The organism is Streptomyces sp. MK7, assembly GCF_032658145.1.
In the GTDB taxonomy this organism is placed as follows: Bacteria; Actinomycetota; Actinomycetes; order Streptomycetales; family Streptomycetaceae; genus Streptomyces; species Streptomyces spiralis.
In genome coordinates, this window is the sequence record NZ_JAVACL010000048.1 from 1 (window position 1) to 55,995 (window position 55,995).

At 71.8% G+C, this 55,995-nt stretch carries 52 protein-coding genes, 1 pseudogene and 1 riboswitch; of the genes and pseudogenes, 21 read left to right on the forward strand and 32 right to left on the reverse strand.

The window, feature by feature from the left end; translation table 11 throughout:
• Window positions 1-136 precede the first annotated feature (136 nt).
• Window positions 137-1,306, reverse strand: coding sequence for an elongation factor Tu (tuf, locus tag R2S09_RS33505; RefSeq protein WP_316745108.1), 1,170 nt, complete (start codon window positions 1,304-1,306; stop codon window positions 137-139).
• 353 nt (window positions 1,307-1,659) lie between these two features.
• Between tuf and R2S09_RS33510 the strand changes: the two genes are divergently transcribed.
• The 3 genes and pseudogenes from R2S09_RS33510 (at window position 1,660) to R2S09_RS33520 (ending at window position 3,746) form a co-directional block, all read left to right on the forward strand.
• Complete coding sequence (locus R2S09_RS33510) at window positions 1,660-2,454, forward strand: TVP38/TMEM64 family protein (protein WP_306185635.1); 795 nt, start codon at window positions 1,660-1,662, stop codon at window positions 2,452-2,454.
• 136 nt (window positions 2,455-2,590) lie between these two features.
• Window positions 2,591-3,466, forward strand: a pseudogene (locus tag R2S09_RS33515) (undecaprenyl-diphosphate phosphatase).
• Window positions 3,467-3,566: 100 nt separating this feature from the next.
• Window positions 3,567-3,746: a hypothetical protein gene (locus R2S09_RS33520; RefSeq protein WP_316745110.1), complete on the forward strand. Its 180-nt coding sequence runs from the start codon at window positions 3,567-3,569 to the stop codon at window positions 3,744-3,746.
• Between the two features lie 71 nt (window positions 3,747-3,817).
• Here R2S09_RS33520 and R2S09_RS33525 read toward each other — a convergent pair whose 3' ends face one another.
• Window positions 3,818-4,558, reverse strand: a complete 741-nt coding sequence (locus R2S09_RS33525; protein ID WP_306185641.1) for an SDR family NAD(P)-dependent oxidoreductase — start codon at window positions 4,556-4,558, stop codon at window positions 3,818-3,820.
• A 315-nt stretch (window positions 4,559-4,873) separates the two neighbouring features.
• Here R2S09_RS33525 and lnt point away from each other — a divergent pair, with 315 nt between their 5' ends.
• On the forward strand, window positions 4,874-6,448 hold the full coding sequence (gene lnt, locus R2S09_RS33530) for an apolipoprotein N-acyltransferase (protein WP_306185642.1): 1,575 nt from the start codon (window positions 4,874-4,876) through the stop codon (window positions 6,446-6,448).
• On the opposite strand, the gene R2S09_RS33535 is transcribed toward lnt, so the two are convergent.
• Together R2S09_RS33535 and R2S09_RS33540 are read right to left on the reverse strand one after the other, a co-directional pair.
• On the reverse strand, window positions 6,366-7,277 hold the full coding sequence (locus R2S09_RS33535; protein ID WP_316745113.1) for a Gfo/Idh/MocA family oxidoreductase: 912 nt from the start codon (window positions 7,275-7,277) through the stop codon (window positions 6,366-6,368). The two genes, lnt and R2S09_RS33535, sit on opposite strands and share 83 nt — an antisense overlap.
• A gap of 10 nt (window positions 7,278-7,287) precedes the next feature.
• Window positions 7,288-8,523, reverse strand: coding sequence for an FAD-dependent monooxygenase (locus tag R2S09_RS33540; protein ID WP_316745115.1), 1,236 nt, complete (start codon window positions 8,521-8,523; stop codon window positions 7,288-7,290).
• Window positions 8,524-8,666: 143 nt separating this feature from the next.
• Between R2S09_RS33540 and R2S09_RS33545 the strand changes: the two genes are divergently transcribed.
• From R2S09_RS33545 to R2S09_RS33555, 3 genes are all read left to right on the forward strand, one after another.
• On the forward strand, window positions 8,667-9,269 hold the full coding sequence (locus tag R2S09_RS33545; RefSeq protein WP_306185648.1) for a TetR/AcrR family transcriptional regulator: 603 nt from the start codon (window positions 8,667-8,669) through the stop codon (window positions 9,267-9,269).
• Window positions 9,270-9,339: 70 nt separating this feature from the next.
• Window positions 9,340-9,855, forward strand: a complete 516-nt coding sequence (locus R2S09_RS33550) for a DinB family protein (RefSeq protein ID WP_316745117.1) — start codon at window positions 9,340-9,342, stop codon at window positions 9,853-9,855.
• A gap of 156 nt (window positions 9,856-10,011) precedes the next feature.
• The gene (locus R2S09_RS33555; RefSeq protein WP_306185652.1) at window positions 10,012-10,524 is read left to right on the forward strand and encodes a hypothetical protein; all 513 of its coding nucleotides are present in this window, start codon (window positions 10,012-10,014) and stop codon (window positions 10,522-10,524) included.
• A gap of 40 nt (window positions 10,525-10,564) precedes the next feature.
• On the opposite strand, the gene R2S09_RS33560 is transcribed toward R2S09_RS33555, so the two are convergent.
• From R2S09_RS33560 to R2S09_RS33590, 7 genes are all read right to left on the reverse strand, one after another.
• Window positions 10,565-11,092, reverse strand: coding sequence for a hypothetical protein (locus R2S09_RS33560; protein ID WP_306185654.1), 528 nt, complete (start codon window positions 11,090-11,092; stop codon window positions 10,565-10,567).
• 965 nt (window positions 11,093-12,057) lie between these two features.
• Window positions 12,058-12,741, reverse strand: coding sequence for a uracil-DNA glycosylase (gene ung / locus R2S09_RS33565; RefSeq protein WP_316745119.1), 684 nt, complete (start codon window positions 12,739-12,741; stop codon window positions 12,058-12,060).
• Between the two features lie 91 nt (window positions 12,742-12,832).
• Window positions 12,833-14,410: an ABC transporter substrate-binding protein gene (locus tag R2S09_RS33570; RefSeq protein WP_399145251.1), complete on the reverse strand. Its 1,578-nt coding sequence runs from the start codon at window positions 14,408-14,410 to the stop codon at window positions 12,833-12,835.
• A 268-nt stretch (window positions 14,411-14,678) separates the two neighbouring features.
• Window positions 14,679-15,437, reverse strand: a complete 759-nt coding sequence (locus R2S09_RS33575; protein WP_316745121.1) for an SDR family oxidoreductase — start codon at window positions 15,435-15,437, stop codon at window positions 14,679-14,681.
• Window positions 15,438-15,449: 12 nt separating this feature from the next.
• Window positions 15,450-16,211: a 3-oxoacyl-ACP reductase FabG gene (fabG, locus tag R2S09_RS33580; protein WP_316745122.1), complete on the reverse strand. Its 762-nt coding sequence runs from the start codon at window positions 16,209-16,211 to the stop codon at window positions 15,450-15,452.
• 126 nt (window positions 16,212-16,337) lie between these two features.
• On the reverse strand, window positions 16,338-16,787 hold the full coding sequence (locus R2S09_RS33585) for a DUF3037 domain-containing protein (protein ID WP_372337654.1): 450 nt from the start codon (window positions 16,785-16,787) through the stop codon (window positions 16,338-16,340).
• A complete protein-coding gene (locus tag R2S09_RS33590) occupies window positions 16,784-17,548 on the reverse strand; it encodes a HipA family kinase (RefSeq protein ID WP_316745124.1) in 765 nt (254 codons plus the stop codon). The genes R2S09_RS33585 and R2S09_RS33590 overlap by 4 nt, the downstream gene beginning before the upstream one ends.
• 156 nt (window positions 17,549-17,704) lie before the next feature.
• Between R2S09_RS33590 and R2S09_RS33595 the strand changes: the two genes are divergently transcribed.
• A complete protein-coding gene (locus R2S09_RS33595; protein WP_316745125.1) occupies window positions 17,705-18,175 on the forward strand; it encodes a Rieske (2Fe-2S) protein in 471 nt (156 codons plus the stop codon).
• A 110-nt stretch (window positions 18,176-18,285) separates the two neighbouring features.
• Entirely contained in the window at window positions 18,286-18,753 is a 468-nt protein-coding gene (locus tag R2S09_RS33600) for a pyridoxamine 5'-phosphate oxidase family protein (protein ID WP_306185666.1), read from the forward strand.
• Window positions 18,754-18,774: 21 nt separating this feature from the next.
• Here R2S09_RS33600 and R2S09_RS33605 read toward each other — a convergent pair whose 3' ends face one another.
• On the reverse strand, window positions 18,775-19,677 hold the full coding sequence (locus R2S09_RS33605) for a LysR family transcriptional regulator (protein WP_306185668.1): 903 nt from the start codon (window positions 19,675-19,677) through the stop codon (window positions 18,775-18,777).
• A 74-nt stretch (window positions 19,678-19,751) separates the two neighbouring features.
• On the opposite strand from R2S09_RS33605, the gene R2S09_RS33610 reads away from it, so the two are divergent.
• Window positions 19,752-20,768: a DMT family transporter gene (locus tag R2S09_RS33610; RefSeq protein ID WP_316745127.1), complete on the forward strand. Its 1,017-nt coding sequence runs from the start codon at window positions 19,752-19,754 to the stop codon at window positions 20,766-20,768.
• 22 nt (window positions 20,769-20,790) lie between these two features.
• On the opposite strand, the gene R2S09_RS33615 is transcribed toward R2S09_RS33610, so the two are convergent.
• Window positions 20,791-22,122 carry an aminotransferase class I/II-fold pyridoxal phosphate-dependent enzyme gene (locus R2S09_RS33615; RefSeq protein ID WP_316745129.1) on the reverse strand — a complete coding sequence of 444 codons (1,332 nt, stop codon included), beginning with the start codon at window positions 22,120-22,122 and terminating at the stop codon, window positions 20,791-20,793.
• A gap of 35 nt (window positions 22,123-22,157) precedes the next feature.
• On the opposite strand from R2S09_RS33615, the gene R2S09_RS33620 reads away from it, so the two are divergent.
• Window positions 22,158-22,862 carry a pyridoxamine 5'-phosphate oxidase family protein gene (locus R2S09_RS33620; RefSeq protein ID WP_316745161.1) on the forward strand — a complete coding sequence of 235 codons (705 nt, stop codon included), beginning with the start codon at window positions 22,158-22,160 and terminating at the stop codon, window positions 22,860-22,862.
• Window positions 22,863-22,893: 31 nt separating this feature from the next.
• Here the strand turns inward: R2S09_RS33620 and R2S09_RS33625 are convergent, their stop codons facing one another.
• The 4 genes from R2S09_RS33625 to R2S09_RS33640 all read right to left on the reverse strand — a co-directional run bounded on the left by R2S09_RS33625 (window position 22,894) and on the right by R2S09_RS33640 (window position 26,471).
• On the reverse strand, window positions 22,894-23,847 hold the full coding sequence (locus tag R2S09_RS33625) for a DMT family transporter (RefSeq protein WP_306185673.1): 954 nt from the start codon (window positions 23,845-23,847) through the stop codon (window positions 22,894-22,896).
• Window positions 23,848-24,030: 183 nt separating this feature from the next.
• Entirely contained in the window at window positions 24,031-25,062 is a 1,032-nt protein-coding gene (locus R2S09_RS33630; RefSeq protein WP_316745131.1) for an EamA family transporter, read from the reverse strand.
• 62 nt (window positions 25,063-25,124) lie between these two features.
• The gene (locus R2S09_RS33635) at window positions 25,125-25,697 is read right to left on the reverse strand and encodes a Clp protease N-terminal domain-containing protein (RefSeq protein ID WP_316745134.1); all 573 of its coding nucleotides are present in this window, start codon (window positions 25,695-25,697) and stop codon (window positions 25,125-25,127) included.
• Window positions 25,698-25,835: 138 nt separating this feature from the next.
• Window positions 25,836-26,471, reverse strand: coding sequence for a PadR family transcriptional regulator (locus R2S09_RS33640; RefSeq protein ID WP_316745136.1), 636 nt, complete (start codon window positions 26,469-26,471; stop codon window positions 25,836-25,838).
• Between the two features lie 165 nt (window positions 26,472-26,636).
• Between R2S09_RS33640 and R2S09_RS33645 the strand changes: the two genes are divergently transcribed.
• Window positions 26,637-27,446 (forward strand): PhzF family phenazine biosynthesis protein, encoded by an 810-nt coding sequence (locus R2S09_RS33645; RefSeq protein WP_316745138.1) that lies wholly within the window; start codon window positions 26,637-26,639, stop codon window positions 27,444-27,446.
• 116 nt (window positions 27,447-27,562) lie between these two features.
• On the opposite strand, the gene R2S09_RS33650 is transcribed toward R2S09_RS33645, so the two are convergent.
• Window positions 27,563-28,351 (reverse strand): type II CAAX endopeptidase family protein, encoded by a 789-nt coding sequence (locus R2S09_RS33650; RefSeq protein WP_316745163.1) that lies wholly within the window; start codon window positions 28,349-28,351, stop codon window positions 27,563-27,565.
• Between the two features lie 91 nt (window positions 28,352-28,442).
• Complete coding sequence (locus R2S09_RS33655; protein WP_316745140.1) at window positions 28,443-29,960, reverse strand: glutamate-cysteine ligase family protein; 1,518 nt, start codon at window positions 29,958-29,960, stop codon at window positions 28,443-28,445.
• A 574-nt stretch (window positions 29,961-30,534) separates the two neighbouring features.
• Between R2S09_RS33655 and R2S09_RS33660 the strand changes: the two genes are divergently transcribed.
• Both R2S09_RS33660 and R2S09_RS33665 read left to right on the forward strand, forming a co-directional pair.
• Window positions 30,535-31,125 (forward strand): hypothetical protein, encoded by a 591-nt coding sequence (locus R2S09_RS33660; protein ID WP_306185682.1) that lies wholly within the window; start codon window positions 30,535-30,537, stop codon window positions 31,123-31,125.
• A 367-nt stretch (window positions 31,126-31,492) separates the two neighbouring features.
• The gene (locus R2S09_RS33665) at window positions 31,493-31,699 is read left to right on the forward strand and encodes a DUF5999 family protein (RefSeq protein ID WP_030177618.1); all 207 of its coding nucleotides are present in this window, start codon (window positions 31,493-31,495) and stop codon (window positions 31,697-31,699) included.
• A 156-nt stretch (window positions 31,700-31,855) separates the two neighbouring features.
• Here R2S09_RS33665 and R2S09_RS33670 read toward each other — a convergent pair whose 3' ends face one another.
• Both R2S09_RS33670 and R2S09_RS33675 read right to left on the reverse strand, forming a co-directional pair.
• On the reverse strand, window positions 31,856-32,908 hold the full coding sequence (locus tag R2S09_RS33670; RefSeq protein ID WP_316745142.1) for an endo-1,4-beta-xylanase: 1,053 nt from the start codon (window positions 32,906-32,908) through the stop codon (window positions 31,856-31,858).
• A gap of 158 nt (window positions 32,909-33,066) precedes the next feature.
• Window positions 33,067-34,581 carry a glycoside hydrolase family 43 protein gene (locus R2S09_RS33675; RefSeq protein ID WP_316745144.1) on the reverse strand — a complete coding sequence of 505 codons (1,515 nt, stop codon included), beginning with the start codon at window positions 34,579-34,581 and terminating at the stop codon, window positions 33,067-33,069.
• A gap of 233 nt (window positions 34,582-34,814) precedes the next feature.
• Between R2S09_RS33675 and R2S09_RS33680 the strand changes: the two genes are divergently transcribed.
• From R2S09_RS33680 to R2S09_RS33705, 6 genes are all read left to right on the forward strand, one after another.
• Complete coding sequence (locus tag R2S09_RS33680; protein ID WP_316745146.1) at window positions 34,815-35,375, forward strand: hypothetical protein; 561 nt, start codon at window positions 34,815-34,817, stop codon at window positions 35,373-35,375.
• Between the two features lie 340 nt (window positions 35,376-35,715).
• Complete coding sequence (locus R2S09_RS33685; RefSeq protein ID WP_306185688.1) at window positions 35,716-37,665, forward strand: amino acid transporter; 1,950 nt, start codon at window positions 35,716-35,718, stop codon at window positions 37,663-37,665.
• Window positions 37,666-37,725: 60 nt separating this feature from the next.
• Window positions 37,726-38,121 (forward strand): molybdopterin-binding protein, encoded by a 396-nt coding sequence (locus R2S09_RS33690; RefSeq protein WP_030177613.1) that lies wholly within the window; start codon window positions 37,726-37,728, stop codon window positions 38,119-38,121.
• A 364-nt stretch (window positions 38,122-38,485) separates the two neighbouring features.
• Window positions 38,486-39,322 (forward strand): molybdate ABC transporter substrate-binding protein, encoded by an 837-nt coding sequence (gene modA / locus R2S09_RS33695; RefSeq protein ID WP_316745150.1) that lies wholly within the window; start codon window positions 38,486-38,488, stop codon window positions 39,320-39,322.
• 29 nt (window positions 39,323-39,351) lie between these two features.
• Window positions 39,352-40,164, forward strand: coding sequence for a molybdate ABC transporter permease subunit (modB, locus tag R2S09_RS33700; RefSeq protein WP_316745164.1), 813 nt, complete (start codon window positions 39,352-39,354; stop codon window positions 40,162-40,164).
• 52 nt (window positions 40,165-40,216) lie between these two features.
• Window positions 40,217-41,308 carry an ABC transporter ATP-binding protein gene (locus R2S09_RS33705; RefSeq protein ID WP_316745152.1) on the forward strand — a complete coding sequence of 364 codons (1,092 nt, stop codon included), beginning with the start codon at window positions 40,217-40,219 and terminating at the stop codon, window positions 41,306-41,308.
• A 384-nt stretch (window positions 41,309-41,692) separates the two neighbouring features.
• Here R2S09_RS33705 and gcvP read toward each other — a convergent pair whose 3' ends face one another.
• Window positions 41,693-44,578, reverse strand: a complete 2,886-nt coding sequence (gcvP, locus tag R2S09_RS33710) for an aminomethyl-transferring glycine dehydrogenase (RefSeq protein ID WP_306185692.1) — start codon at window positions 44,576-44,578, stop codon at window positions 41,693-41,695.
• Window positions 44,579-44,754: 176 nt separating this feature from the next.
• A riboswitch (glycine riboswitch) is annotated at window positions 44,755-44,849 on the reverse strand.
• 113 nt (window positions 44,850-44,962) lie between these two features.
• On the opposite strand from gcvP, the gene R2S09_RS33715 reads away from it, so the two are divergent.
• Window positions 44,963-45,340 (forward strand): PRC-barrel domain-containing protein, encoded by a 378-nt coding sequence (locus R2S09_RS33715; protein WP_306185694.1) that lies wholly within the window; start codon window positions 44,963-44,965, stop codon window positions 45,338-45,340.
• A gap of 24 nt (window positions 45,341-45,364) precedes the next feature.
• Here R2S09_RS33715 and R2S09_RS33720 read toward each other — a convergent pair whose 3' ends face one another.
• From R2S09_RS33720 to R2S09_RS33765, 10 genes are all read right to left on the reverse strand, one after another.
• Window positions 45,365-46,822 carry a DNA polymerase IV gene (locus R2S09_RS33720; protein WP_316745155.1) on the reverse strand — a complete coding sequence of 486 codons (1,458 nt, stop codon included), beginning with the start codon at window positions 46,820-46,822 and terminating at the stop codon, window positions 45,365-45,367.
• Window positions 46,823-47,078: 256 nt separating this feature from the next.
• On the reverse strand, window positions 47,079-47,762 hold the full coding sequence (locus tag R2S09_RS33725) for a MerR family transcriptional regulator (RefSeq protein WP_306185698.1): 684 nt from the start codon (window positions 47,760-47,762) through the stop codon (window positions 47,079-47,081).
• 252 nt (window positions 47,763-48,014) lie between these two features.
• Window positions 48,015-48,488 carry a bifunctional nuclease family protein gene (locus R2S09_RS33730; protein ID WP_004934251.1) on the reverse strand — a complete coding sequence of 158 codons (474 nt, stop codon included), beginning with the start codon at window positions 48,486-48,488 and terminating at the stop codon, window positions 48,015-48,017.
• A 99-nt stretch (window positions 48,489-48,587) separates the two neighbouring features.
• Window positions 48,588-49,325 carry a MerR family transcriptional regulator gene (locus R2S09_RS33735; RefSeq protein WP_316745156.1) on the reverse strand — a complete coding sequence of 246 codons (738 nt, stop codon included), beginning with the start codon at window positions 49,323-49,325 and terminating at the stop codon, window positions 48,588-48,590.
• Between the two features lie 40 nt (window positions 49,326-49,365).
• Window positions 49,366-50,247: an FHA domain-containing protein gene (locus tag R2S09_RS33740; protein WP_316745166.1), complete on the reverse strand. Its 882-nt coding sequence runs from the start codon at window positions 50,245-50,247 to the stop codon at window positions 49,366-49,368.
• Between the two features lie 130 nt (window positions 50,248-50,377).
• Entirely contained in the window at window positions 50,378-51,271 is an 894-nt protein-coding gene (locus R2S09_RS33745) for a DUF881 domain-containing protein (protein ID WP_316745157.1), read from the reverse strand.
• Window positions 51,272-51,276: 5 nt separating this feature from the next.
• Complete coding sequence (locus R2S09_RS33750; protein WP_006134295.1) at window positions 51,277-51,609, reverse strand: small basic family protein; 333 nt, start codon at window positions 51,607-51,609, stop codon at window positions 51,277-51,279.
• Entirely contained in the window at window positions 51,606-52,511 is a 906-nt protein-coding gene (locus tag R2S09_RS33755) for a DUF881 domain-containing protein (RefSeq protein ID WP_306185703.1), read from the reverse strand. The genes R2S09_RS33750 and R2S09_RS33755 overlap by 4 nt, the downstream gene beginning before the upstream one ends.
• A gap of 158 nt (window positions 52,512-52,669) precedes the next feature.
• The gene (locus tag R2S09_RS33760; protein ID WP_306185705.1) at window positions 52,670-55,165 is read right to left on the reverse strand and encodes a mannose-1-phosphate guanyltransferase; all 2,496 of its coding nucleotides are present in this window, start codon (window positions 55,163-55,165) and stop codon (window positions 52,670-52,672) included.
• Between the two features lie 116 nt (window positions 55,166-55,281).
• Window positions 55,282-55,890: a CDP-alcohol phosphatidyltransferase family protein gene (locus tag R2S09_RS33765; protein ID WP_306185707.1), complete on the reverse strand. Its 609-nt coding sequence runs from the start codon at window positions 55,888-55,890 to the stop codon at window positions 55,282-55,284.
• Window positions 55,891-55,995: the final 105 nt, after the last annotated feature.

Genomic DNA, 55,995 nt, shown 5'->3' on the forward strand with positions numbered 1-55,995 from the left:
CCGGTGTATTGTGTGTGGGGCGTGCGGGGGGGGGGGCCCCGCCGCCCCACCTATGTACCCCCCCGGCAGGTGACCTCGCCGGGTGCGGGCCGGACTCGCCCGGCCCGCACCCTCTGCTGCGTGAGCACACCCCCGTTCACTCCACGGCGGTCACCGTGCCCGCGCCGACGGTCCGGCCGCCCTCGCGGACGGCGAAGCCGAGCCCCGGCTCCAGGGGCACCTCGCGTCCCAGTTCCACCGTCATCGCGACCGTGTCGCCGGGCCGCGCGACCGCCGCCTCGCCGAGGTCGATGTCGCCGACCACGTCCGCGGTGCGGATGTAGAACTGCGGGCGGTAGCCGGTGGCCACCGGTGTCGTACGGCCGCCCTCGCGCGCCGAGAGGACGTACACCTGCGCGCTGAAACGCCGCCTGGGTGTCACGCTGCCCGGGGCCGCGACGACGTGGCCGCGGCGGACCGCGTCGCGCGGGACCCCGCGCAGCAGCAGCGCGACGTTGTCCCCGGCCTGCGCCTCCGTCATGGGCTTGCCGAAGGTCTCCAGGCCGGTGACCACCGTCTCCGTCTCGGCGCCCAGCACCTCCACCCGGTCGCCGACGCGGACCGTGCCGCGCTCCACCGCGCCGGTGACGACGGTGCCCCGGCCGGTGATGGTCAGCACGTTCTCCACCGGCAGCAGGAACGGCGCGTCCAGGTACCGCTCCGGCATGGGCACGTAGGTGTCCACCGCGTCGAGCAGCGCCTCGATGGACGCCGTCCACCGCGGGTCGCCCTCCAGCGCCTTCAGCCCGGAGACCCGTACGACGGGTACCGCGTCACCGCCGTAGCCCTGCTCGGTGAGCAGGTCGCGCACCTCCAGCTCGACCAGGTCGATGAGCTCCTCGTCGCCGGCGTCCGCCTTGTTGAGGGCGACGACGATGTGGTCGACGCCCACCTGCCGGGCGAGCAGCACGTGCTCGGCGGTCTGCGGCATGATCCCGTCGAGCGCGGAGACGACGAGGATCGCCCCGTCGAGCTGCGCGGCGCCGGTGACCATGTTCTTGACGTAGTCGGCGTGGCCGGGCATGTCCACGTGCGCGTAGTGCCGGGTGTCGGTCTCGTACTCGACGTGCGCGATGTTGATGGTGATGCCGCGGGCGGCCTCCTCCGGGGCCCGGTCGATGCGGCCGAACGGCACGAACGTGCCGGTGCCGCGCTCGGCCAGGACCTTGGTGATGGCGGCGGTCAGAGTGGTCTTGCCGTGGTCGACATGGCCCATCGTGCCGATGTTCAGATGCGGTTTGGTGCGTACGTACGCGGTCTTGGACATGGCTGTACCTCGAAGCCTTTCAGCCGTGAAGGAATGCGGGACCCCGAGGACTCTCCGACCCTCCCCCTGCGGGGTCCGCCGGACGATCCGGGGAGGGTCAGCTTCGGGCGCCGTCGACCGCGGCCAGGAGGATCAGGACGGCAGCCTTCGGAGCATCCGCGGCTGCGGATGCTGCGAGGAGGAAGGCGTGCCGGAACATGGGGTCGATCATTGCCGAGACCGCGCCGCGGGTCGAATGCTTTTCGGTGTGCCGGGAGGTTGACGGGGCCTCAGGGGGCTCATGATGTGTGCCTGGGACACTCATGAGACGATCCATGCGGCGATCAGGGACACCTGTCGGTTAATGTCACCAGATGCTCGATGCCACCACCCGCTCTGGGGGCACCGCCGCGGCCTCTCCCCGGGCCGCCGTCACGGAACCGGCCGTCGCCATCCCCGTGTCCGCGCCGGCCCCGCTCACCCTGACCGCCCGCTGCGCGAGAACGCTGCTGTCACCCTGGTCGCGGCTGTCGCTGCTGCTGATACTGCTCGCCGCGTCCGGTGCCTGCGTGCTCCTCTTCCAGCCGCAGCGACTGCTGGCGCACGGCTGGTCGCCGCAGCTGGGCGGGGCCGCGGCGGCGGTGGTGTTCGCGGTGGCGTACGGCCTGTGCACGGTGGCGTTCGTGCCGCGGCCGCTGCTGAACCTCGCCGCGGGCGCCCTGTTCGGCTCGCAACTCGGGCTCGCGGCGGCGCTGGCCGGCACGGTGCTGGGCGCCGGGGTGGCCTTCGGACTGGGCCGCGTGCTGGGTCAGGACGCACTGCGGCCGCTGCTGCGCGGCCGGCTGCTGAAGGCGGCGGACGGGCAGCTCAGCCGGCACGGTTTCCGCTCGATGCTGGCGGCCCGGCTGTTCCCGGGGGTGCCGTTCTGGGCGGCGAACTACTGCGCCGCCGTCTCCCGCATGGGCTGGCCCGCGTTCCTGCTGGCGACGGCGCTCGGCTCGGTCCCGAACACGGCCGCCTACGCCGTCGCGGGCGCCCGCGCCGCCGCGCCGACGTCCCCGGCCTTCCTGATCGCGATGGCCTGCATCGCCGTACCGGCGCTGGCCGGCGCGGCGGTGGCCTGGCGCAAGCGGCACCATCTGCGCGGGCACCGCGGGCCTTTCGCGTAGCGGCGGGGAGCGACGGCGACGCGGGACACCAAGTGTCGTAAAGAGACGGTAAAGCCCCGGTGGTGTTCCGGTCATGTCGGGGCGCTACGCTGCGGGTCTCCGACCTCCCGACCGGCGCTTGGACTGTCGAACTTCCATGTCTTGGTTTGAATCCCTCGTTCTCGGACTCGTCCAGGGGCTGACCGAGTTCCTCCCCGTCTCCTCCAGCGCGCATCTGCGGCTGACCGCGGCCTTCTCGGGCTGGAAGGACCCGGGGGCGGCCTTCACGGCGATCACCCAGATCGGCACCGAGTCGGCCGTCCTGATCTACTTCCGCAAGGACATCGGCCGGATTCTCGCCGCGTGGTCCCGCTCACTCCTCGACAGGACGATGCGCAAGGACCCCGACACCCGCACGGGCTGGCTGGTGATCGTCGGCTCGATCCCGATCGGGGTGCTCGGCCTGACGCTCAAGGACCAGATCGAGGGGCCGTTCCGGGATCTGCGGGTCACCGCGACGATGCTCGTCGTGGTCGGCGCGGTCATCGGCATCGCCGACCGGCTGGCGGCGCCGGACGAGAAGGGCGGCCGGCACCGAGCGCCCAAGCAGCGCAAGGCCCTTGAGGACCTGGGCGCCAGGGACGGCCTGATCTACGGCTGTTGCCAGGCGATGGCCCTGGTGCCGGGTGTCTCGCGCTCCGGCGCCACCATCAGCGGCGGGCTGTTCATGGGCTACCGGCGGGAGGCGGCGGCCCGTTACTCCTTCCTCCTGGCCGTTCCGGCCGTACTGGCCTCCGGCGCCTTCGAGTTGAAGGACGCGCTGGAGAGCGACCACGTGGCATGGTGACCGACACTGTTCGCCACGGTGATCGCCTTCGCGTCCGGGTACGCCGTCATCGCATGGTTCATGAAGTACATCTCCACCAGGAGCTTCATGCCGTTCGTGTGGTACCGGGTGGCGCTCGGGAGCGTCATCGTCGCGCTGGTGACGGCCGGTGTGCTCAGCCCGCACGCGGCCGAGTCGGCCGACTGAGCGGACGGTCGCCGGGCGGCGGTCCGCGGTGACGGGCTTCCGGCGCTTCACGTAGCCGTCCGGTAGCGCAGCGTCAGTGCATGGCCCTAGGCTTGTGGCCATGTCCCCCGATTCCATGGCTCCTGGTTCCGTGCGGTCCGCCGCCGAGCTGAACGAGCAGATCCGGGCGCTCTGGCTGCGTTCGGGCGGGTCCCTGTCGGCCCAGGAACGCGCGGCGTACGAGCTGCTGGTGGTCGAGTGGGCCGCCGCGATCCGAGGGCGGGTGATCGAGGCGGCGTGAATCCCCGACGGCCGCCTCAGGACCGTCTCCGGCCCCCCGGCGTCCGCCGACGGGCCGCCTCACGGTCGCCCTCAGCGCCCGCCGGACACCCGCAGCACCGCTCCCGACGCGTAGGAGGCGTCGGGCGACATCAGCCAGGCCACGGCCGCGGCGATCTCCTCCGCCCGGCCCGGCCGGCGCAGCGGAATCGAGCCGGCGGCGCGCCGGACCCGGTCCGGATCGCCCATGGCCGCGTGGATCTCGGTGTCGATCACGCCGGGCGCGACCGCGTTGACGCGGATGCCGTCCGGGCCGAGTTCCTTGGCGAGCCCCAGCGTCAGGGCGTCGACGGCCGCCTTGGCCGCCGCGTAGTGGACGTACTCGCCGGGGCTGCCGAGCGTGGCCGCCGCGGACGACACGTTCACGATCACCCCGTTGCCCCGGGGCACCATGAGCTGGGCGGCGCGGCGGGAGCACAGCAGTGTGCCGAGGAAGTTGACGTCCACGACCCGGCGCAGGTCGGCGGTGTCCGTGTCGGCGAGCCGGCCCAGCGGTCCGGTCACCCCGGCGTTGTTCACCAGTCCCGTCACCGGTCCGAGCCGCTCCTCCGCCATGGCGAAGAGCCGCTCGACGTCCGCCTCCACCGAGGTGTCCATCCGCACGGTGACGCTGCGCGCCCCGCACTCCAGCACCTCGTCCGCGACGGCCTCCGCGGCCCGCGTGTCGCTGACGTACCCCACCACCACGTCGTGCCCGTCGGCCGCCAGCCGACGACAGATCGCGGCGCCGATGCCCCGGCTGCCGCCGGTGACGACGGTGACAAGACGCTTCATATGATCATCCTAGGCCCGCAGATGCCCGAGCACCTCGTCGGGCAGCCGATACGGCTCCTCGTCGGCAACAACGCGCCCGCCCGCCGCCCCGTCTCACCCGAACCGACCAGCGCATGGACCTCGGCGGCGAGCGGGGTGACGTCGGCTTGTCCCTGTTTCGGCAGCCGCCGGACGTTCGTCTGGCACGGATCCCTCCGTCGCCGGGGGCGGAGGAGGCGGCCTGGGCGGGAGCGGTTCGGGCGCGCACACTGGAGCCGTCCGCCGGGACAGGCGGAGGCGTCCACGGGGTAGGCGGGGTAGGAGGGCGTTGTTCCCATGCAGAGGTTCGACCGCTGGTTCGGCTCCCCGTGGGGGCGTTCGGTGCTCGCCGCGCTCGCGGGGGCACTGCCCATGTTCGCCTTTCCCGCACCGTCGCTGTGGTGGTTCGCCTACGTCGCCCTGGTGCCGTGGATCCTGCTCGCCCGCGGCGCTCCGACCGGGCGGCGGGCGGCCTGCGACGGCTGGTTCGGCGGGCTGGGCTTCATGCTGGCCGTGCACCATTGGCTGCTGCCCAGCCTGCATGTGTTCACGCTGGTGCTCGCGGCACTGCTCGGTGCCCTGTGGGGGCCCTGGGGGTGGCTGGTGCGGCGGTTCCTGGCCGGTCTGCCCTCGCCGGGGCGGTGCGCGGCGGCCCTCGTCGTGCTGCCGTCCGGCTGGCTGGCGGTCGAGCTCGTGCGGTCCTGGCAGGGGCTGGGCGGGCCCTGGGGGATGCTCGGTGCCAGTCAGTGGCAGGTCGCTCCGGCGCTGCGGCTGGCCTCGGTCGGCGGGGTGTGGCTGCTGAGTTTCCTGGTGGTGGCGGTCAACGTCGCCGTCGCCGTGCTCGTCGCGGTCCGGGCGGCCCGGGTGCCGGCCGTGGCCGGGCTGGTGGCCACGGCGGCGGCGACCTCGGCGGCCTGGGTGTGGGCGCCGCGCCCCGGCGTCGACGGCCACGTCCGCATAGCCGTCGTACAGCCGGGAATGGTGGACGGCACGGAGAGCGGTCAGCGGCGCTTCGACCGTGAGGAGCGGCTGACGCGCTCCCTGGTGGGGCAGCACGTCGATCTGGTCGTGTGGGGCGAGTCCAGCGTCGGCTTCGACCTGACCGAGCGGCCGGACCTGGCGCGGCGGATCGCCTCGCTCTCGCGTGAGGTGGGCGCCGACGTACTGGTCAACGTCGACGCCCGGCGCGCCGACCGGCCGGGCATCTACAAGAGTTCCGTGCTCGTCGGCCCGAACGGCCCGACCGGTGACCGCTACGACAAGATGCGGCTCGTGCCGTTCGGCGAGTACATTCCGGCGCGCTCCGTGCTCGGCTGGGCGACCGCCGTCGGCAAGGCCGCGGGCGAGGACCGCAGGCGCGGGAGCGAGCAGGTGGTGATGGACGTGGGCCACGGGCTGCGGGTCGGCCCGCTGGTCTGCTTCGAGACGGCGTTCCCGGACATGAGCCGGCACCTGGCGCGGGACGGCGCCGGGGTGCTGCTCGCCCAGTCGTCGACCTCCACGTTCCAGCACAGCTGGGCTCCCGAGCAGCACGCCACGCTCGGCGCGCTGCGGGCCGCCGAGACGGGGCGGCCCATGGTGCACGCCACACTGACCGGGGTGTCGGCCGTCTACGGCCCCAGCGGGCAGCGCGTCGGCCCCTGGCTCGGTACGGACGCGAGCACGACCGAGGTGTACGACGTGCCGACCGCGCACGGCGTCACCCCGTACGTCCGCTACGGGGACTGGCCGGTGCACGCGGCGCTGCTCGTACTGGCCGCGTTCTGCGCGACGCAGGGGGCGCGGGCGCTCAGGCCGCGCCGGACCGCTCCAGCACCGTCCGCACCACCCGCTCGCACAGTTCGTGCGTCTCCAGCGCGTCACGGGCACTGAGCACCTTGCCCGCGCGCACCGCGTCGAGGAAGGACAGCACTGCCTGTTCGATCCCGCGCTGCCGGGCGACCGGCACCCAGTCGCCGCGTCGGCGCACGGTCGGCTGGCCCTTGTGGTCGATGGTCTCGGCCAGGTTGACCACCTGGCGCTTGGTGTCCTGCCCGGAGACCTCCAGGATCTCCTCGGTCGAGCCGCTGAGCCGGTTCATCACGCCGAGCGCGGTGAACCCGTCGCCGGCGAGCTGCAGCACGACGTGGTGCAGCAGTCCGTCGCGCATCCGGCCGCGCACGGTGATGTCGTCGACCGGGCCCGGAACCAGGAACCTCAGCGTGTCCACGACGTGGACGAAGTCGTCGAGGATCATCGTGCGGGGTTCCTCGGGCAGCCCGACGCGGTTCTTCTGCATCAGGATCAGCTCGCGCGGATGGTCGGCGCACTGCGCGTACGCGGGGGCGTGGCGCCGGTTGAAGCCGACCATGAGGGAGACGTTCCGCTCCTCGGCGAGTGCGACCAGGCGTGCGGAGTCGTTCAGGTCGTAGGCGAGCGGCTTGTCGACGTAGGTCGGCACGCCCGCCTCCAGCAGCCGGGTGACGATCTCGGGGTGGACGGCGGTGGGGGCGTGCACGAAGGCGGCGTCCAGGCCCTGGGCCAGGATGTCGTCCAGGGTCGGGTGCCGGCGGTCGGCGGGCAGGTGCAGGGAGTCGGCGACCCGCTGGAGCGTCGCGGGCGTCCGGGTCTGCAGATGCAGGTCGATCCCGGGCTGGGTGCCGAGCACCGGCAGGTACGCCTTCTGCGCGATGTCGCCCAGTCCGATGCAGCCGACCTTCACGTGCTCTCCCTCATCGCTCGCCTGTTCCCACGGTTCCCGTGTGCACGGCAGCATACGGCGGCTGCGGAGGCCGCCAGTCGGCGATGCCGTCGAAACCGCGCAGCAGCAGCTCCGGCCGGACCTTGGACAGCGCGGCGATCAGTGTGTTCCGTACGGCCGTCCCGGCGCGGTTGCTCATCATGTTCGCGCGGGCCACGCGCACCGCCTGGCGGGTGATGGCGGTGGTGCGGGGCAGCCGGGCGGCGGTGTAGGCGGCGAGGTCGTCGGCGATGGGGGTCCCCCCGCTGGAGCGAAGGCGAGAGTGGGGGAGAGCGAGGACGATGGCGTCCTCGACGGCCTGGTTGCCGCCCTGGCCGAGGGTCGGCGGCATGGCGTGCGCGGCGTCGCCGAGGAGGGCGACCCGGCCGCGGTGGTAGGCGGGCAGCGGCTCGGCGATGTGGTGGACGTCGTGGCGGAGCACGTCCTCGGGGCGGGCGGCGGCGAGCACGGCGGGGATCGGCTCGTGCCAGTGGCCGAAGCGGCGCAGGAGTTCCGCCCGCTCGTCGTCGGCCGCACGCTGCCCGGCGGGCGTCATGGCGGCGGCGTACGCGTACACCCGGCCGTCCTTGAGCGGGTGCGTGCCCCACAGGCAGCCCCTGCCCCAGGTCTCGTGGGAGGCGAACTCGACGCCGGGGACGGGGATCACGACGCGCCAGGTGGTGAATCCGGAGTAAACGGTCCCGGGATGGGCGGGGAACAGCGTCCGGCGGGCCGCGGAGTTGATGCCGTCGGCGGCCACGACCAGGTCGGCCTCCAGCTCGCCGTCGGGGGTGCGCACGCGGGCGGGGCGGTGGTCGTCGCCGGGATCGGTGAGGCTCGCGGCGGCGGTCGTGCGGACGGCCTCGGGCGGCAGGAGTTCGGCCAGGCTGTCGATCAGCGTGGCGCGGTGCAGCAGGACGAGGGGGCCGCCGAACCGCCGGGCCGCCGCGGCGGCGTCGGTCCGGGTGAGCCAGCGGCCGTCCGGCGTGCGCAGCCCCCCGTCGCCCTGCCAGGCGGCCAGGTCGCGGATGCGGTCGCCGATGCCGAGGACGTCCAGGGCGCGCAGGGCGTTCGGCGAGAGCGAGATGGCCGCGCCGACGGGTTCCAGCGAGCGGGCGCGCTCCAGCACGGTGACCTGCCGGCCGGTCCGGTGCAGGGCCGCCGCGGCGGCGAGGCCTCCGATGCCGCCGCCGATGACGACGACGCGTGAGGGACGGGACGGGGACATGGCTCCTCCAGCACAACGAGACTACACCTGTAGTGCGGCAACGGCTCGAAGATACTACGGATGTAGTGACGAGCGCACTACGGGCGTAGTGAAGCGCACGGTGACGTGCACTACGGGCGTAGTCGCCGGGTAGGTTGACCCTCATGTCCGCAGCACCAGCCCCAGCGAACGTCTCGCGCGCGGATCGCGTGGCCGACGCCGCTCTCGCCCTGCTCGCCGAGCGCGGGATGCGCGGCCTGACACACCGGGCGGTCGACGAGGCGGCCGGCCTGCCGCAGGGCTCGACGTCGAACCTCGCGCGCACCCGCCAGGCCCTGCTCGACCTGGCGGTGCGACGGCTGGCCGAGCGGGAGGCGCGGGTGCTGGCGCCGCACGAGCTGCCGGACCCGCGGACCGGCGGCCTCGACTCGCTGGTGGACGGGCTGGCGCTGGCCACGCACCGCGCGCTGACCCGGAACCGCGAACTGACCCTCGCCCGCTACGAGCTGGCCCTGGAGGCGACCCGCCGTCCCGAGCTGCGCTCCCACTTCGACGCGGCGGGCGCCTACTTCCGCGAGCAGCTCGGCGCACTGGTCACGGCCATGGGTTCAGCCGAACCGGACCGGCATGTGCTGTCCCTGATCGCCTGGGCGGACGGGCTGATGTTCTCCTGCGTGGCCGGCACCTTCCACGCCCGCGTGCCGGAGTTCGACGAGGTGCGGGCGAGCCTGCGGGAGCTGCTGGAGGGGATGTTCGGCGCCGGGTGATTCGGAGCCGGACGGCTCGGCGCCGGAAAAGGCGTGGTGTGACGGTGCCGGGCTCCGCCAGGATCGGGGCATGACGACGGAGGAACGCCGAGAGCCCGCCCTGGACGCCGACGAACGCACCATGCTGGAAGGCTGGTTGGACTACCACCGGCAGACGCTGGCCTGGAAGTGCGAGGGCCTGACCGACGAACAGCTGCGGACCGCGTCCGCCGAGCCGTCCGACCTGTCCCTGATGGGACTGGTACGGCACATGGCCGAGGTGGAACGGCACTGGTTCCGCGCCGTGCTGGCAGGAGAGGAACCGGCGCCGATCTACTACAGCGAGCAGGATCCCGACGGCGACTTCCACGTCACCGAGAAGGACACCTGGGCCGAGGCGTACGCCACCTGGCAGGCCGAGATCGAGGCTGCCCGACGCAGCGCCGCCGGCATCGGCCTGGACGAGATGTCCCAGCGCCACGACAGGCGCACCGACAAGCCGTTCAGCCTGCGGTGGATCTACACCCACATGATCGAGGAATACGCCCGCCACAACGGCCACGCCGACCTGCTCCGCGAGCGCCTGGACGGGGCGACCGGGGACTGAGCGAACGGCATCCGACGGGTGCGCCGGGCGGCGCCGGCCAAGGGCGTCACCCGCGCGTGGTGCCCGCACCCCCTACGGGGCCGGAGATCACCCGTGCGGGGCATCCTGGAACCGTCCCCCGGCCGGCGAGGGCCCGGACCCAGCAGAGTTGCACGGGTGCATCGAACGACGACCACCGCAACGCTCCTGGTCACCATGGCCGTCGCGGCCCTCACCGGCTGTGTCACGGTCCAGCGGCCGCCCGTCTCCGGCCCGGCGGCGGCTCCCTCCCCGCCCCTGGCCCCGCGCCCGGACGGCAGCGCCGCACCACGGCCCGTCCAGGCACCGGCCCGGGAGGCCCTGCAACGCGTCGGAACGCCCGCGTCCACGCACCCGGACACCCCAGCAGACCGCCGGCCCCCGGCGCCCCCGCACGGCCCCGAGACCCCCGAGCCGCCCGGTCAACAGCCGCAACCCCGCACACCGCGCTCCCCCGCCCACCATCACCTCCACGAGCGGCACCCGGGCCCCCGGCACCAGCGTCCGCCACGGACACCACACGCCGAAGCCTCCTCCGGCACCCACGCGGCCCCGAGAGACCCCGGCATCTGCGCCCTCGGCAAGCAGTACGGCGGCTGGCGCCCGGACAGTCCCGAGGCACGCATCTGCGGCCAAACGTACGGCCGTTGAGACCCCTGGTACGCCGGACAGCCGGATGCCGGACAGCGTGCTAGAACCGCCGGCGAGGCGGCCCCTCGGGTTCTTCTCCGGGGCCGGAGGGATCGCCCTCGCCCAGCCGCAGTTCCATCCGGTGGATCGCCGCACGGACTCCGTCACCGTAACTGTCGTCGGCGAGGGCGTCGGCCGCACCACGGGCGCGGAGGAGATGGCTGCGGGCCGCCTCGCAGCGGCCCAGCTTCACATAGTCGGCGGCGAGGTTCAGATGGAGGGACGGGTAGAGGGCGCGGGCCGCCGGCGCGCCCTCATGCTCGGCGAGCCGGTCGTCCGTGAGCTCCTCCGCCGCCGACAGCGCCCTGAGGTCCCAGGCCAGTTCGTCGGAGGGGTCGTCCTGGGTGTCCGCCATGTAGTGGGCCAGCGTGCAGCGGTGCAGCGGATCGCCGTCCTCGCCGATCTCGCGCCACAGATCGAGGAACCGCACCCGTGCCTCCTCACGGTCCCCGGCGTGGTGCAGCATGATGCACTGCCCGATCCGCGTCAGCACGGCGTCCGACGCCGCCTGCTCCTGTCGTTCCGTCACCACGGCCTCCAGCACTGTCCCCGACCCGACTCCCCCGACGTTAGGGCCCAACCGGCCGAAACCCACCGAAGACGCGGGCCCGGCTCCCCACATCCGGAGATCCGGGCAGGCCTCGCGGGCCCGCCGAAGACGCCGTTCTGCGGAGGACGTCTGCAGGATTCGTGCCACCACCCCAGCCACATCCGCAGTTCGACGCGGCAACTCCTGGCACAAACCCTCCAACCGTCCCCACCCGCACCGGCGTGGGCGGCGGGCGGGAGGGAGTCGGTGGGGGGAGGCGGATGGTGGGTGGTTGCTGTGGGTGGGGCGGCCGGCGAGGCGGGAGTGCCGTCCGGCCCGGTCGCCCCGGGGCGGTTACGGAGCCTGCGCCGGGCGGGCACGATCGGGGCTGGGCTGGGGAGCGAGTGGGGACGCGACGGGACTGGTCAGGGCCCGGAGGAAGGGCGGGCGCAGAGGTGAGGGCCCGTCCGGGGCGTCGGCGCCAGGGCCCGGAGGCTGGGGTCCGCGTCCGGGAGCGGGACCGGAACCGGGGCCGGTTCTGCGTCCGCGTCCGGTTCCGGTTCCGGTACAGCCCACCGCCCCGCATCAAGCCGAGCGCCCGAGCGGACCTGGCGCGCCCCGGCTCTCCGGCGCCGGCCCCGGTCCCGGTCCCGCATCCCAGCGCTCCGGCGCCCCGGGTTCTCCCGCGCCCGACCTTTCCACGTCCCGTCCGCCACGCCCGGCCAGGCCTCCCGGGCCCGCGCCCGTTCCCGCATCCCGGGGCTCCCGGGCCCCGGCCCGCGCCCGGCCGCCCTCCTTCGCCCGATCCCGCATCCCGGCGCTCCCGCCGCCGCACCCCACGCCCAGCCGGCTCTCCCCCGCCCCGGCCCCGCCTTGACCCCGCCGGAGCCGCCGCCGGCCCCCGGCCCCTTCCCGCGAACCAACCCCGCCCCGGCCCCACCCCGGACCCGGCCCTCGCCCAGCTCTCAGCCCAGGTTCGGAATGCGCCAGTCGATCGGGGCGTGGCCCTGGTGGGCCACCGCCTCGTTGATCTGGGTGAAGGGGCGGGAGCCGAAGAACTTCTTCGCCGAGAGCGGCGACGGGTGCGCGCCCTTGACGACCACGTGCCGGGTCTCGTCGATCAGCGGGAGCTTCTTCTGGGCGTAGTTGCCCCACAGGACGAACACCGCCGGGTCGGGCCGGCCGGCCACCGCGCGGATCACGGCGTCGGTGAACTTCTCCCAGCCGCGCCCCTTGTGGGAGTTGGCCTCGCCGCCGCGGACCGTCAGCACCGCGTTCAGCAGGAGTACGCCCTGCTCGGCCCACGGCATGAGATAGCCGTTGTCCGGGACGGGCGTGCCCAGCTCCTCGTGCATCTCCTTGTAGATGTTGCGCAGCGAGGGCGGGATCCGCACCCCGGGACGCACCGAGAAGCACAGGCCGTGCCCCTGTCCCTCGCCGTGGTACGGGTCCTGCCCGAGGATCAGCACCTTGACCTTGTCGTACGGCGTGGCGTCCAGCGCGGCGAAGACCTCCTCGCGCGGCGGATACACGGGACCCTTCGCCCGCTCTTCCTCGACGAACTCGGTCAGCTCCTTGAAGTACGGCTGCTGCAGCTCGTCGGCCAGAACCCCGCGCCAGGACTCGGGCAGCATGGCGATGTCGGTCACGTCAACGTCCTCACGATGTGCGGTCACTTCCAGGCCACTGAACCTACAGGCGACCACTGACAACGGCGCCGCGCCCTCGGAGTCCTGCCCGCTACCAGCTCGTCTTGCGGGACAGCTCCCACATCATCATGATCGACGACGGGTCGAGCGCCCGCTCGCCGCCCGAGATGTCGTCGCTCGCGGCCACGTACTGCTTGCCCTGCCACAGCGGCAGCAGCCGTGCGTCGCGCACCAGTATCCGCTGGGCCTGCTCGAACTCCTTCACCACGTTCCCTCGGTCGCTCTCCCGCCGCGACTCGGGCAGCAGCACCTTGGTGATCTCGGGCGTCGGGTACGGGGTGCCGAGCGCGTTCTGCTGCCCCACGAACGGGGCGATGAAGTTGTCGGGGTCGGGGAAGTCCGGGGACCAGCCGCGCCCGAACACCGGGTACTCGCCCTTCTGGTAGCCGGCGACGTACGTCTTCCAGGGCCGGCTCTTCAGGGTGATCGTGAACAGGCCGGAGTCGTCCAGCTGCCGCTTGAGCTCCTGGAACTCCTCGGCGGTCTCGGAGCCGTAGCGGTCGGTGGTGTACCAGAGGGTGAGCGGGACCTTCTGGGTGATGCCCGCCTCGGAGAGGATCTTGCGGGCCTTGGGCACGCTCGGGTCGCCGAAGTCGTCGAAGAAGCCCGTGGTGTGGCCGGTCAGGCCCTTGGGGACCATGGAGTACAGCGGGTCGACGGTGTCCTTGTAGACGTTGTGGGCGATCGCCGGCCGGTCGACGACCTGGGCGACGGCCTTGCGCACGGCCCGCTTGGCCGCCCAGGGGTCCTTCGGGTTGAAGACCAGATAGTTGATGTCCGCGCCGGCGCCCTCGACGAGTTGCAGATCCTCCGAGCCCCTGCCCTGGAGGGCGACGATGTCGCCGGCGGCCAGACCGCGGTAGGTCACGTCGATGCTCTTGTCCCGCAGCGCCTTGACCATCGTGGCGGAGTCCTGGAAGTAGCGGATGGTCACCGCATCGTTTCTGCGGTCGGCGTACCCCTGGTAGTTGCCGTTCTTGACCAGTTCCGCCTGCTTGCCCTCCTGGTACGACTTCAGCGTGTACGGCCCGGAGCCGAAGACCTTGCCGTCGTTGCGCAGGGCATGCGCGGAGTAGTCGTCGGGGTCGACGATCGACATGGCGGGGGCGGCAAGCACGAACGGGAAGGTGGCGTCGGACTTGTTGAGCTGGAAGACGACGTCGCGGTCGCCGGCCACCTGCACCCGGTCCAGACTGCCGAGCAGCCCGGCCGGGCCGCCGGGCGCGTTGATGTTCCGGATGCGGTCGATGGAGTACTTGACCGCCTCGGCGTCCAGGGGGTGCCCGTCGGCGAACTTCATGCCGGGGCGCAGTTCGCAGCGGTAGACGCGGTTGGAGGCGTCGGTGAACCGGCAGCTGCGCGCGGCGTCGGGCTGGGGTGTGGTCGCACCGTTGGGGTAGGCCAGCAGCGTCTGGTAGATGTTCCGGAACAGCTCCCAGGAACCGTCCCACGACGCCGCCGGGTCCAGCGTGCTGGGCGCACTGGTCGTCCCTACGACGATGGGTCCCGCACTGTCGGGGTCGCCGTCGGAAAAGACGCTGCACCCGGCCACGAGAGTTATGGACGCGATCACCACCGCGGGCCGCAGACATCGCTTCCGATTGAACACGCGCACGCTCCTCGATCCGCCGTACCAAGGGTCGGCAGACCATACCGCGGCTCTCCCCTCCTTGAACCCGCAATGAACATGGTCTTGATCAGTGCGTGACTGACTACGTTGTCATGCGGCGCTGCCAGCGGTCCTGGCATGACAGCGGGGCCGTTTCCGTCAAGAGGAACAAGGAATTCCTTGCCGAAGAGGAACGAAGAGGAACGAACCCAGGCAAGGAATTCCCCGGCCGAAACGGAAACGGCCCCGGGCCAGATCTTCGGGCCGGTCAGCCCACCCCGGCGTTGAGGAACATGCCGCCGTCGACGACGAGGGTCTGGCCGGTGATCCAGTCGGACTGCTCGGAGGTGAGGAACGCGGCCGCCCCTCCGATGTCGGAGGGCACGCCGAGCCGCCCGAGCGGGTAGGACGAGGCCGCCTCCTCCTCGCGTCCCTCGTACAGCGCCTGCGCGAACTTGGTCTTCACCACCGCCGGGGCGATGGCGTTGACCCGCACCCCGGGCGCGAACTCGTGCGCCAGCTGCTGCGTCAGGTTGATCATCGCCGCCTTGCTGATGCCGTAGGCGCCGATGAACGGCGAGGGCGCGAGGCCGGCGATCGAGGCGATGTTGACGATCGCGCCGCCGTTGTCCTTCTGCCAGGCGTGCCAGGTGCGCTGGGCGAAGCCGAGCGCGGAGACGACGTTGGTCTCGAAGACCTTGCGGGCCACGTTCAGGTCGAGGTCGGCGATCGGGCCGAACACCGGGTTGGTCCCGGCGTTGTTGACCAGGAAGTCCACGCGGCCGAACGCCTCCATGACGCGTTCGACGGCCTCGGCCTGGTGGGCCTCGTCGTGGGCCTTGCCCGCGACGCCGATGGCCCGGTCGGCACCGAGCCTCTCGACGGCATCCTTCAGGGCGTCCTCGTTGCGGCCGGTGATGCACACCCGGTCGCCCCGGGCCACGAGCGCCTCGGCGATGCCGTAGCCGATGCCGCGGCTGGCGCCGGTGACGAGGGCGACCTTGCCGGTCGGTTCCACGGAAGTCATGTGTCGATTCCCTTAGTTGAGCGGTCCGCCGGCGACGTAGAGCACCTGGCCGGAGACGAAGCCGGCCGCGTCTCCCGTGAAGAAGGCGATCGCGTTGGCGATGTCCTCGGGCTCGCCGACGCGCTGCACCGGGATCTGGGTGGCGGCGGCGGCCTTGAAGTCCTCGAAGCCCATGCCGACGCGCTCGGCGGTGGCCTTGGTCATCTCGGTGGCGATGAAGCCGGGGGCGACGGAGTTGGCGGTGATGCCGAACTTGCCGAGCTCCTTGGCGAGAGTCTTGGTGAAGCCCTGCAGACCGGCCTTGGCGGCCGAGTAGTTGGCCTGGCCGCGGTTGCCGAGCGCGGAGGACGAGGAGAGGTTGACGATGCGGCCGAAGCCCGCGTCCACCATGTGCTTCTGCACGGCCCGGGTCATCAGGAACGAGCCGCGCAGGTGCACGTTCATGACGGTGTCCCAGTCCAAGGCACTCATCTTGAACAGCAGGTTGTCGCGGAGCACACCCGCGTTGTTGACGAGGATCGTCGGCGCGCCGAGCTCCTCGGCGACACGGGCGATCGCCGCCTCGACCTGCGCCTCGTCCGAGACGTCGGCGCCGACCGCGATGGCCCTGCCGCCCGCCGCGGTGATCTTCTCCACGGTGTCCTTGCAGGCGGCCTCGTCGAGGTCGATCACGGCGACCGCGCGGCCTTCGGCGGCCAGTCGTACGGCGGTGGCGGCGCCGATACCGCGCGCGGCACCGGTGACGACGGCTACCCGCTGCTCAGTGCTGGACATTGTTGCTTCTCCTCGCCCTTGAGAGAACCTGGTGTGCGGTGAGCGACCGCTTAGTACCTTCGGTGGAACGTGACGCTAGAAGCCCTGGCACGCGGTGTCAACGACACAGGGTGCCGGTGTGATCCATTACCTCACCAGAAGGTCCAGCAACCGCTCCGCCTCGGCGGCCGCGTCATTGGTCAGCCCGGTGTGCACGGGGCCGGGCTGCACGACCGTCGAGCGGGGTGCGATCAGCCAGCGGAACCGCCGTCCTGCGTCGTCGCGGGCGGCCTGCCCGGCCGCGTCCCCGCCGGCGCACACGCCCTCCACGGCGCGCAGCAGGGCCCGTACCCCGGCCACGTCCGCGTCCGGGTCGAGGGCGAGCAGGCGGGCCTCGTCGAGGTGGGTGCGGGCACCGACGTAGGACCGGGCGCGGCAGTAGACGATCACGCCCGCGTTGATGCACTCGCCGCGTTCGACGCGCGGTACGACGCGCAGCAGGGCGTACTCGAAGACGTCCCGGTCGCCGCCCTGGCCGGCCCGGGTGATGTGGCGCTCGCCCGCCTGGCGGCCGCCGAGGATGTGGTGGTCGCTCACTTGGCCCCCTCGGTGCCGGTGATGCGCTCGTGGATGACGGCGGCCCTGGCGAGCAGCGGGCGGGCGTAGGCCCGGCGGAGCTCGTCCGGGGTGTCGAAGCCGGGTTCGCCGGCCAGCCAGACGTCGGGGATCTCGGCGGTGACCTCGGCGAGCAGGTCCTCGGTGACCAGGGGCGCGAGCCGGGCCGCGGCGGCGGCGAGGTCCGGGGCGAAGGGCGCGAGGGCGTGGTCGGAGGCGTCGTACGGGCGGGCCGCGGAGGCCTCGGCGCCGGGCCAGTTGTGGTGCCAGATCATGGTCGCGCCGTGGTCGATGAGCCACAGCCCGCCGCGCCATCTGAGCAGGTTGGGGTTGCGCCAGGAGCGGTCCACGTTGCCCACCAGCGCGTCGAACCAGACGATCCGTCCGGCCTCCTCGGAGTCCACCGGGAAGGCGAGCGGGTCGAAGCCGAGCGCACCGGAGAGGAAGTCCATCCCGAGGTTGGTGCCGCCGCTGGACCTGAGCAACTCCTGCACCTGCTCGTCTGGTTCGCCGAGGCCGAGCACGGGATCCAGGCCGATCGTCACCAGGCGGGGCACCCTCAGCCCCAGCCGGCGGGCGAGTTCGCCGCAGACCACCTCGGCGACGAGCGTCTTGCGCCCCTGCCCGGCGCCGGTGAACTTCAGGACGTACGTCCCGGAGTCGTCGGCCTCGACGAGTCCCGGCAGCGAGCCGCCCTCGCGCAGCGGAGTGATGAACCGGGTCGCGTTGACTTCCTTGAGCATCGCCCCAGGCTACTGGGGTCTTCGCACAAGTCTCGCCGTCGTCTGAACACCCGGCGCCCGGCGGCCGTACCCCTGTACGGATCACACATCGGATCAGGAAGTCCGGGCGGATCACGAGGTCCGCCCATGAAGTCCGTGCGAAGGGAAGACGTCGGCATGACCAGCGAATCGCTTCAGGCCCAGGGGGCACCGGCCCGCCGTACCGTCGTTGCGGCGGTGGGCGCGGCGGGACTCGCCGCGGCGCTGAGCGCGTGCGGATCGGACGACTCGTCCTCGTCGGGTTCGGCCACCACCCAGAACGGTAGTGGCGCGGGCGGCGGGGCCGAGGCCGGCTCCTCCGGTGCCGTGCTCGCGAAGACCGGCGACATCCCCGAGGGCGGCGGCAAGATCCTGGCCAAGGAGGGAGTGGTGGTCACGCAGCCGGTGAAGGGGCAGTTCAAGGCGTTCTCGTCGAAGTGCACCCACCAGGGGTGCGCGGTGACCGGGATCGCCGGCGGCGTGATCAGCTGCCCCTGCCACGGCAGCCAGTTCTCCGCGGCCGACGGCAGCGTGAAGAAGGGCCCCGCGACGCAGCCGCTGCCCGCCAAGAACATCACGGTCTCGGGGGACGAGATCAAGCTGGCCTGACGCGTCCGCAGCGCCAGCTCACGCCGAGGCAACAGTTGCTCACGCCGAGGCAACAGCTGCTCACGTCGGAGGAACGCCTGCTCACGCCGAAGAGGAGAAGCAACGGCCGCATGACCGTCACACAGCGCCGGGGCCGGAAGATCATGATGACTCCGGGCGAGCTGGACGCGTTCCTGACCGCCCAGCGCACCTGCCGGGTGGCCACCGTGTCGCCCGGCGGCGCGCCGCACGTGAGCGCCCTGTGGTTCGCCTGGGACGGCACCTCGCTGTGGCTGTACTCGGTGGTCCGCAGCAGACGCTGGGCGGATCTGCGCCGCGATCCCCGGGTGGCGGTCGTGGTCGACACGGGCGAGGAGTACGACCAGCTGCGCGGCGTCGAACTGTCCGGCACCGCCGAGTTCGTCGGGGAGGCGCCGCGCATCGGAGAGCTGCGCGCGGAACTCGACGTCCCCGAGACGCTGTTCGCCCGCAAGTACTTCGGGCTGGACGAGATGCCGCACGACGGGCGGCACGCGTGGGTCCGGCTGACCCCGGAGAAGACCGTCTCCTGGGACTTCCGCAAACTGGGCCCGGGCTGAACCGGCCGGGTGACCGGGACCTCAGTCGACCTGCTCCCCCGCCGCCCGCAGGGCGTCCAGCGCCGCGCGGATCGAGGGGCGGCGGTCGGCGTCGGCGCGCCAGACGGCGTAGACGTGCCGCCGCACCGCCTGCCGCACGGGAACGGTCCGCACCCCGGCGGGCAGCGGCCCGCGCCCGAGCCGCGGTGCGACGCACACGCCGAGTCCGGCGCCGACCAGGGCGAGCTGGGTGGCGTGCTCCTCGGCGCGGTGCGCGATGCGCGGTTCGACCCCCTTGGAGCGCAGGGTGTCCAGCAGCCACTCGTGGCAGAACTCCGCGTCCCGCCAGGTGATCCAGTCGTCGTCGGCGAAGTCCTCCAGGTCGACCTCGGCACGATCCGCGTACGGGTGCGCGGCGGGCAGGGCCACGTCGGCGGCGTCGTCGAGGATCGGTGCCCGGGTGAGACCGTCGGGCACGGGCAGCGGCTTGTTGTACCAGTCGAGGACGACCGCCAGGTCCACGTCACCGCGGAGCACGGCGCGCACGGCGAGCGCCGGTTCGACCTCGTCGGTGGTGACGCTGAGGCCCGGGTGCCGTGCGCGCAGATGGCACAGTGCCGTGGGGAAGAGTCCGCGCGCGGCCGTGGGGAACGCGCCCAGCCGCAGCTCGCCGACCACCTGCCCGCGCTGCGCCTCCAGGTCGGACTGGGCCACCGCGACCTGTGACAGGATGCGCGCCGCGTGCTCGGCGAGCAGCCGGCCGGCGTCGGTGAGCCGCACCCCCCGGCCGTTCCTGGCCAGGAGCTGCTGGCCGACCTCCCGCTCCAGCTTGGCCATCTGCTGCGAGACGGCCGAGGTCGTCACGTGCAGTCCGTCCGCCGCGCCGCTGACCGAGCCGTGCCGGGCCAGGGCGTCGAGGGTGCGCAGGCGCTCCAGATTCAACATGTAAGCGATGCTACGAGGTACCGCGCGAAAATTCTCGATTGTGCTACGAGGTCGGGAGCGGGCATCGTACGACCATGAGCACCGCGACCGTCTCGTCACCGCACCCTTCCGTCCCGGCCGCACGGGAGCGCCGGCCCCTGCACTGGCGGGTCCGCTTCGCCTTCCTTTCGCTGATCTGGGGGTTCAGCTTCCTGTTCATGAAGGTGGGCACGGAGGGCTTCGCGCCCTTCCAGGTGACCCTGGGACGCCTGGTGTTCGGCACGGCGGTGCTCGTGGTGGCGATGGCGGTGAAGCGGGAGCGGCTGCCGCGCGGCGCCCGCACCTGGGCACACCTGGCGGTCGCCGCGTTCTTCCTCAACGCCCTGCCGTTCTCGCTGTTCGCGTACTCGGAGCTGACGATCCCCTCCACGCTCGCGGGCATCTGCAACGCGACCTCACCGCTGTGGGGCATGGCCCTGTCCCTCGTCGCCCTCTCGGAGGACCGGCCGACCCGGGTGCGGGTGGCGGGTCTCGGCCTGGGCTTCCTCGGGGTGCTCACGGTGCTGGGCGCCTGGCAGGGTTTCCACGGCCTGGACGCGCGCGGCACGGCGATGGCGCTGCTGGCCTCGCTGAGCTACCCGGTCGGCTGGATCTACGTGAGGCGCACGCTGGCCGGTTCCAGTGAGTCGCATCTGTCGCTGACGGGGGGCCAGCTGCTCCTCGCGACGGTGCAGCTGGCCGTGGTCACCCCGCTGTTCACCGACCTGCCGAGCCATCTGCCCGTGGTGCCGCTGCTCGCGATCGCCGCGCTGGGCGCGCTGGGCACGGGCGTGGCGATGCTCGTCCAGTACGGCCTGGTCGCCGAGGTCGGCCCGACGACCGCGCAGATGGTCACCTACTTCGTTCCGATCATCGCCACCGCCGCGGGCGTCGCGGTCCTCGGCGAGCACCTGGCATGGTCGACCCCGGTCGGCGCGGTGATCGTCCTCGCGGGCGCGGCCCTGACCCAGGCCCGGCCCCGGAGCGGCGACCGGCCCGCCGGGACCCCCGCGGCACGGCTCGAGCAGCCGGAAGCGAAGTCCTCCCGGCCCGAGCCCGCGGGGAAGGCATGACCACCAGCGGGGCGCCGCCCCGTCAGACGTAGCTCCGCGCGGGCACCGGTCCGAGGGCCGCCGCCACGGCGTCCGCCAGGGGCGCCACCTCGTCGTCCCGCAACGTCGAGACGGTGATCCGGATGCCCGGCGGCGCGCCCCTCCGGAAGCGGGCGCCCGGGGCGACCGCCCAGCCGGCGTGGAGCAGCCGGGCGACGGCGCCGGTCTCGTCCGGCACGGGCACCCACACGTTCATCCCGCTGCGCCCGTGCGCGCCGATCCCTCGCTGGGCCAGCGCGCCGATCAGCGCCTCGCGCCGCCTTCCGTACTCCGCCGCCACCGCGCGCGTGTCCGGCACCCCGTCCCGCCACAGCCGTACGACGGCGCGTTGCAGCAGCAGGCTCACCCAGCCGGGCCCGAGCCGCTGCCGCCCGCGGACCCGGTCGACGGTGATCTCGTCCCCGGTGAGCACGGCCAGCCGCAGATCGGGGCCGTACGCCTTGGCGACCGACCGCACGAAGGCCCAGTGCCGGGTCGTGCCGGCCAGGGGATGCAGGGGCAGGTCCACGATGCCGTGGCCGTGGTCGTCCTCGATCAGCAGGGTGTCCGGGTGCTCGCTCAGCACGGCCCGCAGGGCACGCGCGCGCGTGCCGCTCACCGCCGCACCGGTCGGGTTCTGCGCCCGGTCCGTCACGATCAGGGCGCGGGCGCCGCCGGAGAGCGCGCGGCGTACGTCGTCGACAAGGGGGCCCTCGTCGTCGACTCCGACGGGCTGTGTGCGCAGGCCGAGGGCGGGCACCAGGTCGAGGACGCTGCCCCACCCCGGGTCCTCGACGGCGACCGTGTCGCCGGGCTTGAGCTGGGCGGCGAGCACTCGTTCGGTGCCGTCGAGCGCCCCGGACAGGACGGCGACAGGCCCGTCCGGCACCCCGTCGGCGTCCAGCGCGGCACGCGCGTCGCGGGCCAGCTCCGGGTCCACGGCCACCTGCCCGTACAGCACCGGCTCGCGGTCGCCCTCGGCCGCGGCCGCCGCCAGCGCCGGTGCCAGCGGCGGCAGCAGCGCAGGATCCGGGTTGCCGCTGGAGATGTCCCGTACGCCCTCGGGCACGTCCACGCGGATGTTCTCCCGCCCGGTGGTGGCGGGCGCGGGCCGTACCCGGCTGCCGCGGCGCCCGGCGGTCTCGATGACCCCGCGCTCACGCAGGACCCGGTACGCGGCCGCCACCGTGTTCGCGTTGACCCCCAGCCGGATCGCCAACTCCCGCATGGGTGGCAGGAGTTGACCGGGTTCAAGGGCACCGGACCCCACCGCACGCTCGATGCTCGCCGCGATCTCCGCTGCGCGCCGCCCTTCGATCGGATATCCTCCTAGCACAAAGAAGATTATGCACTAGTGCAATGGAGATCGCAATGCAGGGGACCGAGCAGCCCGCCGCGCCGACCGCCGATGCCTACGCCCCCACCGGGCGCACCGTCCCCACCCGCTCGGCGGACCGGGCGTCGTACGACAAGGAGCTGGTGCACGCGATACTCGACGAGGGCTACGTCTGCCACCTCGGCTTCGTCCGCGACGGCGCACCCGTGGTACTGCCGACGCTGTACGGCCGGGTCGGTGAGCGGCTCTACGTGCACGGCTCGACGGGCTCCCGCCCGCTGCGCATGGCCGGGCAGGCCGCCCCGGAGGGCCGGGCCGAGCGGGGGCTGCCGGTCTGTCTCACGGTCACGCACGTCGACGGCCTGGTGCTGGCCCGCTCGGCCTTCCACCACTCGATCAACTACCGCTCCGTCGTGGTGCACGGCATCGCCCATCAGGTCACCGACCCCGAGGAGAAGCGTTCGGCGCTGGACGCGCTGGTCGACCACGTGGTCCCGGGCCGCGCGGCCGACTCCCGCCCCGCCAACACCAAGGAACTGGCCGCGACCGCCGTGCTCCGTCTCGACCTGGAGGAGGTCTCCGCCAAGCTGCGCACCGGCGGGGTGAACGACGAGCCCGAGGACCTCTCGCTCCCGCACTGGGCCGGTGTGGTCCCGGTCCGCAGGGAGTACGGCGCTCCGCTCGCCGACGCGGACCTGGCCCCCGGCACCGGGCTTCCGGGTTACCTCGCGGAACTGTGAGGCGGGACCGCTGAACCGGCGGCCCCCCTCGTCATAGGAGGACCGGCTCCCGCACGGACGCCGACGGTGCCCCGCGTGCCTCCGCGACGGCGAGGCCGACGACCGATCCGAGCATCAGCGCGGTGCCGACGAGGGTGGCCGCCGTCAGCCGCTCGCCGAGCAGGGTCACCGCCAGCACCGCCGCGCCGACCGGCTCCAGCAGCATGATCACGGAGACGGTGGCGGACCGGACGACGGCCGCGCCCGCGAAGTACAGGGCATAGGCGAGGGCCGTGGGAACGGTCCCGATGTAGGCCAGCAGCCACAGCAGCCGGAGGGGTTCGGCGGTGTGCGGGACGAGCCCCTCCACCAGGGCGAACGGCAGCAGGCACAGCCCTGCCACCGCGAACGCCCCCACGGTCGTGGCGGACCGGTCGGCCTCGCCCGCACGCCCCCACCGACGGGTGAGCAGCGTCATGACGCTGTAGCCGGCCGCCGAGAGGAGGGCGAGCAGCACGCCCCACGGGCGCACGGTGGCACCGCCACTGCCGAGGACCAGCACGCCCAGCCCGGCCAGTGCCCCGGCGACGGCGACAAGTCCGGCCCGGCCGAGCCGTTCGCCCAGCGTGAGGCGGGCACCGAGGGCGATGAGCACGGGGCCGGCGCCGAGTGTGACGACGGTGGCCACCGCGAGTCCGGTGGCCGCCACGGCGTCGAAGTAGGCGGTCTGGAACACGGCCAGGCCGGCACCGGTGGCACCGGCCCGCAGCAGCCTGCGGCCGAGCGGCGCGGGTACCGCCGACCGGACGCGCGGGCGCAGCAGCCGCACGGCGAACAGCAGCAGCGCACCGGCCACGCAGCGCCAGAAGGACAGGGCGGCCGGCCCCATGTCACTGGCCCGGTAGACCAGGGAGGCGGCCGCGCCCGCAGTGCCCCAGGCGGCACCGGCGACGATCAGACAGAGGAGGCCACGCCCGATGGGCAGGCCTGAAGAAGCATGCGACACGAGTTTCTCTCCGCCAAGACGCAGAAGTTCGGGTGAGGACCCCGGTTCGGCGGGGTCGTCGGACTTCTTCTGCGGGCAGCACCGTTCGGCCCGGCGACGCGCACCGGGCTCGGATCACCGGGGGGCCCGCCTCAGGCGGCCGGGGGCGGAAGAACGAGTGCGCTCGTGTGCATGATCTGGACCCTAAGCGGCCGTACCGCGTGCGGACAACTCTCTTTCCGCCCCGCCGGCCGCCACCGACCGCGCGGGCTCCGCCGGTTCCTCCGGTGCCTTCGCCGGCGTGGAGGACTGCGCGATGAACGCGCCCAGCAGGACGACGGCGCCGCCGAGGACCTGCGGCGCGGAGAGGTGCTCGCCGAGCAGCACCCAGGCCAGCACGGTGGCGATGACCGCCTCCAGGCAGGCCACCACGCCCGCCACCTGCGGGGAGAGCCTGCGCACCGAGAGCACGCCCGTGATGTACGCGAGGACGGTGGCGACCAGCACGATCCAGACGAGCAGGGCGGCGGCCGGGACCGGTGTGCCGTTCATGCGCGCGGTGTGCGCGAGGACCGGCCAGTCCATGCTCCAGGGGCGGGCCACGGCGGTCAGCACGGCGGCGCCGACCAGGAGTCCGTACGCGATGACGCCGAGCGGGGCGGGAGCCGTGCCGTCGCCCTCGCCGTCCGCGCCGCCGTGGTCGGCAAGGACGAAGTAGCCGACCTGGCAGCAGGCGGCGCCGAGGGCGAGCAGCAGTCCGAGGGCGTCGAAGCTCAGGCCGGACCAGACCTCGACGACGCAGGCGAGCCCGCCGGCCGCGAGGACCACGCCGAGCGCGGCGGCCCGGGTGACCGGCCGCCGCTGCACGAAGCGGACCCAGCCGAGCACGAGGGCCGGCGCCAGGTACTCGATGAGCAGGGCGACCCCGACGGGTATGCGGGAGAGCGCGGCGAAGTAGCAGGCCTGGACGCCCGCCACGGCGAGCAGCCCGAAGCCGGCCAGCAGTGCGGGGCGCCGGCGCAGCAGGGCGCGGTGGCGGACGGCGAGCGGCAGCATGACGAGGGCCGCGCCGGTGACCCTCAGCCACACCACGTGCAGCGGGTAGAGACCCGCCTCGATCAGCGGCTTGGCCGCGACACCGGAGCCCCCGAACGCGAGCGCGGACACGAGCGCGAGGCCGAGGCCGACACCCTTGCCGGACGGGCCCTTACTGATCCCAGACGTAACCACCGGCACATGATGACAGGCAACGACAGGAGCGTCACCCCCAATGACACCTGTCTCAACGGCTGAACGTGTCAGCCCGGACCCGAAGGGCTCCCCAGCGCTTCGTCCAGCCCATGGGTTCCCTCCAGCCGGGCGGTCAGCTCCCGGGCGTCGATGCCCGCGCGGGTGAGGACCTCGACGGCGCGTGTCTGGGGGTCCGCCGCGAGGGCGGCGAGCAGGTCGAGGCCGCGGGCCAGGTCGTCGCCGCGCCGTGCGGCGCGCTCGCGGGCGCGCTTCAGGGCGGCCGCCGCCAGGGGCGAGCAGCCGTCGGCCTCGGCCGCCGTCGCCCCGGTCGGCACGGGCAGCGCGCCGGACTCCTCGACGCCGCTCTGCCAGCGCAGGCCGTAACCGATGCTGCGCTGCACGAGGTAGCCGAGCAGCCGGGCGATCTGCGGACCGCCGCCGAAGACGGCGCGCACCTCGGGGCCGGACTCCAGGAGCGCGTGCAGCAGATGGGCGGTGTCGATGTGCCGGTCCGCGTCCCGGACGGCCCTTCTGCGGGCAGCGGCGACCACCGCCGCCAGTTCGGCGCTGAGCCGGGCATCGTCGTCCGGACGGCGGCCGCCCTGCTCGTGGGCCGGCGGCCTGGGGATACGGGGTCGCACATCTGCCAGCCCATCAGCCTCCCGCCCCGCGGTCATCCCCGGCGGGAAGCATTTCCGCGTCCCACGGAAAGCGGACCCGGGTGGCCGAAATCTCCTCCTTGCGGAGGAGATCAGGCCTGTGCCCGTGCGGTGCGAGGGTCAGTCCTCGTCGGCCAGGATCAGATACAGCTTCTTGCGGGCCTCGTTGATGACGGCGAGCGCCTTCTCGCGCTGTTCCTTGCTGCCGGTCTTCCAGACCTGGCCGAAGGCCTCCATCAGACCGAAACCGGCCTGGCGGATCTCGCCGAGGGCCTCCCAGTCGATGCCGCGCGAGGCCTCCTCCCAGGGTGCGTCCGGCCCCTCGTCGGCGGCGCTGCGGCCCGGCTCGGTGAGCGAGAACAGCTTCTTGCCGCCCTCGGACTCACTGGTGATCAGCCCCTCGTCCTCCAGCAGCTGGAGGGTGGGGTAGACCGAGCCGGGGCTGGGCTTCCACGCGCCGCCGCTGCGCTCGGCGATCTCCTGGATCATCTCGTAGCCGTGCATCGGACGGTCCTTCAGCAGGGCCAGGATCGATGCCCGTACGTCCCCGCGCCGGGCCCTCCCGCGCGGTCCGCCGCGTCCTCGTCCGCCCCAGGGGCCCGGGCCGAAGCCCGGTCCGAAGCCGGGGCCGCCGTGGCCGAAACCGGGACCGCCCGGCCCGAAGGGCCCGAACGCCGCACGCCGTCCCTCGAAGCCGCCCCGGCCGCGCCACGGGCCGTCCTGCCGGTGTCCACGCTCGAATCCGTGGGTGTGCATCGCAACCACTCCATTCCATCGTCGATCTGTCGCGATGCCTCAACGATATATCGGAAACATCCCTCCGACAACCCTCTTCCGAGCTGCCGCTTGCCCCCCACTCCATGGCCGCAGTCCGCGAATTGGCCTTGGCCCGCGCCGTCCCGCACGCCCTACCGTCGGGACATGCGGATTCGAATCGTCGACGCCTTCACCGACCGTCCCTTCTCCGGCAACCCGGCAGGGGTCCTCCTCCTCGACGCCTTCCCCGAGGACGACTGGCTCCAGAAGGTGGCCCTGGAGGTCAACCACGCCGAGACGGCCTTCGCGCACCGGCTGCCCGAGGGCGGCGAGGCCGACTGGGCGCTGCGCTGGTTCACCCCCGCCACCGAGGTCGCGATGTGCGGGCACGCCACGCTCGCCACCGCCCACGTCCTGCAGACCACCGGCGCGCACACCGGACCGGTGCGCTTCGCCACGCGCAGCGGCGTGCTCATCGCGACGCCCGCCGAGGACGGCGCGATCACGCTGGACTTCCCCACCGCCCCGCTCACACCGGTCGAGGTGCCGGACGGGGTCGCCGAGGCCCTCGGCGCCGAGCCCCGCACCGCCTTCGACACCGGCCCGAACGTCGGCGACCTGCTGCTGGAGCTCGCCGACGAGAAGACCGTCCGGAGCCTCGACCCCGACCACAAGGCGCTGGCCGCCTACTCGTCGCGCGGCATCATCGCCACCGCCCGCGCCGAGGACCCCGCCCGCGGCCACGACTTCGTCTCCCGCTGCTTCTTCCCGAACGTCGGCATCGACGAGGACCCGGTCACCGGCAGCGCCCACACCGCCCTGGCCCCCTACTGGTCGGAGCGTCTCGGCCGGACGGACCTCACCGGCCTCCAGGCCTCCCCGCGCTCCGGCCGGGTCCGCACGGGGCTGCGCGGCGCCCGCACGCTGCTCACCGGCCACGCGGTCACGGTCATCGAGGGCGAGCTGCGCGCCTGAGCGCCCGCATCCGGCACACCGGGGCGCTCACACCAAGGGGCGTACGACAGCGTCGTACGCCCCTCACTCGAACCACGAGCGTCGTCGGCCGCTCACACCGGCCACGGCCGCCCACCTCACGCCGTCGGCAGCCAGCCCACCTTCCCGGCCAGCAGGGCGTAGCCCACGAAGGCGCCGATGTCGAGCAGGGAGTGCGCCACGACCAGCGGGCCGACGCGCCCCCACCGGCGGTAGAGCCAGACGAACACCACGCCCATCACCATGTTGCCGACGAAGCCGCCGATGCCCTGGTAGAGGTGGTACGAGCCGCGCAGCACGGAACTGGCGACCAGCGCGGTCCCCGGCGTCCAGCCGAGACCGCCGAGCCGGCGCAGCAGATAGCCGACCACGATGACCTCTTCCAGGACCGCGTTCTGCACCGCGGACAGCACCAGCACCGGGTACTTCCACCAGACCGACGGCAGCGCCTCGGGCACCACCGTGAGGTTGAAGCCGAGGCCCCGGGCGGCCAGGTAGAACGCGATTCCGGTGCTGCCGATCACCGCGGCGATCGCGGCGCCCCGGCCGAGATCCGGCCAGGGGCGGGTGCGGTCGAAGCCGAGCGTGCGCAGGCTCCCGCCCTCGCGGAGCAGCAGGTGGGCGACCAGGGCGACGGGCACGAGCGCGGTGGCGATCCCGAAGAGCTGCCAGGCGAGATCGAGCCAGGGGCGGCCGGGTGCGGCGGAGGCGTTGAGGGTGGCCGCCTGGTCCTTGAGGCCGCCCGCTTTGGTGACCGATCCGACGAAGCTGATCAGGGCGGAGATCCCGCTCGCCCCGAGGGAGAGGGCGAGGACGAGCAGGGTCTCGTCACGGAGCATCCGCCGCGACAGCCGCTGTCGTGGAGCAGCCTCGTCCGTCGGCCCCATCTCCTCCTGCACGCTGCGCCTCCCGTACACCGTTGTGAGAGGTCACAGCTTGCCCCATCCGCCCCGTCGGGGCGCGGGCGCCCCCGCTCACTCAGCCCAGCGGGACCGGTGCCGGCAGGCCGACCGGCCAGGTGTGGACCGGCTCGCCCAGCCACATCAGCTCGCAGTAGCGCCGGGTCGTTGCGGCCAAGGCCTCGTCCCTGGTGAGACCGCTCTCCACACCCCGGTGGAAGGTGGCGGCCTGCCACTGGGCGCCGTTGGTCCGGTGCCGGCACCGCTCCTCGATCACGCCGAGGTAGCGGTCCCGGTCCACGGCCTCCACGCCCCATGCGTCCAGACCGGCCTCGGCGAGCGGCAGCAGTTCGTCGCGGACCAGCGCGACGGCGTCGACCTCGACCGTGCCGGAGTAGCGGCCGCGCCGGGGCCAGCTGAACCGGGCGTCGATCCCGTACCGGCAGGCCGTGTCGAAGTTGGCGGCCGCGGCCTCGAAGGGCAGCCGGGTCCACACGGGCCGTGACTCCTCGGCGAGCGCCCGGACGAGGCCGTAGTAGAAGACGGCGTTGGCGATCACGTCGGTGACGGTGGGCCCGGCGGGCAGCACCCGGTTCTCCACCCGCAGGTGCGGCACGCCGTCGGCGATGTCGTAGACCGGCCGGTTCCAGCGGTAGACGGTGCCGTTGTGCAGCACGAGTTCGGCCAGCCTGGGGACGGCGCCGGCGTCGAGCACCTCGAGGGGGTCCTCGTCGTCGCAGATCGGCAGCAGCGCGGGGAAGTAGCGCAGGTTCTCCTCGAAGAGGTCGTACACGGAGGAGATCCACCGCTCGCCGAACCAGGTGCGCGGCCGCACGCCCTGCGCCTGGAGCTCGGGCGGGCGGGTGTCGGTGGACTGCTGGAACAGCGGGGGCCGCGACTCCCGCCACAGTTCGCGCCCGAAGAGAAAGGGCGAGTTGGCGCCCACGGCGATCTGCGCGGCACACGCCGCCTGCGCCGCGTTCCACACGTCGGCGAAGCGGCCCGGGGTGACCTGGAGGTGCAGCTGCACGGAGGTGCAGGCGGCCTCGGGGACGATGGATTTCGAGGTGCAGGTCAGCCGCTCCACGCCCTCGATGTCCAGGGCGAAGTCCTCACCGCGTGCCGCCACGATCTGGTCGTTGAGCAGCGTGTAGCGGTCGACGTCGGAGAGATTGGAGGAGACCAGGTCGTCCCGGTCGAGCGTCGGAAGAATACCGATCATCGCTATCGACGCGTCGACCTCTCCGGCCTTTCGGTCGGCATATGCCAGTGACGTCCTCAACTCCTCGGCCAGCCGGTCGAATACCCGGCCGCCCAACCGGTGCGGGGCGATGTTCACTTCCAGGTTGAACATCGCGAGTTCCGTCTGGAAGTCACGGCTGGCGATGCGCTCGAGTACTTGCGCATTCAGCATTTTCGGCATGCCGTCCGAGCCGACGAGATTCAATTCGATCTCCAGCCCCATGAGGTTCTTGGGGCGGTCGAACCGCTTCTCCTCCAGCAACCGCTCCAGCCCCTTCAGACACCGCCGGAGCTTGGCGCGGTAGCGGTTGCGATCCGACAGGTCGAACTCTCCTGCCACGACCTTCTCCCCCATCGCAGCGTCCCTCCTCGCTCGGGCGGACCGAGGATCCGGCCGCCGGGGTCCCGGTCAGGTGGGATGATGCCCCGCGAACGCGATCGATAACGTCCCGTCGCCGCCCCGCACCGACTACTCTGGTGACAAATGACCGTCGGGCACATTCACGGGGCATGGGGCAGCGAGCAAGAACGGGTACCCCGGGGACCTCGTGAAAAACGCCGACGACAACGAGCCGACCGCTGCGCCGACAGAACCCGAGGTCACCGTGGTGCGGCCCGTTCAGAAGCGGGATCAATCCTGCGAATCTCCGGCTGAATAGCATCTTGTTGTTCACGCCGGAAACAGCTAGACGAAACATCGTCTGAACATCCGTCGTATAAACTCTGCTGAACGGCAGAAGGTTGGCGCCCGCGGCCCTGGACCCGCGGTCCGGGTCATGTCCGGCATGCCGCGCTCCGCCACTCCTCGTACACCCCTCGTACGCGAGGCCCCGGCCCCGCCCCCTCCTGTCCCGAGAGCTGACAGCGTCGTCCGCCCCGCCCGCCCCGCCCTCGCGTCACCCTGCCTGTCGAATGAGAGGCGACCCACCATGCCGCTGCATGTCCCGCCGGCTCCCGCGCCCGCACTTCGCTCCGTCCTCACGGCACTCGGTTCCCCCACCGCTGTCCGTGAAGCACCCACACCCGCACTCCGCGCCGCCCAGGGCCCGGCCACCCCCGAACTCCCGCTGCCCGTGCACGTACTGGACCGGATCACCCCCGAGGGGATCTCCGCGACCCGGCTGGCCGGCTGGCGCTTCCTGATCCGCGTCGGCGACCAGGCGGTGGCCGCCGCGGAGACCAGGCTGACCCCCGACGGATGGGCCTTCTCCCACTTCTTCGAGGGCCCCTACATCGCCTCGACGGAACGCGCGCTGCGCCAGGCGGAGACCCTCGGCCAGCCGTACCAGCCACGCCTGCTGTCCATGCCCAGTCTGTACATGCTCACCCTGTGGCTGCACGGCGACCTCACCGACGACGGGGCCGGCGGCCACCCCGCCGCCGGCGACCTGCTCGTACCGCTGGCGCCGGCCCCGCCCGGGATACCGGCCCACGTGCCGCACCGGGTCGCCGAACTGCTCCCGGTCCTCACCCACCGGCTGACGCCCGCTCCCGTACCGCTCATGGGCTCGCCCGCCTGACCTCCCGAGCACCGAGCCCCGCGCACCGACTCCGACCACCTCGGACACCCCGCCGTACCCCGCTGCCGGATCTCCCGGGAGCGGGGTACGCCGTCGTTCAGGCCCGATGGCCCGACCGGACTAGCCCCATCCGGCCACGCCGAACCATCCGAAGAGGCCGTGCGTACGGGATGAACCGCTCAGGCGGGTGAGGCGTCTCCAACCTGTGAGAAGCGGTGCCGTGAAATGCCTGCGGAAACACGCTCGTGGGGCAACACTGGTTTCAGTCCGACTCATCCAACGGGGGGCGGCCATGGAGAGTGCCACCAGCCGCGAAACGCACACGCCGACCATTCCGGACCAGACGACAGAGCGAAAGATCCCACCCATGTGCCAGCACCAGCCACCGTGTCCGTCAGCCGACTCCGCCGACCGGGAATCCGCCCGCCTCGTGGCGCACCACCCGGAGCAGGGCTGGAGCCTGCTGTGCAACGGCGTTCTTCTCTTCGAGGACACCGGTGAGCTTCTGCCGGACGGTCAGATCATCGCGCCGCACCGCCCGCTGGGCGCCGACCGGGTGATGACCGCCGCCTGAGCACGACGGGCGGCTACGGCCCAGGCGCGCCCGGTGCGCCGAAGACGGGCCGGAGAGCCGCCCGGCACCACGAGGGGCCGGCTCGCACGGTGTGCGAGGGCCGGCCCCGACGCATGTCCCGCGGCGACTACGAACCGTAGCCGCCCGGCGACCCGGTCACCCGCCGAGCGCGTCGCGCAGCGCCTGGTAGGCCGGCTTGGGCCGCAGCTGCTCGTCCCACGGCAGCGCGGCGCCCTCCCCGGCGAAGACCCCCGGGATCCACGAGTACTTGTCGGTGAAGTCCCAGACGGTGACGCCGACGCAGCGCCGCACCGCCAGGCACGCCCTCGTCAGGTCCCCGTACCAGGTGGCCTGTTCGGCCAGCTTGTCGTCCGTGGCCGGCAGCTGCATCCGGACGTCGACCTCGGTCAGCGCGGTGTCGAGGCCGAGGCGGGAGAAGCGGCGCAGGTTGTCCTCGATCGTGGTCGGATAGCCGTACTGGAGCGCGAGGTGCGTCTGGAAGCCGACACCGTCCAGCGGGACGTGCTCCGCCTTCAGCTGCTTGACGAGGATGTAGTACGCGTCGCTCTTCGGGCCGACGGCCTCGATGTTGTAGTCGTTGAGGTACAGCTTGGCGTGCGGGTCGGCCTCGTGGGCCCAGCGCAGCGCGTCGGCGATGTAGCCGGGGCCGAGGGTCTTGTACCAGATCGTGTCCCGGTAGGTGCCGTCCTCGTTGAACGCCTCGTTGACCACGTCCCAGGAGTAGACCTTGCCCCGGTAGTGGCGCACCTCAGCGGTGATGTGCTTCTTCAGTACGGCGCGCAGCTCGTCCGGGGTCCAGTCGCGCGAGGTGAGCCAGTCGGGCAGCTGGCTGTGCCAGACCAGGGTGTGGGCGCGCACCTTCTGGTGGTTGGCGCGGGCGAGCTTCACGATCTCGTCGCCCTTGGACCAGTCGAAGACGCCCTGCTGCGGTTCGGTGGCGTACCACTTCATGCCGTTGCCCGGCGTGATCATGTCGAACTCGCTGCCGAGGATCTTCGTGTAGGCGCTGTCGGTCAGCTCGGGGTTGTCGGTGGCACTGCCGAAGTAGCGGCCGTGGCGGTGGGCCAGGTCGGCGAGGCCGGGCGTCCGCTCGTGGGCCTGGGCCGCGGGGCCGGTGGCGACGCCGGCGGCCACGAGGGTTGCGGCGAGCGCCCCCGCGAATCTGAGGCGAACGGTGGTCCGTGACATGGTGCGGCTCCTCGTCCTATTTCGAAACTTTCGGCTCACGTCCAGAAAGCTGCGGTGCACCCTAGGGACACGCGCCCACGCTCGGCAAGCCCTCGTCAGGCACGGATTCGCGGGCAACTCCGCCCGGCCGGCGGGCGGCTGAGACCACCGTCGGGGCATCAGGCGGGCCGCGGGCGGTAGTCGAACCAGTCGAACTCCGCGCTGCCCTCGGTGGCGTACATGCCGATCACCCGCCCGGTGAAACCGGTGGCGACCTGCGTGGACAGATAGCGGCCGTCGAGTTCGGCCAGGGGCACGGTCCGCTCGCCGGTCTCGACCGAGAAGGCGACCGCGTCGGGGCCGCCCGACCGGAGACCGGGCGCCTGTCCGCCGGCGGCCGTGACGGTGGGCGGCGCCACCTCGGACGTACGGATCTCCACGTGCAGGGTGAGCGGGCCCGGCGGCACCGGGTGTTCGGCGATCCGCTGCCGCACGGGCCCTATCCGGGCGACGACGCTCGCCACTCCCCCGCCGATCTCCAGGTCGTAGTGGTGCGCCTCGTCCAGGCGGACGGACAGGCCGGCCCGTCCCGAACCGGGGTCCAGCCGGGCCGCCGCCCGGCAGTCAGGGTGCTGCTGCCTGCGCCCGACGAGGGTGTGTCCGGGACGGTCGAGGCTGTCGCCGGTCGCGGTCAGCGTCAGCCACCCCGGGCGCCGGCTCAGCGACCAGGAGCCGTCCGCCCTGCCGCGCGGGGAGATCCAGTACGGCGCCAGGGCCGGCGCGTCGAAGTCGTCCCGGTCGGGCTCGGGCGGGAACGGGTGCCAGGCCGCCGGGGCGGGGTGGCTCTCGAGCACCGGGCCGGCCGTCGGCCATCCGTCCACCCACCGCACCGGCGCCAGGAACGTCTCCCGGCCGAGCACGTGGAACTCCGGGAAATAGCCCCGGGGCCGGGTGCCCAGGAGCAGCATCCACCAGGTGCCGTCCGCGGCCTGGACGAGGTCCGCGTGGCCGGTGCACTGGATCGGCCGGTCGGTGCTTCGGTGGGACAGGATCGGGTTGTGCGGCGCCGGTTCGTAGGGGCCGCGCGGGGAGCGGGCGCGGGCGATCGAGACGCTGTGGCCGTGCGCGGTGCCGCCCTCGGCGAGCATGAGGTACCACCAGTCCCCGACGCGGTACAGGTGCGGCGCCTCGGGGTGCTGCATCCCCGTCCCCGACCACACCTTCAGCGGTCCCTCCAGCACCTTTCCCGTCCGCGGGTCGATCCGGGCCAGCCCCACTCCGGCCACGGCGCACCAGCAGGTTCCGTCGTCGTCCCAGGCGAGGTCGGGGTCGATGCCGGGCAGGTCGATCCAGACCGGGTCCGACCAGGGGCCCTCGGGGCGTTCGGCGGTGACCAGGAAGTTCCCGCCGCCGCCGACGTTGGTGGTGATCATGTGGAAGCGGCCGTCGTGGTGACGGATCGTCGGGGCGTAGATTCCCGCCGAGGCCGGCAGGTCGTCCGGCAGCGGCAACTGCCCGGGGCGGTCCAGGACGTTGCCGATCAGGCGCCAGTGGACCAGGTCGCGGCTGTGGAACAGCGGGACGCCGGGGAAGTACTCGAAGCTGGAGCACACCAGGTAGTAGTCCTCGCCCACCCGGCACACGCTCGGGTCGGGATGGAAGCCAGGGATCACCGGGTTGTCGTACGTCCGCATGGGAGTCGAGCCCCTTCCAGGAGGTCGAAGCAATCCGATTCGAAAATTTCGAAACTGTTGACGAATGTTTACGGCAGTCGCACTGTAGGTGTGGTGCGGAGGGCGGGCAAGGGAGCCGATCAAGGGGGCGGCACGGCCGGCCGCGCTGTCACGGCGTCAAGAACGGTCGGCGTCGCATCAGGGGCGCGTCAACGGCGGTTGCCGCGGCGCGCGCGGGCTCTAGCGTCGATGTCATGAGGCAGCACGGCAACGACGGACGACCGGGTGCCGGCACACCCGCGCACCCTCCCGGCCGGGTGGCGTACGACCGTCACTGGGCGCGGGACCTGCACACCTCGGTCTGCTCCTCGATGGCGCTGTGCGGCCTGCTGCTCCTGCTCGACCGGGGCACGGGCAGCCTGACCTGGGCGCGCGGCGCTCTGTGGTGCGCGCTCGGGGCGCTGCTCTTCCTGGTGCTCTGCCCGGCCCGCGTGTGCGCCGGCGAGGGCTGGCTCGCCACTCGCTCGCTGCTGCGCCGCCGCGGGGTCCGTACCGACCTGCTGGTGTCGGTGCGCGTCACGGACGGCGTCTCCCGGCGGCTGGTCCTGCGGGACGCCTTCGGCGCCCGCGTCGAGATCGACCCAAGGGTCCTGGTGGACAACCCCGGCCTGTGGCACCGCTTCGAGGAGGACGCGCGGACATCGGCGGCGAGCGGCCGGCTGCGGTGCGGGGCGAGCGCGCTGCGGGACCTCGCGGAGCAGGTCGACCGCGAGACCGCGCTGACCGTGTTCCGCATCTCCGGACTCGGGCCATGACGCCTCCGGAGCCCCGGCTCAGGCGTGATACCTCCGGACACCGGGGCTCAGCCATGACGTCTACGATCTCCGGGCCTCGGCGGCGGCGACACCTCCGGGGGTTCAGCCGCCTCCGGGCTTCCGGGCGCCGTGGTTTCCCCGGCCGGGCGAACCCCGACGAATCCTCCGGCTCACCTGCTCCCGACGCCCGCCCCGCCACCGGCGCGGCCATTCTTAACGGAAGATTGACGCCGCCCACCCCGGTACGCGTGGGCCCACGCGTCACGCTCTGCATACGCTGGTGACCTGTCCGCGTGATGGCCTGATCCACACGCTGAGCCGCACATCAGGAGCAGGGCCCATGGCCACCACCGAACACCCTCCCAGTCGTCTGCGTGCCTGGATGCTGGAGGGCCTGTCCGACATGGGCAAGGGCATGCAGCAGGCACCGCACGCCGCACCGGAGCCCCCGCACAAGGGGCAGCGGTGGTGGCGCGTGATGTGCCTGACCGGTGTCGACTACTTCTCGACGCTGGGCTACCAGCCGGGCATCGCGGCCCTCGCCGCCGGTCTGCTGTCGCCGGTCGCCACGCTGGTGCTGGTCCTGGTGACCCTCGTGGGCGCCCTCCCGGTCTACCGCAGGGTCGCCGAGGAGAGCCCGCGCGGCGAGGGCTCGATCGCCATGCTGGAGCGGCTGCTGTCGTTCTGGCAGGGCAAGCTGTTCGTGCTGACCCTGCTCGGCTTCGCCGCCACCGACTTCCTGATCACCATCACCCTGTCGGCGGCCGACGCCTCGACGCACCTGGTGGAGAACCCGCATCTGACCGGTGCGCTGCACAGCCACCAGATGCTCGTCACGCTGTTCCTGGTGGCGCTGCTGGGCGCGGTGTTCCTCAAGGGGTTCCTGGAGGCGATCGGGGTCGCGGTCGCGCTGGTGGGCATCTACCTGGGGCTGAACGTCGTCGTGGTGATCGTCGGCCTGTGGCACGTCGTCACCGCCGGTCATGTGGTGGCCGACTGGTCCAGCGCCCTGACCGCCCAGCACAGCAGCGTCTTCGCCATGGTCGGCGTGGCCCTGCTGGTCTTCCCCAAGCTCGCGCTCGGCCTGTCCGGCTTCGAGACCGGCGTCGCCGTGATGCCGCACGTACAGGGCGACCCACAGGACACCGAGGAGCGCCCGACCGGCCGGATCCGGGACACCAAGAAACTCCTCACCACGGCCGCGCTCATCATGAGCGGCTTCCTGATCGCCACCAGCTTCATCACCACGCTGCTGATCCCGGCGCCGGAGTTCGAGCCCGGCGGCAAGGCCAACGGGCGCGCGCTGGCCTACCTGGCGCACCACTACCTCGGGAACGCCTTCGGCACGGTGTACGACGTCTCGACCATCGCGATCCTGTGGTTCGCGGGCGCCTCCGCGATGGCCGGACTGCTCAACCTGATGCCGCGCTACCTGCCCCGTTACGGCATGGCCCCGCACTGGGCCCGTGCGGTGCGGCCCATGGTCATCGTCTTCACCCTGATCGGCTTCCTGGTCACCTGGATCTTCGACGCCGACGTCGACAAGCAGGGCAGCGCGTACGCCACCGGCGTCCTCGTCCTGATCAGCTCCGCCGCGATCGCGGTGACCATCGCCGCCCACAGGGCCGGCCAGCGCAACTGGACCATCGCGTTCGCGGTGATCTCGACGGTGTTCCTCTACACCACCGTCGTCAACGTCATCGAACGCCCGGACGGTGTGAAGATCGGTGCCTGCTTCATCGTCGGCATCATCCTGGTCTCGCTGCTGTCCCGACTGGCCCGTGCCTTCGAGCTGCGCGTGACCAGCGTGACGCTGGATCCGATGGCGGAACGATTCGTCAGGGACATCGCCAGCCGCAAGATCCGGTTCATCGCCAACAAGCCCGGGCGCCGGGACAAGGCCGAGTACCGCGACAAGATCGAGCAGATCCGTGGCGACAACGACATCCCCGAGACGGAGGACTTCGTCTTCGTCGAGGTGACGGTCACCGACCCCTCCGAGTTCGAGGCCGGCCTCACGGTGAGCGGCGAGGTCCTGCACGACCGCTACCGTGTGCTGACGTTGGAATCCTCCTCCATCCCCAACGCCCTGGCCGCCCTCCTCCTGCACGTCCGCGAGGCGACGGGCTGCACTCCGCACATCTACTTCGAATGGACCGAGGGCAACCCGTTCCGCAACTTCCTGCGCTTCTTCCTCTTCGGCCAGGGCGAGGTCGCGCCGGTCACCCGTGAGGTGCTGCGCGAGGCGGAGCCGGACCGGGCCAGGCGGCCCCGCGTGCACACGGGCTGACCCGCCCGGTCACCGACCCGACGTCCGCGGCTGCCCGCCGACGGCCCTATCGTGACCGGCATGCAGTCCTACACGATCGGCCAGGCGGCCCGTCTGCTCGGCGTCAGTCCGGACACCGCACGCCGCTGGGCGGACGCGGGCCGGGTGGCCACCCACCGCGACGAGAGCGGGCGGCGGCTCGTCGACGGCCGCGACCTAGCCGCCTTCTCGGTCGAACTGGCCCGGTCCGGCGGCGGTGACGAGGAGGTCTCCTACACCTCGGCCCGCAACGCCTTCCCCGGCATCGTGACGGCCATCAAGCTCGGCGACGTGGCGGCACAGGTGGAGATCCAGGCGGGACCACACCGCCTGGTCTCGCTGCTCACCCGGGAGGCCGTCGAGGAACTGGGCCTGGAGGTGGGCATGGAGGCGACCGCTCGCGTGAAGTCGACAAACGTACATATCGACCGGACCTGACAGCGCCGGCAGGCCCGATGCCCGCGCCGGGCGCCCGGCAGCCACGGCTGCGCCTACGACCTCGCCGCAGCCCTCCCCCGGCCCCACAGCTTCAGGTCCGGCACGGTCAGACGGGCCGGCCGGGCGAGATCTCCGGTCAGGACGAGTCCCGCGATCACCACGGCCACCACCTCCGCCGTCTCCGTACCTGAGCAACCGCCTCATGCAAACGCATATGCGACCCTGAAACGTGGGAAGGTCAGCTCATGCGACGTGACAGAAGACTTCCGGCTCGCACTTGCGGCATTATCATCACGTCACGGCCGCACTTCGGCCGTGGCGGGGCGCGACACCTTCCGTGCGGCAGCAGAGGAGTAGATCCGTGATGAACCGTTCCGTGCGCCGGACCCGGACACTGCAGGTGGCCGGTGCGGGAGCCGCGGCTCTGCTGGCCCTCAGCGGTTGCTCCTCCGCGTCCTCCTCGTCGTCTTCCGACGGCTCGTCGTCGTCCGGGTCCGGATCGGCGACGTCCTCCTCCCAGAAGGTGACCGGCACGGTGACCGTCTTCGCCGCCGCCTCCCTGAAGGAGAGCTTCACGGCGCTGGGCAAGGAGTTCGAGCAGCAGCACCCGGGCACCAAGGTCACCTTCAACTTCGGCGGCAGCGACACCCTCGCCGCGAGCATCACCGGCGGAGCCCCCGCCGATGTCTTCGCCGCGGCCAGCCCCAGGACCATGAAGATCGTGACCGACCAGAAGGACACGGCCGGCGCCCCGGCCACCTTCGTCCGCAACCAGCTGGAGATCGCGACCCTGCCGGGCAACCCCGACAGGATCTCCGCTCTGAAGGACCTGACCAGGTCCGGGCTGAAGGTCGTCCTGTGCGACAGAGCGGTGCCCTGCGGTGCCGCCGCGCAGAAGGCACTCAGCGCCGCCGGCCTCGAGCTCACCCCGGTCTCCTACGAGCAGGACGTCAAGTCCGCCCTGAACAAGGTGGTGCTGAAGGAGGCCGACGCCGCGGTGGTCTACAAGACCGATGTGAAGGCGGCCGGTGGCAAGGTGGAGGGCGTGGAGTTCCCCGAGGCGGCCAAGGCCGTGAACGACTACCCGATCGCCCTCCTGGACAACGCGCGCGACTCCGCGGCGGCCAAGGCCTTCATCGCGCTGGTGCGCTCCGCCGAAGGTCAGAAGGTCCTGACACAGGCCGGGTTCCTCAAGCCGTGACCACGACCCACGACACCGGCGCGGTGACCATGGAGAACGGGCCACGGCGCAGGCGTGTCCCCCGGGGCGTCCCGCTCCCCCTGCTGGTGCCGGCGCTGGTGGGCCTGGCGTTCCTGCTGCTGCCGCTGCTGGCCCTGCTGATCCGCGCCCCCTGGCGCAGCCTGCCCGACCAGCTGACCAGCCCGGAGGTGTGGCAGGCGCTCCAGCTGTCCCTGATCAGTGCCACCGCCGCCACCGCCGTCAGCCTGGTCCTCGGCGTCCCGCTGGCCTGGCTGCTGGCCCGGACCGACTTCCCCGGACGCGGCCTCGTACGGGCCCTGGTGACGCTGCCGCTGGTCCTGCCGCCGGTGGTGGGCGGTGTGGCACTGCTGCTGGCGCTGGGGCGCAACGGGGTCGTCGGGCAGTGGCTGGACTCCTGGTTCGGGATCACGCTGCCGTTCACCACGGCCGGTGTGGTGGTCGCGGAGGCGTTCGTCGCCATGCCCTTCCTCGTCATCAGCGTCGAGGGCACACTGCGTGCCGCGGACCCGCGCTACGAGGAGGCGGCCACCACACTGGGCGCGTCCCGTTTCACCGCGTTCCGCCGGGTCACCCTGCCTCTGATCGCGCCGGGCATCGCGGCGGGTGCCGTGCTGGCCTGGGCGCGGGCGCTCGGCGAGTTCGGCGCGACGATCACCTTCGCGGGCAACTTCCCCGGCCGTACCCAGACCATGCCCCTGGCGGTCTATCTGGCCCTGCAGAATGACCCGGCCGCCGCGATCGCGCTGAGCCTGGTGCTCCTCGCGGTGTCGATCGCGGTGCTCGCGGGTCTGCGGGACCGCTGGACGACGGCATCCTCATGAGGCCGCCGCGGATCCCCGGCACGAACCATCCCGCATCCTGGACGATCACCTCATGACCGACATCGACGAGACCACGAGCGGCGTCCGCGCCGAGGACCTGCAAAGTGCCGGGCTGGACGCCCGGCTCGTCGTCGACCGCGGCGCCTTCCGTCTCGACGTGACGCTCACCGCCGCCCCCGGCGACGTGGTGGCCCTGCTCGGCCCGAACGGCGCCGGCAAGACCACGGCCCTGCGCGCTCTGGCCGGCCTGGTCCCCCTCACCGGCGGCCATCTGCGCCTGGACGGCGCCACGCTGGACCGTACGCCACCGGAGGCGCGTCCGGTCGGGGTCGTCTTCCAGGACTACCTGCTCTTCCCGCACCTGTCCGCCCTGGACAACGTGGCCTTCGGGCCGCGCTGCCAGGGCGCCAGCAAGGCCGAGGCCCGTGCGCTGGCCTCCCGGTGGCTGGCGCGCATGGGCCTGGCCGACCACACCGGTGTCAAGCCGCGCAGGCTCTCCGGTGGCCAGGCCCAGCGAGTGGCCCTGGCCCGCGCCCTGGCCACTCACCCCCGGCTGCTGCTCCTGGACGAGCCGCTCGCCGCACTGGACGCCCGTACACGCCTGGAGGTCCGGGCCCAGCTCCGCCGGCACCTCGCCGAGTTCGAGGCCGTCGCCGTCCTGGTCACCCACGATCCGCTGGACGCGATGGTGCTGGCGGACCGGCTCGTCGTCGTCGAACACGGGCGCGTGGTGCAGGAGGGTGCCCCGTCCGACATCGCCCGCCGACCGCGCACGGACTACATCGCGCAGCTGGTCGGCCTGAACCTGTATCGCGGGCAGGCCGAGGGCCACACCGTACGGCTGGACGGCGGCCCGGTCCTCGCCACCACCGAGGACCTGTCCGGACCGGCCTTCGTCGCCTTCCCGCCGGGCGCCGTCACCCTCTACCGGGACCGCCCCTCCGGCTCCAGCGCGCGCAACCTGTGGCGCTGCGAGGTCGCGGGCCTGGAGACGCACGGCGACCAGATCCGCGCGGACCTTGCCGGCGAGCTGGCTCTCGCCGCCGACCTGACCACGGTCGCCGCGGCGGAACTCGACCTGCACCCGGGCGCGGTCGTCTGGGCGGCGGTCAAGGCGGCCCAGACCCACGCCTACCCGGCCTGAAGGGGCCGCCACGGCCTGACGCGGCTCGCGCGCGACATGACCACTGGCCTTCGGCGGGCACGCAGTGGCCTCGGGCCTGTCGTTCACGGCCCCGGCCTGCCCTCTACGGCCTCAGACCCGCCCTGTCCTGACGATCCGCCCCTCGGCCCTCGGCCCTGCCCTCCCGGGTATCAGGCCCGCCCTGGCCTTTGTGCCCGCCCACGGCCTCACCCCGGGCCCGCCACGGCGTGACAGCGGCGCGTGGCGGCACATACCGGCAGGTTGCGGCGACTACGGCAAAGGGCCCCGCTCCGGCCACGGAAGGCCGGAGCGGGGCCCCTGGACGGTTCTCCTGGTGGTGGTCCAGGAACCTCCGGGCGGCTCCACGCCACCCGGGGAGCCGGCTCAGTCCTCGTACGCGTCCAGCGGCGGGCAGGAGCAGACCAGGTTCCGGTCGCCGAAGGCCTGGTCGATCCGGCGCACCGGCGGCCAGTACTTGTCCGCGGCCGAGACACCCGCCGGGAAGAGCGCCTCCTCACGGCTGTAGGCGTGCTTCCACTCCCCGCCGAGCGCGGCCGCGGTGTGCGGGGCGCCGCGCAGCGGGTTGTCCTCCGCGGGCCACTCGCCGGAGCCGACCTTCTCGATCTCGGCGCGGATCGCGATCATCGCGTCGCAGAAGCGGTCCAGCTCGGCCAGGTCCTCCGACTCGGTCGGCTCGATCATCAGCGTGCCGGCCACCGGGAAGGACATCGTCGGCGCGTGGAAGCCGTAGTCGATCAGCCGCTTGGCCACGTCGTCCACGGTCACACCGGTCGCCTTGGTCAGCGGCCGCAGGTCGACGATGCACTCGTGCGCGACGAGCCCGCCGGGGCCGGTGTAGAGCACCGGGTAGTGCGGCTCCAGGCGCTTGGCGACGTAGTTGGCGCTGAGGACCGCGACCTGCGTGGCGCGCTTGAGACCCTCGCCGCCCATCAGCCGGACGTACGCCCAGGAGATCGGCAGGATGCCCGCCGAGCCCCAGGGCGCGGCCGAGATCGGACCGACGCCGGTCTTCGGTCCGGCCTCGGGCTGCATCGGGTGGTTGGGCAGGTACGGCGCCAGGTGGGAGCGTACGGCGACCGGGCCGACGCCGGGACCGCCGCCGCCGTGCGGGATGCAGAACGTCTTGTGCAGGTTCAGGTGGGAGACGTCGCCGCCGAAGTGGCCCGGCTTGGCGAGGCCGACCAGGGCGTTGAGGTTGGCGCCATCGACGTAGACCTGGCCGCCGGCGTCGTGCACCTGGGCGCAGATGTCGGCGACGTGCTCCTCGAACACGCCGTGCGTGGACGGGTAGGTGATCATCAGCACGGCCAGCTGGTCGCGGTGCTGCTCGATCTTCGCCCGCAGGTCCTCGACGTCGATCTCGCCGTCCTCGGCGGTCTTCACGACGACGACCTTCATGCCGGCCATCACGGCGCTGGCGGCGTTCGTGCCGTGCGCGGAGGACGGGATGAGGCAGACGGTGCGCTGGTCGTCGCCGTTGGCACGGTGGTAGCCGCGGACGGCGAGCAGACCGGCGAGCTCACCCTGGGAGCCGGCATTGGGCTGGAGCGAGACCTTGTCGTAGCCGGTGACCTCGGCGAGCCGATCCTCCAGCTCGTGGATGAGGGTGAGGTAGCCCTGCGCCTGCTCGGCGGGCGCGAAGGGGTGCAGCCCGCCGAACTCGGGCCAGGTGACCGGTTCCATCTCCGTGGTCGCGTTGAGCTTCATGGTGCAGGAGCCCAGCGGGATCATGCCGCGGTCGAGCGCGTAGTCGCGGTCGGCCAGCTTGCGCAGGTAGCGCAGCATCGCCGTCTCGGAGCGGTGCTGGTGGAAGACGGGGTGGGTGAGGTAGGCGTCGGTGCGCAGCAGGCCCTCGGGCAGGGCGTCCGCGGCGGCGGCGTCCAGGGCCTCGATGCGGGCCTCGACGCCGAAGGCGGACCACACGGTGCGCAGCTGGGCCCGGTCGGTGGTCTCGTCGCAGGCGATCGAGACGTGGTCGGCGTCCACGAGGCGCAGGTTCACGCCGGCCTCGCGGGCGGCGGCGGCGACCTCGGCGGCCCGGCCCTCGGTCTTGACCGTGATCGTGTCGAAGTAGGCGCCGTGGACGACCTCGGCACCGCCCGCCTTCAGGCCCTCGGCGAGGATCGTGGCGTAGCGGTGGGTGCGCTGCGCGATGCCCTTCAGGCCCTCGGAGCCGTGGTAGACGGCGTACATGCCGGCCATGACGGCGAGCAGCACCTGGGCGGTGCAGATGTTGCTGGTGGCCTTCTCGCGGCGGATGTGCTGCTCACGGGTCTGCAGGGCGAGGCGGTAGGCCTTGTTGCCGTCCGCGTCCACGGAGACGCCGACCAGGCGGCCGGGCAGGCTGCGGGCGAACTTCTCGTGCACCGCCATGTAACCGGCGTGCGGACCGCCGAAGCCCATCGGCACACCGAAGCGCTGGGTGGTGCCGACGGCGATGTCCGCGCCCAGCTCGCCGGGGGACTTCAGCAGGGTCAGGGCGAGCAGGTCGGCGGCGACGGTGACCAGCGCGCCGAGCTCGTGCGCCTGGTCGATCACCGGCCTGAGGTCGCGTACGGCACCGGAGGCGCCCGGGTACTGCAGGAGCACGCCGTTGATCTCGCGCTCGGCGATCTCGGCGGGGATGCCGTCGCTGAGGTCGGCGACGACGACCTCGACACCGGTCGGCTCGGCGCGGGTCTCGATGACGGCGATGGTCTGCGGCAGCGCGTCCGCGTCGACGAGGAAGAGGCCCTTCTTGTTCTTGCCCATGCGCCGGGACAGCGCCATCGCCTCGGCGGCGGCGGTGCCCTCGTCCAGGAGGGAGGCGCCGGAGGTCGGCAGGCCGGTGAGGTCGGCGACCATGGTCTGGAAGTTCAGCAGCGCCTCGAGGCGGCCCTGGGAGATCTCCGGCTGGTACGGGGTGTACGCGGTGTACCAGGCCGGGTTCTCCATGACGTTGCGCAGGATGACGGGCGGCGTGAACGTCCCGTAGTACCCGAGACCGATCATCGAGCCGAGGACCTGGTTGCGGTCGGCGAGGGAGCGCAGCTCCGCCAGCACCTCGGCCTCGGTGCGGGCGCCCGGCAGGTCGAGCGCGTCGGCGTTCTTGATCACATCCGGCACCGCGGTGGCGGTGAGCTCGTCGAGCGAGCCGTAACCGACCTGCGCGAGCATCTTGGCCCGCGCCTCCTGGTCGGGCCCGATGTGGCGCTGCTCGAAGGGAATGCCCTGTTCGAGCTCGGAGAGCGGAATGCGCTGGGCGGTCATTGCGGAGGCCTCCTGGTCTGACGCGACCTTCGAGGGACACCACGGCTCGGGTGCCCCGACGGCCTCCCCCTCTGTCATCTCAACCTGAGAGCTTCACCGGACCGCCCGAGGGCACCCGGTTTTCACCGTCGGTGAGAGCGGAAGCCGTCGACACCCGCTCTGCTTTCCAGAGTGACCTCGTCCGTGCGGTACAGGGGCCTGAGAGATTCCGGGGAGGATTTGCTCCTTCGGCGCCTCCGATGGTGGTGGAGGACTCTCCCGCACGGGGTCAGCAGCCGTTTGCCAGCGTACCAGCGGGCTTCACGAGGCGGGCTCGAGTGGCCGCCGTCCCGATTGTGCTCTTTTGTAGTGCTTACGAATGAGTTGCGACCTAGTGGAGGGACCGTGCAGACCGACAACGATCCGCGCAACCTGATCGGCCGCAAGGCGTTCGACCGGAACGGCACCAAGATCGGCACGGTGGACGAGGTCTACCTCGACGACGCGACCGGTGTGCCGGAGTGGGCCGCCATACGCACCGGCCTGTTCTCCCGGGACGCCTTTGTGCCGCTCGAGCCCAGCGAGCTGGTCGACGGCGAACTGCACGTCCCCTTCGACCGGGCCCTCATCAAGGAGGCCCCCGACTTCGGCGTCGGCCGCCACCTCTCCCCCGAACAGGAACTGCAGCTCTACCACCACTACGGTCTCGACGTGGCGCCTCCCCCCGCCCTCCCCGACCGCGACTTCGGCAAGCTCGCGGGATCCGGCTCCGAGGAAGGCTGAGAGCGAGCGGCGCCCGGCCGGGTTCTACGCGGGCCGGATCCCGCCGGCCACCGAGGACGCGCTGTCGGTCGCCTCGGTGCGGCCGGTCACTTCGGTGCTGCCGGTCGCCTCGATGCTGCCGGTGACGCCAGGGCTTGCGGCGGCGTCCGGTCTTCGCCGCACCAGCGGGAGTGGGTCCGCCGGCTCCAGGTCCGGGTCGTCGACGCGGAAGGTCCGTACCCGTCCGGGCTCGGAGTCGGGCGTCTCGAAGCGGACCGTGACCCGGCCGAGGCCGCTGCCCTGGACCCAGCCGTGCCCGTGCTCGGTGTGCCGTACGTCGTGGCCCGCCGGCCAGTGCCGCTCTGCGGGCGCCGACTGCTCCGGGGCCGGTTCGTCCGCGGCTTCTTCCTCAGGGCCGTCCATGTGCGCGCCGGCCGCCTGGGCGAAGAGGTCCTCCTGCGTGTAGTCGGCGAGCCCGGACACGCCCACACCGAGCAGCCGCACCCCGCCCGTGGTGTCCACCGAGTCCAGCAGCCGGGCCGCCGCCTCCCGCACCACCGCCGGGTCGTCGGTGGGCCCGCGCAGCGTCTCGGAGCGGGTCAGCGTGGAGAAGTCGTAGCGCCGTACCTTCAGCACGATGGTGCGGCCCGACAGCCCGGCCCCGCGCAGCCGACGTACGCACCGGTCGGCGAGCCGCTGCACCTCCAGGCCCACCCGCAGCCGGTCGTGGATGTCCACGTCGTAGGTGTCCTCGACCGACACCGACTTGGCCTCGCGCTCGGCGACCACGGGCCGCTCGTCGTGCGCCAGCGCCATGGCGTACAGCGCCTGCCCGTGCGCCTTGCCCAGCAGCCGTACGAGCTCGTCCTCACCCGCCTCGGCCAGCTCGTCCACGGTGTGGATCCCGGCCCGCCGCAGATGGTCGCCCGTCGCCGGGCCCACGCCGGGCAGCGTCCGCACCGACATGGGGCCCAGCAGGGCCCGCTCGGTGCCGGGCTCGATGAGGACCAGTCCGTCGGGCTTGGCCTGTTCTGAGGCGATCTTCGCGAGCATCTTGGAGGCGGCCAGGCCCACCGAGCCCGTCAGGCCGGTGACGGCACGGATGTCGGCGCGCAGCCGGATCCCGGCCAGCCGGGCGGAGTCGGCGTCCCAGGCCGCTCCCCCGGCCTCCAGGTCCACGAACGCCTCGTCCAGGCTGAGCGGCTCCACCAGCGGTGACAGCGCCCGCAGCAGCCCCATCACCTGCTCGCTGATGGACCGGTAGAAGCCGAAGCGCGGCACGAGATACGCGGCGTTCGGAGCCAGTCGCCGCGCCTGGGCCATCGGCATCGCCGAGTGGACACCGAAGACCCGTGCCTCGTACGACGCTGTGGCGACCACCCCGCGCGGCCCGAGACCGCCCACGATGACGGCCTTCCCGCGCAGGCTCGGCTTGGACGCCTGCTCCGCCTGGGCGAAGAAGGCATCCATGTCGAGATGCAGGATCGTCGGCGCGCTTCTCACACCTCCGATGCTGCACCACACCACTGACAACGGCCCGAAACGGGACCCGCCCGGCAGTCGTGGGCCCCCGCCCACCACGCGGCCCCCACCCGGCCGGCACGGCCTCACAGCCCCCTCAGCACCCGCCGACGGCGCTCGGCGCGCCGAGTCGGCATGGTCGCCGCGGGTCCGGCCGACACCGCCCCACGGCCCGCCCAGAACGGGCCCGCGGAGGCCGTGGCCCGGTTTGAGCGGCCGCGGCCCGGCCGGGCCGCGCTCAGACCGCCCGGTTGCGCCGTCGGGCGAGTTCGTCGCCGGGGTTGTGGCCCACCAGGGTCTCGCCGGTGTCGACGCGCTCGCCGTGCAGCTGGGACAGCGCGCTCTCCACGTCGCGCCACACCACGCCGACGGCGATGCCGAAGATGCCCTGGCCGCCCTGGAGCAGGGCGTGGACCTCGTCGGGCGAGGTGCACTCGTAGACCGTGGCGCCGTCGCTCATCAGCGTCATGCGCTCAAGGTCGCGGAAGCCGCGCTCGCGCAGGTGCTGGACGGTCGTACGAATGTTCTGCAGCGAGACACCGGTGTCGAGGAACCGCTTGACGATCTTGAGGACCACGACGTCACGAAAGCTGTACAGCCGCTGCGTGCCGGACCCGTAGGCGGGCCGCACACTGGGCTCGACCAGGCCCGTGCGCGCCCAGTAGTCCAGTTGCCGGTAGGTGATGCCGGCGGCCGCGCAGGCCGTCGGACCGCGGTAGCCGATCTGCTCGGACGCCATGGACGCCGCCCCTTTGCTGCTCGGCACGACCGTCGGCCGCTGCGGAGCGTGATCGGCCGCACTGACGTGATGGGGGTAGCCCATGCTCGCGCGGAGCCGAGAGCCCGGAGGAGGATACGGACCCCTTCCCCCGACCTCACGACCGGGGGCACCCCCAGCCGTACCGTCGCCGCTGCTTCTCACGCCGACCTCCGTCCTTGACCTGCCTCCTCGACGGTAGGCAGTCACCGGGGGTGCGTCAACGATCGCCACACTCGGCACGCCGAGTGATAATCACCCTACGAGTGGTTTCCCGTGCCCCGTCGTGGGGAAAGGCTAGCGGAATGCCACGCGGGGAACGGCCGAGCGCTCCCGGTGGCCGGTGGCATATGTCGGCGTTTCACTGCTTGCCGGGTCCGACCCCCGCAACCACCGTCGGGGCCGAAGCCCCGAACCTCACTGGTTGCTGGTACCGAAGTCCTCCGGCGAGATCTGGTCGAGGAACTCGCGGAACTTCTCCACCTCGTCCTCCTGCTCGTCCGGGATCGCGATGCCCGCGTCGTCGAGCACCGTGTCACTGCCGTAGATCGGCGTGCCGGTGCGCAGCGCCAGCGCTATGGCATCGGACGGACGAGCACTGACCTCGACCCCGCTCGCGAAGACCAGCTCCGCGTAGAAGACGCCCTCACGCAGGTCCGTGATGCGCACTTCCGTGAGCTCCTGGCCGACGGCCTCCAGCACGTCCTTGAACAGGTCATGGGTCAGCGGCCGCGCGGGGGCCATCCCCTGCTGGGCGAAGGCGATGGCCGTAGCCTCCCCCGGCCCGATCCAGATGGGGAGGTAGCGGTCGCCCCCCACTTCACGCAGGAGCACGATCGGCTGGTTGGAGGGCATTTCGACCCGGACACCTACGACATCGAGCTCGTTCACACAGCAACCCTAGGCCGTGCCCGGGATGTTTGGGTAGTCGGGCCGGAAACGGGAGGTCGATCCGGCCGCCGCGGCCGGTACCGGCCCGGGGTGGCCGGTTCAGGGCAGCCGCACGCCGAGCGCGGTCTGCACCAGCGCCGCGTGCAGTCTCACCGTGAGCGCAGCCAGCTCCTTCGTGCGGGCCTCGGCATGGGCCCTGGTCTGCGGATTGCGGTGGCGCCGCAGCGGGGCCACCACCTGGTCGACGAGCCCGGCCTCCCGGTCGGCGGCCGCCTTCATCACCCGCAGATGACGGGGTTCGATCCCGAAACGTCCCAGCTCACGGACCAGTGAGGCGACGGTGACCGACTCCGCGTCGTAGGCGCCGTCCTCCACCGGAGTGACCAGCCCGTACGACTCCCACTCCTGGAGGACCTCCTCGTCGATCTCCGCGGCGGCGAGGAGCTCGGCCCGGCCGATCCGGGCCGCCGCGGGTGTCTCGGCGGGCGCCGGCACGGCTTCGCCGTCACGCTGCCGGCCGAGCACCGGCAGCTGCACGGCCTCACCGCGCTCCACCGCGTCCAGATACTCGCGGATCACTTTCAACGGCAGGTAGTGGTCACGCTGCAATCTCAGCACGCGGGCGAGGCGCTCGACGTCGTCCGGACTGAACTTGCGATACCCCGAGGGGGTGCGCCGCGGCTCGACGAGGCCCTCCGACTCCAGGAAACGGATCTTGGAGATGGTGACCTCGGGGAACTCCTCGCGCAGCACGTTCAGCACGCTGCCGATGCTCATCAGCCCACTGTCCGCGGCGGTGGTGCCGTGCCCGGCACCACCGCTCGGTGTTTGAAGCATGGACCTTCCCTGGGATCTCCCCGGACGAGTCCGGGGAGGGTCAGTAGCCCTGTCGGCTGGAGTAGAAGACCAGCCGGTACTTGCCGATCTGCACCTCGTCGCCGTTGGACAGCGCGACCTGGTCGATCCGCTCCCGGTTGACGTACGTGCCGTTCAGGCTGCCGACGTCGGCCACCGTGAACGACCCGTCCGGACCGCGGCGGAACTCCACATGGCGGCGCGAGACCGTCACGTCGTCCAGGAAGATGTCGCTCTGCGGATGACGCCCGGCCGTGGTCAGCTCGCCGTCCAGGAGGAAGCGGCTGCCCGAGTTCGGCCCGCGGCGCACCACCAGCAGGGCGGAGCCGACCGGCAGCGCGTCGACGGCCGCCTGCGCCTCCGGAGACAGCATCGGCGTCTGACCGGTGGCCTCGGCGTCGTAGGCCTCCAGACCGGAGATGGAGATCGTGGAGGTCGTCTCCGACGCGCGCTCCGGCACCGCACCAGGCCGCAGCGGCGCACCACAGTTGGAGCAGAAGCGGCTGTTCTCCGCGTTGCGGTGACCGCACCTCGTACAGACCAGGGCCGACATGGACGGATCCTCCTGCCGCGGCTGCCCCGACGGGGCTGGGGACGCGTACGGGCCGGCGGCAAACCCTCCACCCGTACCTGAGGTTGACGGTTGGCCGAAACCTATGCCGCCTGCCTGGGCAGGGTCAACCGACGGCGCGCCCGGTGCGCCGGAAATGTCACCCGACCCCGGGACCTGGTCGCGGAACAGCGGACGCTGGCCTTCCGCGTCGGGCTGTGCGCGATGACGGGCGGTCGCGTTGTCGCCGCCCTCTCGCGCGCTCTTGCCGAACAACTTCGCAAACAACTTCACGGGCGATTCCCCTTGACCGAAACAGACCCGCCCGTGGGGCAGGACGAACCCTGACTGCATACACCGGTCGACCCGGACATCTTCACAACGTCCGTATCCACCAGACAGTTTCCACCACGCACCACCCAATCGGTGCGCCGACCCCCCGCAACCTCATGCCCCTGCCGGACGACCGCCATGCACCCCCGGTTCACTGGGAGGACGACCGAGCGTAGTCAGGCTGCTTCGCCGCTCGCAAGGCGTCCACGACGATCTTGTCCGATCGCTCGACGGTCACGGTGGCCTGCTCCTTCTCGAGGGTCTGCACCACGCCTCCAGGGATGTTGAGCGCCGGCTCCAGGTCCTGCGGCTTGCCGATGACCTTGAAACGGTAGGGCGCGTTGATCTTGTTCCCGTCGACGTCCACGCTCTTGCCGGAGTCCGTCAGATAGGTGCTCGCCACCACCCGGACGCCGTTGACCTCGATGGCCTCCGCACCGGCCGCGCGCAGCTCCTGTATCGCGTCCAGCAGCATGTCCGCCTGGACCGTCCCCTTCGTGTCCTCGATCGTCATCGTGATGCCGGGCCCCTGCGCGGCCACCGTGCCCGCCAGAATGCCGAGTTGCCTCTCCTTCTCGACCGTCTGCCTCCGGGCCTCCTCGGCCTGGTCCGAACTGTTCTCCAGCTCCTGACGCTGCTTGTCGAGACCCTGCTTCTCGTCCTCAAGACGCTGCGTACGGTCATCGAGTTCATCGAGAATGCGCACAAGATCCTCCTGCCGGGCACCGCGCAGCGCGCTGTCGCTGTCGCTGTTGGAGGCGACCTGGACCGCGAGACCGAAGCCCAGGCCGAACAGCAGCAGCGCGACGACGAGTTGGGCCCGGGTGAAGCGCGGCGGCCACAGGCCCTTGCCCAGTCGCTGACGGCCGGTGAGCTCGGGGGCGGACTCCTCCGCGGCCCCTTCGGCGGCCCCGGGGGCTTGCGCGGGCACCTCCGCGGGCAGCTCCTTGCGGAGCCGGTTCTCCCGCTGCTCGTCCCGCTCCTCGCCCTGTTCGTCCTGTTCCGCGCCGGGCTCGTTCTCCGGCAGTTCGTCCTTGTGGTTCATCGGTCTCACGCCCGGAACACGTGCCGTCGGATCGCGGCGGCGTTGGAGAAGATGCGGATGCCGAGGACCACCACGACACCCGTGGACAGCTGGGCACCCACGCCCAACTTGTCGCCCAGGAACACGATCAGCGCGGCGACGACCACGTTCGACAGGAACGACACCACGAACACCTTGTCGTCGAAGATCCCGTCGAGCATGGCCCGCAGCCCGCCGAAGACGGCGTCCAGCGCCGCGACGACGGCGATCGGCAGATAAGGCTCGACAACCGCCGGAACCTCGGGCCGGACCAACAGGCCGGCCACCACTCCCACGATGAGGCCCAGTACGGCGATCACGATGTGCCCTTCTCAGTGCTCGGCTGTGCGGTACGTACGATCACACTCGGTGCGGCGGGCAGCCGGAGGTCGCTCTCCACGGAGATGCTCGTCCGGATGCCGTAGTTGTCCTGGAGGGCGTGCAGGTACAGCCCGTCGGGGCTGTCCTGGAACCGGGTGCTCAGCCGTTGCCCGTCCCCCACCGCGAGCACCGTGTACGGCGGCACCAACGGCCTGTTGTCGACCAGTATGGCGTCCCCGGCCGCCCTGATCGCGGACAGGGCGGTCAGCCTCTGCCCGTTGACGGAGACCGCCTCGGCTCCCGACTGCCACAGTCCGTTCACGACGCGTTGCATGTCCCGGTCGCGCACCCTGCCCGTATCGGAGAAACCCGACGTCTCGCGCGGGTTGCCGCCCCCGCCCGTGGCGGCCTCCTTGGCGTCGTCCACGACGAGCTTCACCCCGGGCCCGTGCACCTCGGTGGCGCCTGCCAGGATCTCCACCAGGTCGGCCCGGCTGTTTCCGCCGCTCTGCCTGAGCGCCTGCCGCTGCCGCTCGCTCACATCGCCACGGAGTTTGTCGACATCTCGCTCCAGATTGTCGGCCGCCGCCGTCTCGCGGTCGATGCGGTCGATCAGCTCCTGGCGCTCCTTGGCGACCGTCGGAGCCGCCACGCGCGCCTGTGCCGCTCCCACGGTCACCACGAGCGCCGCCAGCACCAGACCCACCGCCAGCCCCAGTCGCGCCCGGAGCGTCTTGGGCAGACCGCCCTCACCAGCGGCCTTCTTCCGTGCGGCGGCCTCGGCATAGCCGTCGTCGAGGCTGTGGTCCATGACGTTGGTGATCAACGACATGGACGCATCCGGACGGGAAGGCCGCGTGGGGGTGCTCCGAACGGGCGGTTGCTGCGGCATGCCGCACATCGTCGCATGCAGGGGCCGAGTCCTCCGAATGGCCCCACCGGCGTGCCGGACAGGCCCCCTTGGGGGCACTTGTCCGGCACACGCGCGTGTTGTCCGTTTTATTGCTCTGTGTCACCGTCCGGCTTCTGGCATCCGGGCGGTCCGGTCTCGCCCGTCCGCTACCGTCCTGCGCTGTCGACGACCGCCGACCACTCGTCCAGCAGGGCCTGCGCGGAGGCGTCGTCGGGACCCTCGGCCCACAGGTGGGTGACCGCCTCGGCCGGGTCCGGCAGCACCATGACCCAGCGGCCGTCGGTCTCCACGACCCGCACACCGTCCGTCGTGTCGACGAAACGCTCTCCGGCGGCCTCGACGACCCGGCGCATCACCAGGCCCTTCACCGCCCACGGCGTGGCCAGATCCCGCTTGAGGACATGGGCCCGCGGGATCCGGGCGTCGATCTGACTGAGGGTCAGCTGGGTTCGCGCGACCAGCCCGATCAGGCGTACGAAGGCCGCCGTCCCGTCGTAGACGCTGCTGAACTCCGGGACGATGAACCCGCCCTTGCCGTCGCCACCGAAGATCGTCCCTTCCTCGCCGCCGACCCGCGTCAGGTCGTCGGGCGAGGTGGTCGTCCACTCGACCTGCGTGCCGTGGTACGCGGCCACCTGCTCGGCGATGCGGGTGGTCGTCACCGGAAGTGCGACCCGGCCGCTACGACGCTCGGCGGCGACCAGGTCGAGCATCACCAGCAGCGCCCGGTCGTCCTCGATGATGCGGCCCTTCTCGTCGACGAGCGACAGCCGCTCACCGACCGGGTCGAACCGCACCCCGAACGCGGCCCCGGAGGACGCCACGATCTCGCCGAGCCGCACCAGCCCCTTGCGGCGGATGTCCTCGGTCTCCGTCGGCCGGGATTCGTCGAGACCGGGGTTGATGGTCAGCGAGTCGACCCCCAGCTTGCCGAGCAGGCTGGGCAGGACGAGGCCGGCGCTGCCGTTCGAGGCGTCCACGACGACCTTGAGACCCGCCTCGCCGATACCGTTCGTGTCGACGTTGCGCAGGAGCGAACCGGTGTACGAGTCGAAGACGCTGGACGGGAAGTACAGGTCACCGATCTCGCCCGGGAACGCACGCCGGTACTCCTGGCGGGCGAAGACCCGGTCGAGTTTGCGCTGGCCGCCCTGCGACAGATCGGCGCCCTGCCCGTCGAAGAACATGATGTCGACGGAGTCCGGCACCCCGGGGGTGGTCCGGATCATGATGCCGCCGGCGCTGCCCCGCGCGGTCTGCTGCCTGGCCACGGGCAGCGGCACGTTCTCCAGGTCTCGTACGTCGATGGCGCTGGCCTGGAGCGCCGAGATGACCGCCCGCTTGAGCGCACGCGCACCACGGGAGTGGTCACGGGCGGTGGTGACCGTCGAGCCCTTCTTCAGCGTCGTCGCGTAGGCGCCGGCGAGCCGTACGGCGAGCTCGGGGGTGATCTCCACGTTCAGGATGCCGGAGACCCCGCGGGCACCGAACAGGTGCGCCTGTCCCCTGGACTCCCAGATCACAGAGGTGTTGACGAAGGCGCCCGCCTCGATGGTCTTGAACGGGTAGACCCGCACATTGCCCTGGACGATCGATTCCTCGCCGATCAGGCACTCGTCACCGATGACCGCGCCGTCCTCGATCCGCGCCGCGCGCATGATGTCGGTGTTCTTGCCGACGACACATCCACGCAGGTTGCTGTGCTGCCCGATGTACACGTTGTCGTGGACGACGGCCTTGTGCAGGAAGGCACCGCTCTTCACGACGACGTTCGAGCCGACCACCGTGTGCTCACGGATCTCGGCGCCGGCCTCCACCTTGGCGTAGTCGCCGATGTAGAGGGGGCCTCGCAGCTCGGCGTCCGGATGTACCTCGGCGCCCTCTGCGACCCAGACACCCGGTGAGATCTCGAAGCCGTCCAGCTGGACGTCCACCTTGCCTTCCAGGACGTCCGCCTGCGCCTTGACGTAGCTTTCGTGAGTGCCGACGTCCTCCCAGTAGCCCTCGGCGACATAGCCGTAAATCGGCTTGCCTTCCTTCATCAGCTGGGGGAAGACGTCACCGGACCAGTCGACGGGAACGTCGGCCTCGACGTAGTCGAAGACCTCCGGTTCCATGACGTAAATACCCGTGTTCACCGTGTCGGAGAAGACCTGGCCCCAGGTCGGCTTCTCGAGGAAACGCTCGACCTTGCCCTCTTCGTCGACGATGGTGATGCCGAATTCCAGCGGATTGGGCACGCGCGTGAGACACACGGTGACCATCGCGCCCTTTTCCTTGTGGAACCGGATCAGGTCAGTGAGGTCGAAGTCGGTCAGCGCATCGCCGGAGATGACCAGGAAGGCATCGTCCTTCAACGCCTCTTCGGCGTTCTTGACGCTTCCGGCGGTACCGAGTGGCTTCTCCTCATTGGCATAGGTGAGCTCCATGCCGAGCTCTTCGCCGTCACCGAAGTAGTTCTTGACCAACGAGGCCAGGAACTGGACTGTGACGACGGTCTCATTCAGACCATGCCTTTTGAGCAGCCGCAGAACGTGCTCCATGATCGGCCGGTTGGCCACCGGCAGGAGCGGCTTGGGCATGCTCGAGGTCATTGGGCGAAGGCGCGTGCCTTCGCCTCCGGCCATCACGACGGCCTTCATGTCGGAAGCGTCCTCCTCCAAGAGACGACGATCTGGCCGACTTCACCCGTCCTGATTGTCCCGCACTTTTCCGAAGCGGGCCATCGGAGCCACCGCGGCTGCCGGAATGGGTGAGCTCAGTCGGCCATGGCGTCCGCCCGGACCAGTCGGCGGACCTGCACCACGTAGAGAACTCCTGCCCACCAGTAGAGGGTTGTACCCCATCCGGCGAACGCCCATCCGAAAACGGCGGCGAGTGACGGGATCCATCCGCTTCCATCGCTGAGCAGAAGCAACGGGAAGGCGTACATCAGGTTGAACGTGGCGGCCTTCCCCAAGAAGTTCACCTGGGGCGGCGGGTAGCCATGGCGCCGGAGAACGCCCACGGCCACCAGCAGCATCAATTCGCGCGCCAGGAGAGCCGCGGTCAGCCAGACCGGCAGAATCTCACGCCAGGTGAGGCCGACGAGGGTGGAAAGGACGTAGAGGCGGTCGGCCGCCGGGTCGAGCAGCCGGCCCAGGCTGCTGATCTGGTTCCAGCGTCGCGCCAGCTTGCCGTCCAAGTAGTCGCTGACGCCACTGAGCGCGAGTACCAGCAGGGCCCACCCGTCGCTCTTGGGCCCTCCGAACTCCGGCCTGAGGATCAACCACAGGAAAAGAGGCACGCCAACGAGCCGCGCCATGCTGAGGATGTTCGGAATGGTGAGGACCCGGTCCGTCTGGACGCGGGTCTCCTGGACCTCCACGCGGGGGCCTCCTGGTCAAATGTACCGACGATGCGTCCTGACCCTACCTCAACGCAAAAAAGCTCTGGCTCCTGGGCTGTTGCCCAGGAGCCAGAGCTCCAAGAG

Coding starts and splice junctions, on each gene's coding strand:
- tuf (WP_316745108.1), bottom strand. CDS start 1,306: ATGTCCAAGACCGCGTACGTACGCACCAAACCGCATCTGAACATCGGC.
- R2S09_RS33510 (WP_306185635.1), top strand. CDS start 1,660: ATGCTCGATGCCACCACCCGCTCTGGGGGCACCGCCGCGGCCTCTCCC.
- R2S09_RS33520 (WP_316745110.1), top strand. CDS start 3,567: ATGTCCCCCGATTCCATGGCTCCTGGTTCCGTGCGGTCCGCCGCCGAG.
- R2S09_RS33525 (WP_306185641.1), bottom strand. CDS start 4,558: ATGAAGCGTCTTGTCACCGTCGTCACCGGCGGCAGCCGGGGCATCGGC.
- lnt (WP_306185642.1), top strand. CDS start 4,874: ATGCAGAGGTTCGACCGCTGGTTCGGCTCCCCGTGGGGGCGTTCGGTG.
- R2S09_RS33540 (WP_316745115.1), bottom strand. CDS start 8,523: ATGTCCCCGTCCCGTCCCTCACGCGTCGTCGTCATCGGCGGCGGCATC.
- R2S09_RS33545 (WP_306185648.1), top strand. CDS start 8,667: ATGTCCGCAGCACCAGCCCCAGCGAACGTCTCGCGCGCGGATCGCGTG.
- R2S09_RS33550 (WP_316745117.1), top strand. CDS start 9,340: ATGACGACGGAGGAACGCCGAGAGCCCGCCCTGGACGCCGACGAACGC.
- R2S09_RS33575 (WP_316745121.1), bottom strand. CDS start 15,437: ATGACTTCCGTGGAACCGACCGGCAAGGTCGCCCTCGTCACCGGCGCC.
- fabG (WP_316745122.1), bottom strand. CDS start 16,211: ATGTCCAGCACTGAGCAGCGGGTAGCCGTCGTCACCGGTGCCGCGCGC.
- R2S09_RS33590 (WP_316745124.1), bottom strand. CDS start 17,548: ATGCTCAAGGAAGTCAACGCGACCCGGTTCATCACTCCGCTGCGCGAG.
- R2S09_RS33595 (WP_316745125.1), top strand. CDS start 17,705: ATGACCAGCGAATCGCTTCAGGCCCAGGGGGCACCGGCCCGCCGTACC.
- R2S09_RS33600 (WP_306185666.1), top strand. CDS start 18,286: ATGACCGTCACACAGCGCCGGGGCCGGAAGATCATGATGACTCCGGGC.
- R2S09_RS33605 (WP_306185668.1), bottom strand. CDS start 19,677: ATGTTGAATCTGGAGCGCCTGCGCACCCTCGACGCCCTGGCCCGGCAC.
- R2S09_RS33610 (WP_316745127.1), top strand. CDS start 19,752: ATGAGCACCGCGACCGTCTCGTCACCGCACCCTTCCGTCCCGGCCGCA.
- R2S09_RS33620 (WP_316745161.1), top strand. CDS start 22,158: ATGCAGGGGACCGAGCAGCCCGCCGCGCCGACCGCCGATGCCTACGCC.
- R2S09_RS33640 (WP_316745136.1), bottom strand. CDS start 26,471: ATGCACACCCACGGATTCGAGCGTGGACACCGGCAGGACGGCCCGTGG.
- R2S09_RS33645 (WP_316745138.1), top strand. CDS start 26,637: ATGCGGATTCGAATCGTCGACGCCTTCACCGACCGTCCCTTCTCCGGC.
- R2S09_RS33650 (WP_316745163.1), bottom strand. CDS start 28,351: ATGGGGCCGACGGACGAGGCTGCTCCACGACAGCGGCTGTCGCGGCGG.
- R2S09_RS33655 (WP_316745140.1), bottom strand. CDS start 29,960: ATGGGGGAGAAGGTCGTGGCAGGAGAGTTCGACCTGTCGGATCGCAAC.
- R2S09_RS33660 (WP_306185682.1), top strand. CDS start 30,535: ATGCCGCTGCATGTCCCGCCGGCTCCCGCGCCCGCACTTCGCTCCGTC.
- R2S09_RS33665 (WP_030177618.1), top strand. CDS start 31,493: ATGTGCCAGCACCAGCCACCGTGTCCGTCAGCCGACTCCGCCGACCGG.
- R2S09_RS33670 (WP_316745142.1), bottom strand. CDS start 32,908: ATGTCACGGACCACCGTTCGCCTCAGATTCGCGGGGGCGCTCGCCGCA.
- R2S09_RS33675 (WP_316745144.1), bottom strand. CDS start 34,581: ATGCGGACGTACGACAACCCGGTGATCCCTGGCTTCCATCCCGACCCG.
- R2S09_RS33680 (WP_316745146.1), top strand. CDS start 34,815: ATGAGGCAGCACGGCAACGACGGACGACCGGGTGCCGGCACACCCGCG.
- R2S09_RS33685 (WP_306185688.1), top strand. CDS start 35,716: ATGGCCACCACCGAACACCCTCCCAGTCGTCTGCGTGCCTGGATGCTG.
- R2S09_RS33690 (WP_030177613.1), top strand. CDS start 37,726: ATGCAGTCCTACACGATCGGCCAGGCGGCCCGTCTGCTCGGCGTCAGT.
- modA (WP_316745150.1), top strand. CDS start 38,486: ATGAACCGTTCCGTGCGCCGGACCCGGACACTGCAGGTGGCCGGTGCG.
- modB (WP_316745164.1), top strand. CDS start 39,352: ATGGAGAACGGGCCACGGCGCAGGCGTGTCCCCCGGGGCGTCCCGCTC.
- R2S09_RS33705 (WP_316745152.1), top strand. CDS start 40,217: ATGACCGACATCGACGAGACCACGAGCGGCGTCCGCGCCGAGGACCTG.
- gcvP (WP_306185692.1), bottom strand. CDS start 44,578: ATGACCGCCCAGCGCATTCCGCTCTCCGAGCTCGAACAGGGCATTCCC.
- R2S09_RS33735 (WP_316745156.1), bottom strand. CDS start 49,325: ATGCTTCAAACACCGAGCGGTGGTGCCGGGCACGGCACCACCGCCGCG.
- R2S09_RS33740 (WP_316745166.1), bottom strand. CDS start 50,247: ATGCAGTCAGGGTTCGTCCTGCCCCACGGGCGGGTCTGTTTCGGTCAA.
- R2S09_RS33745 (WP_316745157.1), bottom strand. CDS start 51,271: ATGAACCACAAGGACGAACTGCCGGAGAACGAGCCCGGCGCGGAACAG.
- R2S09_RS33755 (WP_306185703.1), bottom strand. CDS start 52,511: ATGTGCGGCATGCCGCAGCAACCGCCCGTTCGGAGCACCCCCACGCGG.
- R2S09_RS33760 (WP_306185705.1), bottom strand. CDS start 55,165: ATGAAGGCCGTCGTGATGGCCGGAGGCGAAGGCACGCGCCTTCGCCCA.